This window comes from Pseudomonas sp. TE3911 (assembly GCF_054062775.1).
The window spans coordinates 5,264,264-5,321,488 of sequence record NZ_JBSSFP010000001.1; the positions used below are offsets into that span (position 1 = coordinate 5,264,264).

The 57,225-nt window shown below is 59.3% G+C and carries 51 protein-coding genes and 1 pseudogene (2 of these 52 only partly in view); 11 read left to right on the forward strand and 41 right to left on the reverse strand.

The annotated features are described in order from the left end of the window. The 3 genes in view from ACVWXD_RS23805 to ACVWXD_RS23815 are tightly spaced (at most 15 nt apart) and all read right to left on the reverse strand, a layout consistent with a single transcriptional unit that may run on beyond the window. A protein-coding gene (locus tag ACVWXD_RS23805; protein ID WP_457371394.1) for an ORC-CDC6 family AAA ATPase crosses the window boundary here: on the reverse strand, positions 1-52 show its 5' portion. 1,895 nt of this gene lie to the left of the window's left edge; only the first 52 of its 1,947 coding nucleotides appear in the window; the start codon lies at positions 50-52; its stop codon lies beyond the left edge, outside the window. A gap of 2 nt (positions 53-54) precedes the next feature. Further along, complete coding sequence (locus ACVWXD_RS23810) at positions 55-939, reverse strand: phosphoribosyltransferase-like protein (RefSeq protein WP_457371395.1); 885 nt, start codon at positions 937-939, stop codon at positions 55-57. 15 nt (positions 940-954) lie between these two features. After that, the gene (locus ACVWXD_RS23815; RefSeq protein ID WP_457371396.1) at positions 955-2,226 is read right to left on the reverse strand and encodes an N-6 DNA methylase; all 1,272 of its coding nucleotides are present in this window, start codon (positions 2,224-2,226) and stop codon (positions 955-957) included. Between the two features lie 1,103 nt (positions 2,227-3,329). Between ACVWXD_RS23815 and ACVWXD_RS23820 the strand changes: the two genes are divergently transcribed. After that, on the forward strand, positions 3,330-3,551 hold the full coding sequence (locus tag ACVWXD_RS23820) for a hypothetical protein (RefSeq protein WP_457371397.1): 222 nt from the start codon (positions 3,330-3,332) through the stop codon (positions 3,549-3,551). Between the two features lie 236 nt (positions 3,552-3,787). On the opposite strand, the gene ACVWXD_RS23825 is transcribed toward ACVWXD_RS23820, so the two are convergent. From ACVWXD_RS23825 to ACVWXD_RS23855, 7 genes are all read right to left on the reverse strand, one after another. Continuing rightward, positions 3,788-4,387, reverse strand: coding sequence for a hypothetical protein (locus ACVWXD_RS23825; protein ID WP_457371398.1), 600 nt, complete (start codon positions 4,385-4,387; stop codon positions 3,788-3,790). Further along, positions 4,384-4,956: an RNA polymerase sigma factor gene (locus ACVWXD_RS23830; protein ID WP_032884859.1), complete on the reverse strand. Its 573-nt coding sequence runs from the start codon at positions 4,954-4,956 to the stop codon at positions 4,384-4,386. The genes ACVWXD_RS23825 and ACVWXD_RS23830 overlap by 4 nt, the downstream gene beginning before the upstream one ends. Positions 4,957-5,109: 153 nt before the next feature. Further along, positions 5,110-6,732 carry a vWA domain-containing protein gene (locus tag ACVWXD_RS23835; protein ID WP_457371399.1) on the reverse strand — a complete coding sequence of 541 codons (1,623 nt, stop codon included), beginning with the start codon at positions 6,730-6,732 and terminating at the stop codon, positions 5,110-5,112. Positions 6,733-6,947: 215 nt separating this feature from the next. Further along, on the reverse strand, positions 6,948-7,598 hold the full coding sequence (locus ACVWXD_RS23840; protein WP_032884857.1) for a DUF799 domain-containing protein: 651 nt from the start codon (positions 7,596-7,598) through the stop codon (positions 6,948-6,950). Next, positions 7,595-7,957, reverse strand: a complete 363-nt coding sequence (locus tag ACVWXD_RS23845) for a DUF4810 domain-containing protein (RefSeq protein WP_032884856.1) — start codon at positions 7,955-7,957, stop codon at positions 7,595-7,597. The genes ACVWXD_RS23840 and ACVWXD_RS23845 overlap by 4 nt, the downstream gene beginning before the upstream one ends. 29 nt (positions 7,958-7,986) lie before the next feature. After that, positions 7,987-8,667 carry a CsgG/HfaB family protein gene (locus ACVWXD_RS23850; protein ID WP_032884854.1) on the reverse strand — a complete coding sequence of 227 codons (681 nt, stop codon included), beginning with the start codon at positions 8,665-8,667 and terminating at the stop codon, positions 7,987-7,989. A gap of 38 nt (positions 8,668-8,705) precedes the next feature. After that, complete coding sequence (locus tag ACVWXD_RS23855; protein WP_457371400.1) at positions 8,706-9,287, reverse strand: hypothetical protein; 582 nt, start codon at positions 9,285-9,287, stop codon at positions 8,706-8,708. Between the two features lie 173 nt (positions 9,288-9,460). On the opposite strand from ACVWXD_RS23855, the gene ACVWXD_RS23860 reads away from it, so the two are divergent. Further along, entirely contained in the window at positions 9,461-10,072 is a 612-nt protein-coding gene (locus ACVWXD_RS23860) for a hypothetical protein (RefSeq protein WP_457371401.1), read from the forward strand. A gap of 16 nt (positions 10,073-10,088) precedes the next feature. Next, complete coding sequence (locus ACVWXD_RS23865; protein ID WP_457371402.1) at positions 10,089-10,676, forward strand: hypothetical protein; 588 nt, start codon at positions 10,089-10,091, stop codon at positions 10,674-10,676. Positions 10,677-11,808: 1,132 nt separating this feature from the next. Here ACVWXD_RS23865 and ACVWXD_RS23870 read toward each other — a convergent pair. The 20 genes from ACVWXD_RS23870 to ACVWXD_RS23965 all read right to left on the reverse strand — a co-directional run bounded on the left by ACVWXD_RS23870 (position 11,809) and on the right by ACVWXD_RS23965 (position 34,320). Then, positions 11,809-14,394: an autotransporter family protein gene (locus ACVWXD_RS23870; RefSeq protein WP_032884849.1), complete on the reverse strand. Its 2,586-nt coding sequence runs from the start codon at positions 14,392-14,394 to the stop codon at positions 11,809-11,811. A gap of 525 nt (positions 14,395-14,919) precedes the next feature. Then, a complete protein-coding gene (locus ACVWXD_RS23875; RefSeq protein WP_095186323.1) occupies positions 14,920-15,501 on the reverse strand; it encodes a hypothetical protein in 582 nt (193 codons plus the stop codon). Between the two features lie 25 nt (positions 15,502-15,526). Then, positions 15,527-15,952, reverse strand: a complete 426-nt coding sequence (locus ACVWXD_RS23880) for a hypothetical protein (protein ID WP_122753750.1) — start codon at positions 15,950-15,952, stop codon at positions 15,527-15,529. Positions 15,953-16,126: 174 nt separating this feature from the next. After that, entirely contained in the window at positions 16,127-16,345 is a 219-nt protein-coding gene (locus tag ACVWXD_RS23885; RefSeq protein WP_032884847.1) for a hypothetical protein, read from the reverse strand. 54 nt (positions 16,346-16,399) lie between these two features. Beyond that, positions 16,400-16,879, reverse strand: a complete 480-nt coding sequence (locus tag ACVWXD_RS23890) for a hypothetical protein (protein ID WP_457371403.1) — start codon at positions 16,877-16,879, stop codon at positions 16,400-16,402. A gap of 698 nt (positions 16,880-17,577) precedes the next feature. Next, a complete protein-coding gene (gene pgaD / locus ACVWXD_RS23895) occupies positions 17,578-18,060 on the reverse strand; it encodes a poly-beta-1,6-N-acetyl-D-glucosamine biosynthesis protein PgaD (protein ID WP_032884843.1) in 483 nt (160 codons plus the stop codon). A 2-nt stretch (positions 18,061-18,062) separates the two neighbouring features. Then, positions 18,063-19,403: a poly-beta-1,6-N-acetyl-D-glucosamine synthase gene (gene pgaC, locus ACVWXD_RS23900; protein WP_032884842.1), complete on the reverse strand. Its 1,341-nt coding sequence runs from the start codon at positions 19,401-19,403 to the stop codon at positions 18,063-18,065. Between the two features lie 2 nt (positions 19,404-19,405). Continuing rightward, on the reverse strand, positions 19,406-21,403 hold the full coding sequence (pgaB, locus tag ACVWXD_RS23905; RefSeq protein ID WP_457371404.1) for a poly-beta-1,6-N-acetyl-D-glucosamine N-deacetylase PgaB: 1,998 nt from the start codon (positions 21,401-21,403) through the stop codon (positions 19,406-19,408). A gap of 12 nt (positions 21,404-21,415) precedes the next feature. Beyond that, a complete protein-coding gene (gene pgaA / locus ACVWXD_RS23910) occupies positions 21,416-23,896 on the reverse strand; it encodes a poly-beta-1,6 N-acetyl-D-glucosamine export porin PgaA (RefSeq protein ID WP_181644120.1) in 2,481 nt (826 codons plus the stop codon). Between the two features lie 318 nt (positions 23,897-24,214). Continuing rightward, positions 24,215-25,711: a YdgA family protein gene (locus ACVWXD_RS23915; protein ID WP_032884838.1), complete on the reverse strand. Its 1,497-nt coding sequence runs from the start codon at positions 25,709-25,711 to the stop codon at positions 24,215-24,217. A gap of 147 nt (positions 25,712-25,858) precedes the next feature. Beyond that, positions 25,859-26,491, reverse strand: coding sequence for a hypothetical protein (locus tag ACVWXD_RS23920; RefSeq protein WP_032884836.1), 633 nt, complete (start codon positions 26,489-26,491; stop codon positions 25,859-25,861). Between the two features lie 81 nt (positions 26,492-26,572). After that, positions 26,573-28,015, reverse strand: a complete 1,443-nt coding sequence (locus ACVWXD_RS23925) for an efflux transporter outer membrane subunit (RefSeq protein WP_122753755.1) — start codon at positions 28,013-28,015, stop codon at positions 26,573-26,575. Continuing rightward, the gene (locus ACVWXD_RS23930; RefSeq protein WP_095186330.1) at positions 28,012-28,902 is read right to left on the reverse strand and encodes an efflux RND transporter periplasmic adaptor subunit; all 891 of its coding nucleotides are present in this window, start codon (positions 28,900-28,902) and stop codon (positions 28,012-28,014) included. The genes ACVWXD_RS23925 and ACVWXD_RS23930 overlap by 4 nt, the downstream gene beginning before the upstream one ends. Next, a complete protein-coding gene (locus tag ACVWXD_RS23935) occupies positions 28,899-29,108 on the reverse strand; it encodes a DUF1656 domain-containing protein (RefSeq protein WP_003187469.1) in 210 nt (69 codons plus the stop codon). The genes ACVWXD_RS23930 and ACVWXD_RS23935 overlap by 4 nt, the downstream gene beginning before the upstream one ends. Then, a complete protein-coding gene (locus tag ACVWXD_RS23940; RefSeq protein WP_032884832.1) occupies positions 29,105-31,183 on the reverse strand; it encodes an FUSC family protein in 2,079 nt (692 codons plus the stop codon). The genes ACVWXD_RS23935 and ACVWXD_RS23940 overlap by 4 nt, the downstream gene beginning before the upstream one ends. Then, positions 31,180-31,590 carry a MarR family winged helix-turn-helix transcriptional regulator gene (locus ACVWXD_RS23945; RefSeq protein WP_032884831.1) on the reverse strand — a complete coding sequence of 137 codons (411 nt, stop codon included), beginning with the start codon at positions 31,588-31,590 and terminating at the stop codon, positions 31,180-31,182. The genes ACVWXD_RS23940 and ACVWXD_RS23945 overlap by 4 nt, the downstream gene beginning before the upstream one ends. Before the next feature lie 204 nt (positions 31,591-31,794). Further along, positions 31,795-32,076, reverse strand: a complete 282-nt coding sequence (locus ACVWXD_RS23950; RefSeq protein WP_099602105.1) for a type II toxin-antitoxin system RelE family toxin — start codon at positions 32,074-32,076, stop codon at positions 31,795-31,797. Further along, positions 32,066-32,311, reverse strand: a complete 246-nt coding sequence (locus tag ACVWXD_RS23955; RefSeq protein ID WP_095186332.1) for a type II toxin-antitoxin system Phd/YefM family antitoxin — start codon at positions 32,309-32,311, stop codon at positions 32,066-32,068. The genes ACVWXD_RS23950 and ACVWXD_RS23955 overlap by 11 nt, the downstream gene beginning before the upstream one ends. A gap of 134 nt (positions 32,312-32,445) precedes the next feature. Next, entirely contained in the window at positions 32,446-32,700 is a 255-nt protein-coding gene (locus ACVWXD_RS23960; protein WP_457371405.1) for a DUF2789 domain-containing protein, read from the reverse strand. A 33-nt stretch (positions 32,701-32,733) separates the two neighbouring features. After that, positions 32,734-34,320 carry a glycosyltransferase family 39 protein gene (locus tag ACVWXD_RS23965; protein WP_457371601.1) on the reverse strand — a complete coding sequence of 529 codons (1,587 nt, stop codon included), beginning with the start codon at positions 34,318-34,320 and terminating at the stop codon, positions 32,734-32,736. 180 nt (positions 34,321-34,500) lie between these two features. On the opposite strand from ACVWXD_RS23965, the gene ACVWXD_RS23970 reads away from it, so the two are divergent. Both ACVWXD_RS23970 and ACVWXD_RS23975 read left to right on the forward strand, forming a co-directional pair. After that, positions 34,501-36,660, forward strand: coding sequence for an outer membrane assembly lipoprotein YfiO (locus ACVWXD_RS23970; protein WP_457371406.1), 2,160 nt, complete (start codon positions 34,501-34,503; stop codon positions 36,658-36,660). Then, complete coding sequence (locus tag ACVWXD_RS23975; protein ID WP_095186335.1) at positions 36,657-37,361, forward strand: DUF3142 domain-containing protein; 705 nt, start codon at positions 36,657-36,659, stop codon at positions 37,359-37,361. The genes ACVWXD_RS23970 and ACVWXD_RS23975 overlap by 4 nt, the downstream gene beginning before the upstream one ends. A gap of 86 nt (positions 37,362-37,447) precedes the next feature. Here the strand turns inward: ACVWXD_RS23975 and ACVWXD_RS23980 are convergent, their stop codons facing one another. The 10 genes from ACVWXD_RS23980 to ACVWXD_RS24025 form a co-directional block, all read right to left on the reverse strand. Next, positions 37,448-38,014: a hypothetical protein gene (locus ACVWXD_RS23980; protein ID WP_099602101.1), complete on the reverse strand. Its 567-nt coding sequence runs from the start codon at positions 38,012-38,014 to the stop codon at positions 37,448-37,450. 103 nt (positions 38,015-38,117) lie between these two features. After that, on the reverse strand, positions 38,118-39,563 hold the full coding sequence (locus ACVWXD_RS23985) for an efflux transporter outer membrane subunit (protein WP_457371407.1): 1,446 nt from the start codon (positions 39,561-39,563) through the stop codon (positions 38,118-38,120). Continuing rightward, complete coding sequence (locus tag ACVWXD_RS23990) at positions 39,560-40,618, reverse strand: HlyD family secretion protein (RefSeq protein WP_095186338.1); 1,059 nt, start codon at positions 40,616-40,618, stop codon at positions 39,560-39,562. Before ACVWXD_RS23990 ends, ACVWXD_RS23985 begins: the two co-directional genes overlap by 4 nt. A gap of 15 nt (positions 40,619-40,633) precedes the next feature. Further along, complete coding sequence (locus ACVWXD_RS23995; protein ID WP_122756781.1) at positions 40,634-42,169, reverse strand: MFS transporter; 1,536 nt, start codon at positions 42,167-42,169, stop codon at positions 40,634-40,636. A 235-nt stretch (positions 42,170-42,404) separates the two neighbouring features. Further along, positions 42,405-43,325, reverse strand: coding sequence for a LysR family transcriptional regulator (locus tag ACVWXD_RS24000; protein ID WP_032884818.1), 921 nt, complete (start codon positions 43,323-43,325; stop codon positions 42,405-42,407). Between the two features lie 52 nt (positions 43,326-43,377). Next, positions 43,378-44,004, reverse strand: coding sequence for an energy transducer TonB (locus tag ACVWXD_RS24005; RefSeq protein WP_099602097.1), 627 nt, complete (start codon positions 44,002-44,004; stop codon positions 43,378-43,380). A 99-nt stretch (positions 44,005-44,103) separates the two neighbouring features. Continuing rightward, positions 44,104-44,952 (reverse strand): ABC transporter permease, encoded by an 849-nt coding sequence (locus tag ACVWXD_RS24010; RefSeq protein WP_260368171.1) that lies wholly within the window; start codon positions 44,950-44,952, stop codon positions 44,104-44,106. An 11-nt stretch (positions 44,953-44,963) separates the two neighbouring features. Beyond that, a complete protein-coding gene (locus tag ACVWXD_RS24015) occupies positions 44,964-45,815 on the reverse strand; it encodes an ABC transporter ATP-binding protein (RefSeq protein WP_032884813.1) in 852 nt (283 codons plus the stop codon). A 1-nt stretch (position 45,816) separates the two neighbouring features. Continuing rightward, on the reverse strand, positions 45,817-46,842 hold the full coding sequence (locus ACVWXD_RS24020; protein ID WP_457371408.1) for an ABC transporter substrate-binding protein: 1,026 nt from the start codon (positions 46,840-46,842) through the stop codon (positions 45,817-45,819). A 14-nt stretch (positions 46,843-46,856) separates the two neighbouring features. Then, the gene (locus tag ACVWXD_RS24025) at positions 46,857-47,750 is read right to left on the reverse strand and encodes a TauD/TfdA dioxygenase family protein (RefSeq protein WP_260368170.1); all 894 of its coding nucleotides are present in this window, start codon (positions 47,748-47,750) and stop codon (positions 46,857-46,859) included. A 266-nt stretch (positions 47,751-48,016) separates the two neighbouring features. Here ACVWXD_RS24025 and ACVWXD_RS24030 point away from each other — a divergent pair, with 266 nt between their 5' ends. From ACVWXD_RS24030 to ACVWXD_RS24050, 5 genes are all read left to right on the forward strand, one after another. Next, positions 48,017-48,724 (forward strand): GntR family transcriptional regulator, encoded by a 708-nt coding sequence (locus tag ACVWXD_RS24030; protein ID WP_032884807.1) that lies wholly within the window; start codon positions 48,017-48,019, stop codon positions 48,722-48,724. Positions 48,725-49,064: 340 nt separating this feature from the next. Continuing rightward, positions 49,065-49,823 carry a DUF3050 domain-containing protein gene (locus ACVWXD_RS24035; protein WP_122756784.1) on the forward strand — a complete coding sequence of 253 codons (759 nt, stop codon included), beginning with the start codon at positions 49,065-49,067 and terminating at the stop codon, positions 49,821-49,823. Further along, complete coding sequence (locus ACVWXD_RS24040) at positions 49,820-50,758, forward strand: diiron oxygenase (RefSeq protein WP_401380262.1); 939 nt, start codon at positions 49,820-49,822, stop codon at positions 50,756-50,758. The genes ACVWXD_RS24035 and ACVWXD_RS24040 overlap by 4 nt, the downstream gene beginning before the upstream one ends. Continuing rightward, entirely contained in the window at positions 50,755-54,132 is a 3,378-nt protein-coding gene (locus ACVWXD_RS24045; protein ID WP_457371409.1) for an amino acid adenylation domain-containing protein, read from the forward strand. The genes ACVWXD_RS24040 and ACVWXD_RS24045 overlap by 4 nt, the downstream gene beginning before the upstream one ends. A gap of 19 nt (positions 54,133-54,151) precedes the next feature. Further along, positions 54,152-54,616 (forward strand): SRPBCC family protein, encoded by a 465-nt coding sequence (locus ACVWXD_RS24050; protein WP_032884798.1) that lies wholly within the window; start codon positions 54,152-54,154, stop codon positions 54,614-54,616. A gap of 34 nt (positions 54,617-54,650) precedes the next feature. Here the strand turns inward: ACVWXD_RS24050 and ACVWXD_RS24055 are convergent, their stop codons facing one another. Then, the gene (locus ACVWXD_RS24055; protein ID WP_032884796.1) at positions 54,651-56,531 is read right to left on the reverse strand and encodes a methyl-accepting chemotaxis protein; all 1,881 of its coding nucleotides are present in this window, start codon (positions 56,529-56,531) and stop codon (positions 54,651-54,653) included. Positions 56,532-56,849: 318 nt separating this feature from the next. Here ACVWXD_RS24055 and ACVWXD_RS24060 point away from each other — a divergent pair. Next, positions 56,850-57,225, forward strand: a pseudogene (locus ACVWXD_RS24060) (sigma-70 family RNA polymerase sigma factor); it runs 108 nt beyond the window's last position.

The following is a 57,225-nucleotide window of genomic DNA, read 5'->3' on the forward strand; positions in this document are numbered from 1 at the left end:
GCTCTTCTGCACGAGTCTTAGCAAGTATTGAATGATCAACGATGGTTTGCATAGTTATCTCTCAAACAGAGGTTCCCAGCTGCTAGAGCGTTCCCATAGCAGGTTAAGCGTATTGTCCGGTATTCCGTGTTCATACACTACTAACAGTCCCAGCTTGCCAAAGCCTTCAGCATTGCTGCCTACTCCGGCCCTATGTGCAACACTTATATATAAATCATAGGGATGAACATCCGGGTAGGGCCAATTACCATCGCCTATCCAGTTCTCACATACGTTCTTAAAGTTATCCCTTTCAGTAAGAAGCTCTCCATAGAAAACTCTTACATCCGGAAAGTCCGTATTCAGTTTTTCAATTGCATCCTCATGAACTATGGAAAGAATCACAGCACCTCGGGAATGCGATCGCATCAACTGACCACTTATTGTAAAAATGTCAGAGATTTGAGATCCGGTAAATGAGCCATCATCAACTACCAGAAGATATTCATCCTCAGGTATCTTGCGATCTTCACAGTATGTGAGATAAGAACGTTCGACCCCAAACTTAGAGTGCAGCAGTCGAGCTATCAGCTCGCCGCTTTTACCAGGCGATGAGGCAGGCCCAATAGGCGGCGCAAGAAAAAAGAATCTCCCACTCCTCAACGGCCTGACATTTGTGAGTATCCGGCGCCAGTCGTAGCCAACCTCATCGTGCGAGGGAGGCTCGAAATGGAGTACAGCTTCTTTAAGGGCTTGTCTAAGGCACGATTCTATCTGATCAGTGGTCCGGTAGATAAGATTCTTTAAAATCAAGAGAGCAAGCGTTTGCTCTTCGGGAGATTTAAACTGTTTAAGCCACGTCCTGACTCGCTCCATCGTCAATGGATTACGAATTTTAGTAGTACAAAGCTTCCGGATGATTTCTTTAAGCTTTATGGTGTCTGATTGTGACGCGTCCATGTCTAATGCCTCAATTTAAAGAGGAAACTGCCTAAGAGCTGTCTTTGTTAAAAAGCGAGCACATGCTCCATGGGCATGAGCTTTAATCCATGCTATACCCTGAGTTGAAGTTAGCGCCTCATAAAGGTCTTCAGGAGTACGCCCTGGGCTTCTGATTACATATAAGCAATCACTTATTATCGCCTTTCCACCCTCCACGATATGGACTCCATTTTCTATATTTCTTCCAACACGAGGGATTAAAATATCTCCCACCTGCGCGATTACTTTGTCAGAGTTACATGTCGCGTCAATGAAATTCTCGGGAAAAAGAATCCGCCCAGCCGCCGATTGTTTTTTTAAATCAGTAGTATGGAATATTTCTATACCTTCCTTGCGCGCCTGACTTGTTGTTACTCCACCACGAAAGACCTCTAAAACTCTTCCAGCATTAGGATTAAAAGCGGGAAAGCTCCCCTTCCATTCGTAGTAACTAAAGTCCATCCGATTGACGGCATCTTCCAACGAGATTTCAATAAATGGTTCAATCGTACCATCCGTATCGCAGCGATAAAGCTTGACAGCGTTACTGGTAGTTTTGTTTTTTTTAAGATTTAAAATGAACGTTTTTACTTCAGTATTTTTGAACGCACTGGACGGTAGCTCTATGACCTCACTGACACAATGGTTCGCGAGTAAAATTTCTCTCACAGCTCTATTTTTATCGCCAGAAATTATTCCAGCCGGAATAATAATCCCCAACTGCCCGCTGTCTTTAAGAAGCCAGAGGTTCTGAGCAAGAAACAACAAGTCCGCCCCGACTCTCAAAGCCTTGGTAGGCACCTTGAAACCCGCTCGATTTAGAAGTACAGAATACGACGTATTCCAGTCAGCTGCGATAAATGGGGGATTGCAGACTGCGATGTCAGCAATTCCGCTCGTTAAACCGATGACATTATCCAATTCCAACGTCAGGGCGTCCGCACAATAATGGATGTGCTGTCCTGTTCTAGCCGAGCCCTCTCGCCCATGCAGAGGATCGATGTCAACGGATACGCAGCGCGCATCGGGCCAGCGCCCGCTCACTGCTGATAAAAGCGCACCTCCGCCCACCCCAAGCTCAAGCGCGACGCTGACGCTATCTTCTTGCAAGCGATTGACGAGTAGGCTGCTGTAGGCAGACTCAGTGTAATACTGGCCATGCAGTTTCTTCTTCGATTGTGTCTGCATTGGAGGCTGCCTTAAATAAAGGAGCATATTACGCCTTGTCAACGATCCCATCACCCCCAGCTCGTGTTTTTCCTGCATGCCACCCTCATACAAATCTGTGGCCGCTGGCATAGGACTGAACGCCACTCTCCTACCCTCACAGACTTAATGGCCTCTCTTCTCGACGCCTGAGATGTTCATTTTTTATGAAGACCCGAAGGGCACCAAATCGGAGGCTGCGCTATGCCGCACGTAGGACGCTCTGAAGGGCACCACAAGCCAGTGAAACCCTATGAGACGTAACACTGAATGAACACGTAACACGCCTCCATGGTAAAAGAATGGAAACATGCAACAGATAAAAATATAATATAAATCAATAATTTAAGATGTATCGTAACAAGCGTAACATCCGTAACACGACTTTTGAGGCTAGCCCCCGAGCCCCATCATCTACACCCCCTCCAGCGCGGCGCGACAAAATGGTGCGCCGAAAGCCGCCGGGGACCCTGGCGGCATTCGAGGGACACGGGGCATCAAACCCGCAGGATCGTGTTAGCGGAAAGTCACCCAGCTTAGTGAACAGGTGAACCCGGTGAACTCCAGTTCACCTGTGCATTTGCCCTACCGTTTGGCCCCTCTGCGAATACCATTACCAATACGGTAACGATGCCCTGTTTTCTTCAAGATCCTTTCAATTTCAACATTGAAATTTCAGTAAGCTGGCGCGGCTGCCGCTAACGCGGTCCCGCGGGTTTCATGCCCCGTGTAACGCGAAACCTCTCAGGGTCCCCAGCGTGATTTCCTGTCATCGAGAGGCGGAGCAAGCGAAACTAGCTTGGTGGGCTGGAGCGCAAAGCGCCTGCCCACGACACTTGGATGCTGACGTTAGCGTTACACGCACGGGCAGCGTTACATCCGATGTACGCGATGCCGCTCAACTGTGTAACAGGCGTGAAAGCCAATGAAACCGGGCGTTTGGTGACGGGCGTTACACTCGTAACACCCGTTACACCAGTTTTGGAGGGGGCTGGGTGTGTGCGCTCTGCTGTCTTTCCACATTGGTCCTACACCACATTGTTGGCCTCTAGTGAATCAAGATGGTCGGCATGATTTCTAATCACCAGGGGTGAGGACAGCTGATATGCAATGCCACTGGCTCGAGGTAGATTGGCTACCTGACAACACGGTAGGAGAACATCATGGAAGACACCCCTTTGCTTGCGTCATTACTCAAGCGCATGAATGATAACCAACTGGCGTTGGGGGCAGCTATCGAGGAGCTGTCAAACTGGGTTGAGCAAAGAGGATCTACGGAAGTGGCACAGAATATTCGAGGGGCACTGGATACCCTGGATGAAAATGCAGGATTCATCACCCTTGCGCTCGCCTCACTGGCGGCAGAAGGTCGAACGAAGAAGTAACTACTCAGCTGGAAAGCACCACATCAGTAACCATTTGGTGTTGCTTTACCCTACGGGGATACCACGAAAAAAGTGGCCAGAAGGAAGCGCCGTGTATGCCCACGTGTATGCCTAACCGACGCGCCACCAAACACACCCAATGAATACAGGGCCCTCACTGTCCAGTTCAAACGACGCCGGGGCACCAGATACAGATAAAAAGCCCCAGGTCGAAAGATCTGGGGCTTTTTTGTGGGTCAACGCTTGTACAACGCCTCCAGCCGTGCCGGCAGGTTTTCCTCGGGGAAGCGCGCGTGCAGCGCCAGCAGTTTTTCATCCGCGGCTTTGCTTTCACCCGCTTCACGCAAGCGCACAATCGCCTGCAACTCCTCCTCCAATGACGGCAGCGCGAGCGGCGCGCGCTTGCTCAGCTTTGCCGCGGACTGATCTGCCAGCGCTCCGGCGATCTCAGCCTGAACCGGTGCACTTTCAACCTTGGGCGCGGCGGCGATGCGAGCCATCGGTGCAGGGGCGGACAACGCTTGCGGCGCAGGGCGGGCGGCTTCTTCGTGCAAGGCGGAGAAGGTCGCTGTGGATATCTCGGCTTGCGGCACCGGTGAGCGCATGACCACGCCGATCATCAGCGCCAAGCCGGCCACGGTGGCGAATGCCATTTGCCAGCGCGGGCGTTGGCAGGCGTGCAGCCAGCGTTGCCACAAGCTCGGTTGCGGCGCCGGGGCTTCGCGGCGGGCGGTGTTGAGGATGAAGGCGTCGAGGGACGCGGGCGGTTCGCCGGGGCTGTGTTGACGAAGGTGCTGGAGCAGCTCGTCGTCAGGGGTGTGTCGGGAGTCAGTCATACAGGTACCTCCTCGGCCAGCAGACGACGCAATTTCTGCTGGGCGTAGCGCAAGCGGCTTTTTACGGTTTCCAGCGGCGCGTGGGTGAGCGCGGCGATTTGCGGCACGTCCAAATCGCCGTGCAGGCGTAGCAGGAAGACTTCGCGCTGGTCTTCGGGCAAGGCTTGCAGGGCGGCGTCGAGGCGCGCTTGGTCGCGGCTCAGGCTTAGCTGTTGCTCAGGACCGGCGCTGTCGTCGGGCTGGGCGTGCAGTTGCTCGTCGTAGCTGTCGTGCAACGGGTTATGGATGCCGTGCTTGCGCCAGTAATCGATCAGGCGGTTGCGGGCGATCTGGAACAGCCATGTACGAAAGCTCGCCCGACCTTGTGGCTGGGTGCTGCTGCGGATCAGGCTGAGCCAGGTCTCCTGGTAGATTTCCTCGGCCAGCTCGGCCTTGTTGCTCAGGGACACGAGGAAGCGGTAGAGGCCCTGGCGGTGGCGCGCGTACAAGACTTCGAACGCGGCGGCCTCGCCGGTGCGGTAGCGGGCCAGCAGGGATTCGTCGCTGGGTGGATCATCGGGAACAGCCATGTAGGGGGCAAACTCCTTTTGTAAAGTTAACGCTGTTCAAGTGTGGGAGGGGGCTTGCCCCCGATAGCAGTGGGTCAGTCAAAAATGTACTGATTGATCTACCGCCATCGGAGGCAAGCCCCCTCCCACATTTGATCCGTGTCGTGGTTAAGATCAGGGTTTTAGGCTTTGGGCCAATTCCACCAGTTGCACGAATTCATTTCTCAGGCCGAACGGGTCATCGCCTCGCGCCGAGCGGGCGAGTGCGGCGGTGTCCTTCAAGCTCATGTTGCCAGTGTAGCGGCCATCGCCCTTGAGCTGTTGGGCGAAGGCGGCCACCGCCGCCGTGAAACGCAGGTCGTCGCTGGCCTTAGTGGTTTCGTTGCTGATGGGCCGTTCGATCAAGCGGCTATCACCGCCCGCCGCAGGCTTGTAGCGCACGCGCACCATCGCGAGTTCATTGGACTTACCTTCCGCCGCAGGCGCGCTGGCATAACGCAAAGGCTCCAACCAGCCCTTCTCGCCCTTCGGCACAATTTCGTACAGCGCTGTCACGGTATGTCCTGCGCCGATCTCGCCGGCGTCTACCTTATCGTTGTTGAAATCCTCACGCTTCAAGGCGCGGTTTTCATAACCCAGCAGGCGATATTCGCTGACTTGGGCCGGGTTGAATTCCACCTGCAATTTCACATCCCGCGCAACCACTGCCAGGGTTGAACTGAGTTGGTCCACCAGCACCTTGCGGGCTTCGCGCAGGGTGTCGATGTAGGCGTAGTTGCCGTCGCCCGCATCGGCCAGTTGCTCCATCAGGTGTTCGTTGTAGTTATCCACTCCGAAGCCGAGGGTGGTCAGTGAGACACCGCTTTTTCGCTGCTCGGCGGCCATCTGCTTGAGGCTGTCGAAGTCGCTGATGCCCACGTTGAAGTCACCGTCAGTGGCCAGCAGGATGCGGTTGATGCCCTTGTCGATAAAGCCTTCGCGGGCCATCTGGTAGGCCAGTTCGATGCCGGATGCGCCTGCCGTGGAACCGCCGGCGGTGAGTTGATCAATGGCATTGCGGATCTTGGCCTTGTCGCGCCCCGATGTTGGCTTGAGCACCACGCGGGATTCACCGGCATACACCACCAATGAAACTCGGTCCTGATCACGCAACTGGTCCACCAGCAATTTCAGTGTGCTTTGCACCAGCGGCAACCCTTCGCGGCGATCCATGGAGCCGGACACGTCCACCAGAAACACCAGGTTGGCCGGTGCGAGCTCCGCCACTGCACGGTCGGACGCCTTGATGCCGATGCGCAGCAGTTGGGTGCGCGGGTTCCATGGGGTGGCGGCAACTTCGGTGGTCACGCCAAACGGTGAGCCGTCGGTGGGGAGTGCGTAGCTGTAGGGAAAGTAGTTGACCATTTCCTCCAATCGCACAGCGCCTTCGGGCGGCAGGCTGCCTTGGTTGAGGAAGCGTCGTACGTTGGCGTAGCTGCCCGTGTCGACATCGACACTGAAGGTGGACACCGGCGTTTCGGCCACGCGGTGCACCGGGTTGTCCGGCAGGTTGGCGTATTGCTCGCGGGGTTCGCTGCGATAGTCCATCGCTGCTGATTCCTGCATGCGCATTGGGGCGGGCATTGCCATGCGTTTGACCAACGCGCCTTGGGCCGGCGCGCTTTGCAGCTCGGCGACGGGGGCGGCCGGTTGGGCCAGCTCAGGCGGAGACGATAGCCCACACCCGGCCAGCGCTACCAGCACGGTAACCGCAAAGCCTTGGGCAGCAGGACGCAGGAAGAGCAGGGGGTAGGACATGGGCTGAGCCTCGTGAGTGAATAATCCGTTCACAAGGTCAGACGCAAGGTGCGGGTGGTTCGGGTTAAACCTGATTCAGAAAACACTGCAGTTCAAGTGTGGGAGGGGGCTTGTCCCCGATGGGGATGGGTCAGTCACCCGATGCAGTGATTGACACTAAGCCATCGGGGGCAAGCCCCCTCCCACATTGATCTGAGGCGCGTTCAGAATCGAGGTCAGTCCGTGCCGTACTTCGGGTTACGCGGGCCGTACAGGATGCCGGCGCGTTGACCCGGCGACAGCAATCGCGCACTGGTAATGCCGGCAATCGGATGCGCCGCATCGGTGGAGCTGTTGATCACCTGCTTGACCGCTGCCGTAATCAACATGCCCACCAGGCCGCCACCGTTGTTGTTGCCTTCCTCGCTGGACGCACGCGCGGTGCCGGTCCACAGGGTGGTGCCGGTGCGCAGGTCCACCAGTTTGGCCGAGGCGGTCACAGCAGTGTCGCTGGTGATCAGCATGTACTTGGTGCCGTACTCGCTGACGGTGATGTACAGCGCCGCGTCCGCGCCGAAGATGTCATGCAGCTTGGTCGGCGCCAGGCCTTGGATATCGTTGGCGGTGGTCAGGCCGTTCTGGCGGAAGGTTTCGTCCACCAAAGCGATCGGCAACACGTAGTAACCAGCTTCGGCCAGCGGGTAGGTCACTTGCGAGACCAAGCTGTACGAAGCCTGCACTTCCGGCGATTCGTTGATCGGTGGCAGCACCAGGATCGATTTCGGCCGAGCCTGTTTATACGCCGTGTAATCCACGGTCTTTGGCGTCGCGCAACCGCCGAGCAAAGCCAAGGCCAGCAGGGCGCCAGTGAGTTTCAACAGGCTCATTTGGTGGCCACTCCGGTCTTGGCGTTTTTCAGCAGAAAGTCCATGTAAGCAGCGGACTCGGGGAACAGTGCCTTCTCGGTGCGGAACTCCTGCACCATCTGGTCATCCTTGCCCATGCTCAGGTACAGCATGCCCAGGTGCGCGTGGTAACCCGGCGGTGCCTTGCGACCACTGGCGTTGATCTTTTGCAGATCGCGCTCCAGTGCCTCGACCTGCGCTTCCTTGGGCTCGCCCTTGAAGTACTCGTAAACCTGCGGCTGGTAGCTTTCCCATTGATACAGGGGTTGGGGCGCCGTGTGGCACCCGGCGACCGCCGCGATTGCTGTCAGCATCAGCGCCAACTTCACTGCCTTGCTCATCCGTGTACTGCTCCTTGAGGTGTTGCTGATCAGTTGCGCGGGTTCCAGGCGCCGGCGTTGATGCCGTCGACGAGGCGGTTGATCGCTTCGCGCATGGCCAGGTCCAGAACCTTGCCATTGAGGGTGGAGTCGTAGCTGGCGGTGCCGCCGAAGCCGACCACTTCACGGTTGGACAGCGCGTATTCACCGGCGCCCTGGGTGGAATACACCACTTCGGACGTGTTGATGTTGACGATATTCAACGCGACTTTGGCGTAAGCCACTTGGGTCTTGCCACGGCCGAGGATGCCGAACAACTGGCGGTCGCCGGTTTCTTTACGACCGAACTCGGTCACGTCGCCCGTTACAACATAGTCAGCGCCCTTGAGCTTCTGCGCGGTGCCTTTGATCGCAGCTTCCTGGGAGATTTCGCCCATGTTGTCGCGGTCCAGCACGCTGAAGCGATTGGTTTGCTGCAGGTGAGTGATAAGGATGGTCTTGGCCTGGCCGCCGAGGCGGTCGACGCCATCGGAGAAGATGCCGCGCATGTAGCTGGAGCGGTTGTCGAACTTACCTACAGCAATCGGCACGCGCACGCCGGAATAGGCGACGTTTGCACTGGCGACTTGCTCCACCGGCAGGGCTCGGTTGCTTTCGGTGGCGCAACCGGCCACGGTCAGCAGCGCTGCGGCGGTGAGGCCTGACAGCAGGATTTTGGAGAGTGCTTTCACGTAGTGCTCCTGAGGTGATAAATCGGGGGTAGATAGCGTTAGCGAGAAGGAATGGCGCGCAGGTCATCGACGATGTCGCGACTCAAAACGCCGGTATAAAAACGCTCGACGCTGGAGTTACCGGAGTTGGTGATAATGCCGCCCATGGTTCTCCATTTTTGCGCCTCGCCCATTACGCCAGCAGGCACAAGGTTGTTACGCGTCTTGGCAAAATGCAGCACCTCGCCAGCGCCCTTCTTGACCTTGACCTGATAGCTGAAATCGACAGCGGCCAGAATGGTGTTGTCATCAACGATCAACGTCGAGAGGCCGCCTTTTGAGTCCGGGATATGGCGCGTATAGACAATGCTGACATCCAGCAGGTAATCGGCCTTTTCTTTGCTCGGCGCATAACGCTTGGCGCTGAGCAGACGGTCGACCAGATCGACGCCGAGTTGTTGGCGAACCTTGTCATCCGGCAAAAAACGCTCGTTCTTGCCCACGACCTCGACATCAAACGTGTCGAGCCAGTAAGTGGCTTTCTTGGGAATGGTGACCGGCGCCGGGGAGATGTAGTACTCCGGCTTGGAGGCGCAGCCCGCCATCAGGCAGGCAGCAATGAAAATGGCGAACACGCGCATGTATGACTTCTTCCCTGAAAAGTATCGTGCTTTAAACAATCGCGGCATTTTACGGGGTTGAGAGGGCTTCTCAAGTGCTTTTGGTCGCCTGCGTGCGCCGCCGCACATTCCTCAAGTTGTGTAACATCCTGTCGAGACACTGTTTTGTGTTTGTTTATTAATAGGGATATTGCGTGTTTAAAGTTTTCCTTCGGGCTACGGCCCTGATCGCGACGCTGTCGATGACCGGCTGCGTTTCCTACACCGTCACCGGCCCTATCGCCGCCCCGCTCCACCCGGTAGCTGTCAGCAGTCCACGCAGCGCGCAAATCGCTGATGTGGCGGTGAGTGCTGCCGACGTTAACGAGGCCAACAAGGCTGCCATCAGCAGCTCCCTGACGGCCCAGATCAGTCAGTACGTGCGCACTGCGGGTTACTTCAACCAGGTCACCGAGTATCCGGTACGCCTGGGAGAGCAAGACGTAACGCTCAAATTCAACATGACTTCTCTCAAAGGCCATCGCAGCCCGCACCCGGCGTACGTACCCGGCGCGCTGCTGACGCTGACCATCTGGATCTGGGTCAACGGCCCGATCTACGTCGACAACTTCGAGGTGGCCGGCGACCTGATGATCGTCGACCGCAACGGTAAAGAGCTGGCCAAGGCCAAGGATTCGATCAAATTCGAACATAACGTCGGGCTTTACAGCGGCCAATATTGGGCACCTTCGATGGGCGGCCAACAGCTGACCAAACTGGTCGGGCAACTGCTCGATACCGCCACTGCCAACTTGGCCAAGCCATAATTTCAAGGAGCGAAGCATGAAAGGATTGATGAAACACAGCCTGATACTGGCCGCCGTGTTGTTGACCGGTTGCGTGTCGTATTCACAGCACGAACTGCCAGCCGTGCAACCCTGGCCGCCAACCGCTAACACCCCGGCGCAAAAACCCACGGCGTACGTACACACCACAGCGCAAAACCACGTCAACGGCGGCCCGGGCAACGCTGCGGTCGGCGCCCCGGTGGTGCTGTGGGAAAAGGCCGTGGCCGATTCCTTTCGCGAGTCCAACCGTTTTACGCGGGTGAGCACCGACAAGGTCGACTCGGATATCTACGTGGATGCCACGCTGCATAACAACGAAGAGTACAGCCCGGTGTCGGCGTTCATCACTGGCTTTACGTTCTTCATCATTCCGTCCACGGCGAAGAATATTTTCACCTTGGAGACGGTGTTCAAAGACAAGGATGGCAAGGAACTGGGTCGGGTCAAAAAGAGCGAATCGGTGCGCACCTGGATGCATCTGGTGCTGATCGTAGGCATCCCATTCCAGGCCGATACACGCGAAGTCGTGGAAGCGCTGACGCGCAGTACGCTGGATGAGGCGGTACAGCGCAAGTTGCTCTGACCTCACCCCACTGAAGCAGGCCCAGTGGGGCTTGTTATGTGATGAACAGAAGCTTTTTTGTGGTGAACAGGGGCTTTTTTGTAGTGAGCTGGGGCATTTTTGTGGTGAGCGGGCTTGCCCCGCGCTGGGCTGCGAAGCAGCCCCTGGTACAAACACTGCACCTTTTCAGACAGAACGCATTGTCTGGCCTTGGGGCCGCTTCGCAGCCCAGCGCGGGGCAAGCCCGCTCACCACAGATCGGTGTTGCAGCCTGCTAACCGGTGCAGCGCAAGTTCCTCTAACCTCACCACACTGAAACAGGCCCAGTGGGACTAGTTATGTGATGAACAGAAGCTTTTTTGTGGTGAACAGGGGCTTTTTTGTAGTGAGCTGGGGCATTTTTGTGGTGAGCGGGCTTGCCCCGCGCTGGGCTGCGAAGCAGCCCCTGGTACAAACACTGCACCTTTTCAGACAGAACGCATTGTCTGGCCTTGGGGCCGCTTCGCAGCCCAGCGCGGGGCAAGCCCGCTCACCACAGATCGGTGTTACAGCCTGCTAACCGGTGCAGCGCAAGTTGCTCTGACCTCACACCACTGAGGCAGGCACAGTGGGACTTGTTATGTGATGAACAGAAGCTTTTTTGTGGTGAGCGAGCTTGCCCCGCGCTGGGCTGCGAAGCAGCCCCTGGTACAAACACTGCGTCCTTTCAGACAGAACGCATTGTCTGGCCTTGGGGCCGCTGCGCAGCCCAGCGCGGGGCAAGCCCGCTCACCACAGATCGGTGTTGCAACCTGCTAACCCGTGCAGCGCAAGTTGCTCTGACCTCACACCACTGAAGCAGGCCCAGTGGGACTTGTTATGTGATGAACAGAAGCTTTTTTCTGGTGAACAGGGGCTTTTTTGTGGTGAGCGGGCTTGCCCCGCGCTGGGCTGCGAAGCAGCCCCTAGTACAAACACCGCGTCCTTTCAGAAAGAACGCATTGTCTGGCCTTGGGGCCGCTTCGCAGCCCAGCGCGGGGCAAGCCCGCTCACCACAGATCGGTGTTGCAACCTGCTAACCCGTGCAGCGCAAGTTGCTCTGATCACAACCCAAGCAGGGCTGATCTGTGGTGAACAGCCTCACCACAAATCAGTGTTACGGCCCGACGGTTGCTTAGAACGCGTAGCGTGCTTTGAGCATTACGCCGTCAGCATCAAAACCACTGCGCGCCTGGCGCGTATAGCTGGCGCCCACGCTGAAGTCCGACACCTGATAGTTAACGCCAACACTGGCCTCATAGCTGTCACGCGCTACCGACGCACCGGTCACGGTAAACGCTGAACCACCAGCCACGAAGCTGGAGGTTTGCGCCACGCGATCACCCATCAGGTCGTGATAGGCCATCAAGGTCGCTTCCGGTTGCAGGCTGCCAGCGCCCATCGGCAGGTTGCCCGCCAGACGCACACCGGCGCCCAACTCACCCACTTCATAACGCTGCGAACGCGTGCTCAGTGCGGCCGAGGAGCCTTTCTCGTCGTAGCCATCCATGCGCACGTTGGAATAACGCGCAGCCACCCGTGGCTCGACCACCACCGCTTGCGACGGCTTGAAGCTATAGCCACCGATCACACTGGCCGACAACACATTGCTGTCGTAGCTGCCCTTGGCCGTGGTACCGGCGATGTGGCGCTTGCTGTCGTTTTCGTTGTGGCCGTAGCTGAGGCTGCCATCGACAAACCAGTCTTGCAGCGACCAGTTGCCATACAGCGACAGTGCGTGCCCCTCGACGTCGGTCTTGTTGCCCAGGTCCGAATGGATATTCGAATTGAGGTAGCTGTAAGCCACGCCCAGGGTCGTGGTGTCGCTCACACGACTGTCCACACCCACCGCCATGCCGCTGCTGTTGGCCGAGTAGCCGTTGTTGCCGCCGCGACCGTCCTGATCCATGTTGCTGCTTAGGCCCTGCACCCACACACCGCCGGCTTTTTTGGCTTCACGCTGCTCGGTGAGGCGGTTGAAGATCGCGCCGTTGACCACGGTCTGCCCGGACAAGGCGATGTCCAGCGCGCCACGGTTGACGTCCGGCGCGAGCTGGTCACCAACCCGTGCCAGTTGGTCGGCGGTGCCGGCGTTGGCCAGCGCCTGGAAGACTGCATCGTCTGCGCTGAGACGGCTCAGGACACCGTTCTTGAAGGTATTGACCGCCGTTGCCGACGCACGGCTCGCGCCCACGCCAGAGAGGTCTGTCTCAACTTGCTGGTCAGCCTTGACCGCCACCACGGCCTTGACCGTCTGCGCATCGGACGAGTAGCTGAGCACATTCAGCAACGCAGAAGAGCTGCCCACGGACAGGCCGTTGTCTTGCACGCTGGTGGCTTGCAACAGGGTGTATTGCGTGCCGTCGTTGGTGCTGGCGAAGTCGCCGGGGTTAGCGCTCACAGTCAGCTTCGACGCCTGGGCGAAATTGGCGGCACCGTTGACGGTCAGGTACGGCGTGGTCGGCACGACGCTGTCGGACAGGTGCATATCGATGCCCGCGCCGCTGGCGACGTTGAGGTTGCCGGTGATGGCGGTGCCGGGCGCCGACAGGTTCAGCGACCCTGAGTTGACCGACACCGGTGCGATGATGCGGTTGCCGGTGAACCCCGCCTGGCCGTCGATATTCACCGCGCTCAGGTTGAGTACATCGCCAATGATGTCGCCACCGGTCCAGTTCAGGGTTGCCAGGTTGCGCGCATCGATGGCCGTGCCGGCGTTGCTGCGGATTTCGCCGGCTTGCTGGTTGATCTCGAACGATGACGTTTGATCGGGGCCGACCAGAATCGCCGTGCCATCGGCGATGACCGTGCCACGGTTGACGATGCCGCGCGAACCACTCGCGCTGTTCTGGGCGAAGGTGGCCTCCAGGAACTCAAAGGCATTGGCATTGGTGCCCTTGGCCTCAAGCGTGCCGGTGTTGAGGATGTAATCGATGGTGCCGTTATAAAAAAATATGCCTTTGGCGTCATTGCCGTTGGCAGAAATCAAACCGCTGTTTTCGATACGCAGCGGGCTGGTATCCGTTTCCACTTCGATGCCCCAAGCGCCTTCACCCGTGGCCTTGATAGTGCCGGAGTTGAGGATCTTGCCGCCGATGGTGGTGGGGGTGAAGTTGTCGCGATCCAGCACGATGCCGATCGCGCCTTCGCCGGCCATGTCGATCAGACCAGTGTTGGACACATCGCCGCCGATGGTGGTGCCGTGCAGGTAAATGCCCTCGCCCCCACCGATATAGAACGGCGGCGGTGCAGGCGCCGACGGTGCCGTCGAAATGATCGTGCCGGAGTTGATCACGCTGCCGCCAATGTTGGTCTTGCCGATTTCCAGGCCTTCGTCGCCACCGTTGTTCATCAGGATGTTGCCGGCCTGCACCACGTCACCGGTGACAGAGCCCGGGTTGAGGTTGGGCGGGCCAGTCCAGTACATCGGGTCCAGAGCAAAGCCCCGCACGGTGTAGCCGTCGGCATTCAGCGTGATGTCAGCGCGGTTGATCAACGAACCCTGGATATGGGTATCGGCGACACCCAGCCCGGCTGGGGGCGCACTGGTCGGTGTGGTCACTTGGGTGGTTTGCCCGGTGAGGATCAGCGACTCGTTGTAGGTCTCGCTGACAAACTGGGTCTTGCCCGCGCCAAGGTCCACTTCCACCGCGAGCACTTGCGTGCTGATGGCGCCGACCATGATTGCCAACAGGCTTTTCTGGAACTGCTTACGCTTCATTTCAAACTCCATGAACTACAGGTCAAAGCCGCCAACAGGCCCGGCGGCAGTAGGTGTATCGAGTGAGGGATCAACGGATCCAGAGGCATGCCCTCGGCGCGTTTGCTTAATACGCGCGCGCAGCCATTCGCACCGCACAAGGCAGTGGCGAAGAAGGGAATAGGGGGAAAAAGGCTCACATCAATCCTTAATGTTTTTGAAAACGCTGCAGTCCATGCAGCCCGACCGCGTGCGGGTGGGCGCGGTAAAGACCTTCAAATGTACGAAAAGGTTCAGGATTGTGTCGGAAAGTTGTGTAGTCGATCACAATGCGGCGGTGTTAGCGGGGAGCGGGATTCCGCTGGGCGGGGGCTTATCGTCCGGCCGTCGTCCAAATGGCAACCGGGTTTGGCGATAATTGAGTGAACCGCTCACCTGCTGGCGATTCTGCTGCGCAACGGCTTTGATCGGTTGGATGCGATCAGTCCAGGCTCAATGCCAACCCGGCCTGAGTTAAATCAGGCGGCCGTGGTGCCGCCCATCCCATCATTGCCCACGGCACACGTTGTAGGCCCGGTTCTCGGCGACCTCTTCCATATGCTTGCCGACGATTGAGTTCAGCACCAACAGGCGTTCCGACTTCCCCGTCGGTCGGTAGGCAGGTCCCTGAGCATCACTGTGCAGACTGAAACCGCTGGCGGCCAGCGCCTTGACCAGTTGTGTGCGCTTGAGCACATCGCCGTTGCCACGAAAGTCGCTGACAGTCAGAAACACGATGCGGTCTTTCTGCAACAGCCAGATCGGCCGATCACTGGTCTGGCTTTCGAAGATGTAGGCACAGTCCACAACGGCAGCGGGAAAACTGGCCTGGCGAACATAACGCCCACTCTCATACCCCACCAGCGTCACCAGCCCAGGTTGCACCACGGCGATTGCATCCTTTGTCTGGCCGCCCTCCTGAACGCCGTAGTTCGTATAAGCCCAGCGCAACCTTGTGAACTCAGCGGGCGTCGCCTCCAGCGCCAGGTCGGCCCGGATCCGCGCCTGATCTTCCGCACCCCGGTAAGGCAGGCCCTGGCAGCCCGCGAGCGCCGTCAGGCAAAGGAGGATAAAAGCTCTGTACAGCACCTGAAATGTCCTTGTTTGTTGATTGTCAGCCACAGGATTTACCGCCATCAAAACGGTCCGCGAGGCTGAGCACCTGGGCCAGATTGCCGGGCTGGATCATGATGGTATTAGCGTCCAGCAATGCGCGCTCAGGCTCAATCCAAAGCGTGCCGACCAAATAGGCGGCCGCTGCTGCGAGCACCACCACCCCAGCAATCCGACTGACCATAAATCGCAGCGTTGCCCGCGGCGTGCGAGGCTGCTCAAACACAAACGCGAACAACAGCCCGATGGCGCACCACAAAACACCGGCCGCCGCCGAGCCCAACATTGACGCACGCCTATCGAAGTAGACCCAGACCAGCATGAACGCAGTGGCACTGACGGCCATTACCAGCAGGCACAACCCCTGCGCGACTCGACAGCCGATACTCAACGTGCGCGCCAGTGGTGTCGGAATACGGGGATTCATTGATCATCCTTGAAGAGAGAAAATAACTCAGCGCGCCGATTATCCGGGTTGTCGAGGCCAGTCGTCCTGCACATTATAGCGACACACTAGTTTAAATTAAAAAAGTAGTTTCACTTAATAGCTCACCGATCAGAGTTACACCCTAACCAAGAGGTCTCTTCTATTACAGGAACACTAACGGACATTAAAAAACCAAAGCACGAAACCTAAAGCAAATCCAGCCACGGCCATTTGCAGATAGAAAAATACATGCGCCTCCAAGAGGCTAATAATATCCTCACCACCACTCAGCCAATAACCCGCTATCTGAAAAAATGCACACATAGACACTAGCGCTAACGCCGAGGCGCAAGGCAGATAAACGGCTACCCACCAGGGTTCATTTTTTCTCATGGCCACTCCTTGCTATGTAAATACGCTGTCTCCTTTCAACTTTATGCAGAGACGCTAAGTACGACGACACTTCCATACAATTGCATAAGGCAACTCATCATCCAGCGAGTCTAGCGACCGAAAATGATACACCACTGACGCGCTCTCCAAGCTTTTATGAATAAAGGCGCCATCAGACATTATTCGATAAGAAGCATGCTCCATGACGTCACCCATCGCCGTTAATGCTTGTTTTATTTGACTATAGGTCGCCCCTGACCGCTCAGGTATTAGCACTTCTGGTGGATAACCGAGAGCCATATCATCACTTTCAACTTCTCTGAAACAGGCTCGCCGAAACGCACCCTGACTGGCAGCCCAGTAAAACGAGAGCACCCTCAGCGTGTCCTGTCCGTTCTCATTAATCACATCGGCCAGACAGTATTGAGTGTCTGAAATGCTGTAGACACCCTCATCAATGAGTGAACGGGAGCCCTCGGGTATATCAAGGACATCATCCTGTTTGAATCTAAGCAAGCGAGGCCATTGGATCATCACCGTGACTTCCTGATTTATTTGATAAATTCGTGGTTCCCTGTCAACTAGCAGGGCAATGGGAAAACCACAGGGATCAGACCACTATTAATGTAACCGTGGTCTGACCCCTATTTCAAGGGCAGGGAAACTAACATCAAACTTTGACCAACCAAAGAATCCGAGCTAGTTGGACATTCGCGCTACTTGAAGCCCCAACACATTAATTGATAACAATAAATAATTATCAAAAAGTTTGGCGACCTGAGACCGAATCTATTAATCCGACAGGCGGCAGCTGTTTTGATATCGATTCGTCGGAGAACTTAGAAGCTGCCACTAGTTGGCCGCCAAGTTATTGCGCAGTAAATTAGTAATGGGAAATGCAGAAAAGTTCGCGGGGTGGGCCTGGGAACTGGATCGCAATAATCACTATTGGCAGGATGAAACAGCCGCCGATGAGGGAGCGTCAGCTAATAAATCTGTAACTGACCCACCGCTACCGGGGCATGGATATAGACGCAAATATTAAAGGCTGCCACACGACTCTGTGGTGAGCGGGCTTGTCCCGCGCCGGGCTGCGAAGCAGCCCCATTAAGACCGGCGCGTTTACTCAGTAAAACGGCGGAGGCAGGTTTTGGGGCGGCTTCGCAGCCCAGCGCGGGGCAAGCCCGCTCACTTCAGAGTTATGGGTCGGCCTTTAGGCGTTGTTTAGCGCACTAGCTGGCGTCTTTGTTCTGGACAGCGCCAGGTACCAGGGTCAACCCCGGTTTCTCCACGTCACGAGAGACATGGGATTTCACTTCCGACACGCCGCCCTCTTCGTCGTTATGAATCACCAGCACGCCTGGCCGGCGCAGTTGCTCCAAGTCGCCTTCTGCCAGGCTGAAGCTTTCGCTCAGGCTCTTGTCGCTGAGGGCCTTGGCCTGGGCGCGACGCTGGGCGAACTTGCGCCCCTTGCGCTGCTGGTAGCGTGCCCAACTGACCAGGATCACGGCGTTGAACAACGCGATCCAGAGGTAAATCTGCAAGGTGTTGAGCGCCGCAAAAATCGGCGCGTCAATGCGCGGGCCGCCGTGGGTATCCAGCATCGAGGTAATCCCTCGCGCCAGCAGCCAAACCAATCCGGCCCAGGCCATCAGGGTCAACACCACGTCGATGATCCACATGACGGTACTTTGGCGAGTTCTGACCAGTTTCATGATCACGCCTCCTCTTCAACAGGTTTGATGCCACGGTCCGGGCTGACCCAGCGCGCGCGCTTCTGGTGCTGGTTGAACAGCACCTTGGGGAAACTGACCAGGGTGGTGAACAGACTGACCAGCCAGAACACCATCGGGTACCACACGGTCCAGAACAGGGTTTTCCACAGGTCTTTCTCGTAGCGGCGGTCGATCAGGATGCTCACGGCAAATTGCAGCAGGCATACCATCGCCAACACCAGGCCGGTAAACGCGGGCGGCATCAGTGAGTCCACCGCGATCGCCTGGGGCAGCGGCGTGAATTTGCCCACGCCCCAAAAGATGACCGACAGCATGAAGGTGAACGCCCAACCGGTGGACAGGCAGTATTCGAACAACAGCGGCCACAGGTAGCGGTGACGCCATTGCCAGATGCCACGGATGTTTTTGAACAGTACTTCGGCGCCACCCTGGGCCCAGCGCAGCCGTTGTTTCCACAGGCCGCCGACGGTTTCGGGCATCAGAATCCAGCACAGCGCGCGGGGCTCGTAGAAGATGCTCCAGTGGTCGAGTTGCAGCTTCCAACTGACGTCGATGTCCTCGGTGATCATGTCGGTGGACCAGTAGTCGATGCGGTCCAGCGCCTTTTTACGAAACGCCACCACCACACCCGACACGGTGAAGATCCGACCAAACACTCGTTGCGTGCGCTTGATCAAGCCAATGATCGACGAGAACTCACCCACCTGCACGCGGCCGATCAAGGTCGAGCGTGTGCGGATACGAGGGTTGCCGGTCACGGCACCCAGGCGCGGGTTGTCGAGCATCGGCGCGACCATATAAGCCGCCGCGTTTTTATCGAGCAATGCATCACCGTCGATGCACACCAGGTATTCACTGCGCGCCGCCACGGCGCCCATGCGCAAGGCCACGGCCTTGCCCTGGTTCTGCGCCAGGTGCAGCACCCGCAGGCGTGGATGCTCCAGCGCCAGGGCGTCGAGCACTGCGGCGGTGTTGTCTTTGGAACCGTCGTTGACCGCGATCACTTCGATGTTCGGGTACATCTGACCGAGGGCCGCATGAATGGTGTCGGCGGCGTTATCACCCTCGTTGTAGCAAGGGATGATGATCGAGATCAGCGGGTTGCCGGCCAGGGTCGGCGCCGGGGTGTCTTCTTCCCAGGGCCAGTGGCGCTCCCAGTGCAGCCAGAAGTACAAGCCGCCGGAGATCCACAGCGCCGACATGAACAGCGGGTAGAAAAACACAAAGTCCATCAGGAACTGCCCGGTGACCAGGAAGATCAGTCCCAGGGGCACGCCTAATACCAGTGCCAGCACGAATAAAGCCAGGATTCTGTCGAACATGGTCAAGGGTTCCATTGGTTGGAAAGGGCCGGACGCACAGTCTTCAGGTCCGGGGAGTTTTCCAGGAAATTGTCCGGGTAGTAGCCAAAACTCGTGACACCCTGGCGCTTGAGTACACCCATCCATTCAGCCATTTGCTCGGCGGACAGGTCGGGGGCTGCTGGGGTGCGCCAGTCTTTGGCTTGCAGTTCGAATACCGTTCGCTGCATCGCACCGGGGCGGGCTTTGACCGTCGCCACCAGTTTCTCCAGCCAGGCGTTGGAGTTCTTCAGCGTCTCCCCTTCCATCAGCGGCATGGCCATGGGCGCGGTCCAGTCGTAGGTCTGGAGGAAATCGTCGAGGTTCTGCGCGAACCAGGCTTCGCTTTCTGGGTTGAGCATCGGCTGCGCGAAGATGTTGCGCGCGGTCAGCACCTGCGGCCCAGAGATAGCGCGGACCTTGGCGGTCAGCTCCTTGGTGAAGTCGATCAGGTAGCGGCTCTTGAAGCGCGTCCAGCGCTGCATCACCGCAGGGTCGGCACGCAGGGCCTCGATGCTGCCCGGCAGGCGGTTGGCGGCATAGGCCTTGAGCGCGGCGGGGCTGGCGTCTTCGAAGTCCGAGAACACCGCATCGTCGTGGTACAGCACACCGTCGATGGCACTGTTGCGCGCCAGGTCTTCATAGATCTCGCCAATGATTTTGCGCACTTGCGGGTCGAACGGCGACAGGCGTTTGTATTGATCCGGGTCGATGCCCACTTTGCCGGTTTCCGGGTCCCAGCGCGTCACACGCGGCAGCTTGGGATCAAGGGCGAAACTCAGCACTGGCATCCAGGCATACACGCTGGCATGGGCACGGGTGTGCAGTTGCCAGGCGACGCGGTTGAACAGGTCGGCGCGCACTGGCAGGTGGCGGTTGGGGAAGTACAGCGAGCGGACCAGGCCGTCACCCTTGGGGTCGGCGAAGGCTTGTAGGAACACCGTGCCAGCGCCCATGTCCACCACGCGCTGCACCAATTGGTCGAGGTTGCGCGCCTGTTGGGCCGGGTCCGGGTCGTAGACGTTATCCAGGTCCACATGCAACACCCGCAGCGGTGCCGGGGTTTGCACGGCGACGATGCTGTTGGCGAAATGCTCGCCGTCCGGGTCGGAGGCCACCAGAAAGCGCGGGCTGTTCATCAGGTCATCGGAGCTGTCGAGGCCGTCTTCCAAGGTCAGGGCCATTTGGTAGCCCTGCTCACCAACAATGGCCAGCGAGGTGCCTTTGGCGGCGCCGTACGGCCATACCCAGACCCGTGGTTTCTTGCCGGTCACGGTTTGGATCTTGTTGGAGATCGCGACGACATCCGCACGCAACCGCGCATCGAACTGGGCCTGGCTTTCATAACGACCGGTGGCCGGGTCATAACGCAGGGAAGTCGCAGCTGGCTCCAGGTTGCCCTGGGGGTTGGCCAGGATGCCTTTGTGATTGGCATCGGTGTGCGCGGCGATTTCCACCAGGCCGGACTGGGACACTTCGCGAATCTGCTGCCAGGTCAGGAACTCACCACGCGGCCGGGGTGAACCGGCAAAATCCACCGGCTGGTTGAGCGGTGTGTCGATCCAGCTGCCCACCGGCGCCAGCAACGCCGGCCAGTGGTAGGCGCGCAGAATAGGCAGCACGCGGGTGTAGAAGCTCGAATAGCCGTCGTCGAAGCTGAGCATGATTGCTTTGGGCGGCAATGCCGGGCCGCCATGGCGGGCGGCCAGGATCTGGTCAACGCTGACCGCCTGGTAGCCGTTCTCGCGCAACCAAGCCAACTGCTCGATCAAACGCTCGGTACGCACCGCCACCACGGCCTGGTCAGGATCACGATCCGACACATCGTGGTAGGCAATGCCCAGGAAGTGGTTTTTCGGCCACGCCTGTTCGTTGAGCGGTGTCGGCCGCTCGGCGGGTGGAGTGAAAGGTGCGGGTTGCTGGGCGCAGGCACTGGCCAGCAATACGCCCAGAACCAACAAGCAACGGCTGAGGAAGGTCATGGTCAGGCTCTTTTAGAAACGGTAAGTGAGGTCGACGAGCAGGCGCAGATCGCGTTCGCGATCACCGTCGTAAGGTCGGCTGATCAGGCTCAGGTTGGCGCCAGCGTCGAGTACATCGTTCCAGCGATAGCGTTGGCCGTAGCCGATCAACGCCATGCCGCCGGTGGAGTAATCGCGCTGGCTATAGGTACCCGCACCGACCTGGAACTGCTGACTCCACTGGGTCTCGTAGCGGTGATAGAGCACATGGTTGATGTTGATGACGGGCAGCACGGTCAAATCCGACTTCGGATTGAAGTACACCGTGTCTTCCTTGCTGTTGCGGCTGGCACCGACTTCCAGGCCCAGGTCCACTTGCACTCGCGGCGAGCTGTAGAGGCCTTCGCGGCCGCTGAGCAAGGCTTCGAAGCGGTCGTTGCCGTCGCTGAAGTGGGACGGGCTGAGGGTCAGTTTCCACTCGCGGCTTTCGTTGGCGCGCCAGCGAATAAAACCGCTGCCGCCGTTGGCGGTGATGCCATCATTCAGCGCGCGCAACGGCGTGGTGCTCAGCAGGTAGCCGAGGCTGCCGCCGTATTGCCAGTTGTCGTTGATGTCGCGCGCAATCGAGATCGCGGCGCCTTGTTTGGAGCCATCGCCGTAGGAATGGTTGGAGACCTCGGCTTCGATGGTCATGTCACGGGTGCGCCGCTCCACGCCGACAACCTGCCAACGATGCTGGCCGGTACCCTCTTCGAAATCTGCGCGGGCATAGCCGGCACCGGCAAACAGGCGCCAGTCTTCGTCGATAGGCGGCGTGTAGAGACGGCTTTCGATGCCCCAGTCACGGCTCCCCGACACCGCACCCGCTTCGCTGTCGTTACCGCCGCCGAAGCTTTTACCCGTGTAGGCCTCGACGCGCAGCTCGGCCATGTCATGCACATCGCGCAGGCGGCTGAGGCGCTGCACCTGACGGTTATCCGGGTTGCGCGCAACCACGTCGTCGGTGAGCACGTCGAGCTGGCGCCACTCCTGCAGGTCCATGGCGGTGTAGGCCTGGCTCACTTCCAGGCCGATGTCGCGCGGGGCCTGGGCTTCGGTTTCCTTGAGAATGCCTTCGGCGCGCCGGGGCAGATCGCGGGCGCGGTACATGTCAGCCTGGGCCAGACGCAGGCCGACGTTGCCCGGTGCTTTTGCTACCAACGCTTCCAAACCGGCTTCGCTGCCCGGCAGGTCGCCACCGTATACGCCGGCCTGGGCCGACAGTTGCTGGGCGTCCATCCACGCGTCGTTGGGGTTGCCGATGGGCAAGCCCTTGAGTTCGACCCGAGGGTTCTGGCTGTTGGCGAGTCCTTTGGCGACCTCGTTGGCATCCTCGCCTTTGTCGCTTTCCTGCAACGCGTAGAACAGCGCGGTGGTGTCTTCGACCCGATCATCGGGCTCCGCGTCGGTGGCGCTCAGCGCCTGGCGATACAGCGGCTCGGCTTTTTCCGGCTGGCGCTGGTCGAGGTAGGACGCGGCCACCCAACGCACGGCGTAGGTCGGCAATTGCACGCCTTCGGCCTTAAGGATTTCGTACTCGCGGATCACCTCGGCGGTACGTGCACGCGCCTTGAGTGCACCCAGGCGGTCGATGCGCCAGCGCACCACATCGTCATGGGCGGTGGCGTCCGGGGTCCAGCGAGCGAGCAGTTTGTCGTAGTCCGCCAGGGCGCGGTCGGCAATCACATAGCGTTCTTTTTCGCTGCGCGTGGCGAACTCGGCCATGCGCACCCGTTCGGCGGCGAGGTCACCTTCGAGGCGGCGCTGGGTCACCGGGTCCAGCAGGCCCGGACGCTGGGCCGACAGGCGCAAAGCGGCTTCCGGCAAGCGAGCCTTTTGCAGGGCGACGATGTATTCGCGGGCGACTTCAGGCTTGTCGCCAGCACGGATAAACGCCTGATCGAATTCAAACAGCGCGTCGTAGTTCAAGCCGGCGCGGGTCAGCGCATACCCCAGGGCCATGCGCCGGTTGGGGTCGTCTGGCTTGGCGGCCACCAGCGCGCGGGTGCGTTGCACGGCTTCATTGGCTTTGCCGCCGTCAGCCTGGGTCAGGGCCAGGCCCAGTTGCAGGTCGACGTTATTTGGTTCACGCAGCAGCGCCTGGCGATAGGTCGCCTCAGCCTGGGGCCACTGCTTTTGATTGCGATAGGTGCGCGCCACGGTGGCGAGCGCTTGGGTACTGAGGTTGCGATGTTTACCCTCAGCTTCGTACACCTTCAGCACTTCGGCGTCCTGCCCGGCCCAACCGGCGATCACCACATGATCGCTGACCTGGCCTGGCGTCTGGCGCTCGGCAGACAGCTGACGCAATTGCGTAAGGGCGGGTGTGAAGTTGCCGTTGCGCGCCTGGATAATCAGCGCGTCATAGGCCGGATCGGCCATGGCGAAAGTAGGCATCAACAGCTGGCTGCATAAAGCTGCCCCGATGAGCAGTCGCAACCGGCCTGATGCACTGAGTGGTAGGTTTCGCAACATATCGTGAGCTTCCTTACACACGGAAAGCTGTAACGATAGGTGATCCTGAGCGACATGCTACAGGGTGCCGGCGTCTAATGACCCGGCCTAGCTTTCCTGTGTGAACTATCTCTTAGGAACGTAGGAAGAAGACCAATTCAGAACAATTGTTCAGAATTGATGGGTAGCCGCTGAGTCGGGCCTGCACAAAACAAATGTGGGAGCGGGCTTGCTCGCGAATACGCAGTAGTGACTGATCCACTGCATTCGCGGGCAAGCCCGCTCCCACATTTTGACTGCATTTCAAGCAGCCTCACGAAGAGGCTGGGTGTTGAGGCGTTACTGTGCGCCGCTGACCGCACCGACTTTGGCCATTACAAAACCAATGAACTGCTCGACGGTCATCTTCTGGCCGTTGAACGTCACTTCATTGTTGGCGTAGTGCAGCTTGGAGACCACGTCGCTACCGACCAACGTTGCCAACTGCGTGCCAACCGCCATGCCGCTGACCATCTCGGCGGCCATCTGGGATTGCTGCTCGATGGCTTTCGGGTCGGTCACGCCACCGAGTTGGGCTTGCAGTGCGGAAACGTCAGCGATCATCGGCTTGGAAAGGGTCAGATTGGCATCCAGCAGCGCAATCATCTGCTTGCCCAGCTCAACTGGCGGCAGCTCCATGGACACCGGTTTAGCCAGGTCTACCAGCAGGCTGAACTTGCTTTCACCGTGGGTGGTTTTCAGCGACAGGTTTTCCACAGCCACTTGCGGCTTGGCAGCCAGGACCTGATTGACGTTGGCTTCAGCCAGGGCTTGCTCGGCTTCAGTCAGTTGCAGCTCGGGGGCCGGCTGGTTGGCTGCGGCGGCGGCTTGCACCGGTTGCATCTTGTCCTGGTACAGCTTGGTCAGCACCAGCATGGCCGGGATGTCGACATTCTTCATGCTCACGGCCAAGGCCGCCGAACCTACAGGTTTACCCTGGTAGCCGATCTCGTCGATCTTGTAGTCGACACGGCCGGCCAGGTTGTTGTCCTTGGTTTCGCTGGAGTCTTTCTGCTCGAAGCCTTTGACGGTCAGCACGGCTTTCTGCGGGCCGAAGGTGAACTTGCTGTCGGTCAGCTCAACGGTGTTTTGCCCGGTGTAGAAGCCGAAGGTGGATTTTTCCAGGTTGCTGGCGATGGTCAGCCCAGACAGCTCAGCTTCGAAGTGCTCGCCCTTGGCGTCTACCGCGGCGACCTTGACGCTGTTCATGAAGCCGTCGGCCTTGACCTTCTGGCCTTCGGCAGTGCTGTCGAAATTCATGTTCGCGCCGGAGAAGCTCACCGAAGACGTATCGTCTTTGAACTCCAGGGGCAGCAATTCGATATTGCCGTTGACCGAACGGGTGTAACCAATGTTGGCTACGCCTTTGAGTGGCGATACGTCTTTGGCGGCGGCGAACCACTTCTCGGTGGTGGCGTTCTTTTCCAGCTCGTAGTGACTGGTGGCCATGACCGGCAGCCACTTGAGTGTCACCAGGCGCGAGAACGGCAGCGGGCCGTGTTCGATATGGTCGACGAACAGCAGTTCCGGGTTAGGGTTTTCTTCGCCGAAGACCGAACCCTGGCCTTTCAAGCGGTAATGGGCGGTGCTGCTGAACACGCCACGGTCCAGGGAGACCAGCTCCAGGGCCACAGTGCCATCGACGCCGGCCATGGAGGTCTGCAGTTCCTTGTTGGCGTTCTGGATCGCGGTTTGCAGCACCGGCTCCAGTTGTTTACCGGTGTACCAGGCGCCGCCTGCACTGACGACGCCTACGGCGACAACAAAACCCAAAAGAACGACTGCTGGCTTATTCATGAAGTGACCTGATCAAATCCTGTGAGAAGTGGGCTGTCTTCCTTGAACCCCGATGGGGTTGGCTCAAGCCCGCCGAAAACGGGGGAAGATTAGCACTGGCGGCCGCGAAGGGCCCAGATTTCTCAGAGGTTCAGGCGAGCAGTTGGTTCACGAGTATTCCAGTTCGATCTCGTCGAGTTGGTGATCGAAACTCTTCAGCCGCGCGGTCCAGGTGTACACCAACACCTCAAATTCGCGGTGTATCACCGCGTTGCCGGGGGTATCGGCCTTGGGGTCGCAGAAATCCAGTTGGTAGCGTTCGCGGGCCATCTGCGTCGCGACGTCAGACAATTCACGCGCATTGTTAAGCCAATGCCTACCATCGGCGACCTGCTGATCGAGGGCCACGCACTGTTTTTTCAGAACTTCGAGGCTTTTTTCCAGGGGGGTGCCGGTGAGGTCTCCCATGACCTCCTGAAAGGTGCGACCCGGCTGCCAGTAGCTGCCCCAGAAATAACGATCGAACACGGTTTCCACACGCCGGAGCGCGACCTTGGTGTCCCAGATCGCCACGCGGGTCTTGCCTTGTTCGAGAAGTTTTTTCTTGATCCGTTGATTTTGGTAAGAGGCCCAGGCCACCACGCCGATGGACAAGGTGCCGATCACCAGGCAGGCGCTGTCGAGAAAGACCATGGCCTTGTCGAGCTGGTGGGCGAGCATGACGCCGTAGAAATACGCGGCCGATAACAGCACCAGTGCGAGGAGCACGCACCAGAAAGCGGGAGCATAAGGGTTTTTCATTATTGGAATCCCCATGAGCAAACGCGAGCAGTGTCAGGTAGGCCATCACGGCGGCCCACCTGACAAAGCATAGCTACCCGCTCAGGGTTTGCCGGGCTGTGACGCTTGCGTTCGTCCGCTTTCCCAACCGCCGCCCAGGGCCAGGAACAGATCGATCTGGCTCATGGCGACCTGGGTATTCGCCGCCGCCAATTGCGCACGCACATCGGTGTAAGTGCGGGTGGCTTGCAGGTCGGCCAGGAACGACGCGCGGCCGGCCTGGAAGAAGCGATGGGTCTGCCCCGCCGCTTCCTTGGCCGACTCGCCGGCTTCGGCCAACGCATCACGGCGTTGCAGTTGCGCGGTGTATTGCGCCAGACCGGTCTGGGTTTCGCGAATGGCGTTGAGCACCACCCCATCGAAATGCGCCAGGGCGCCCTGGGTGGCAGCTTCGGCTTCGTGGACGCGGGCCCGGGCGCCGTTGGTCGGCACGGTCCAGCTGATCATCGGGCCAAAACCCCAGCGGTTGGTCGCAGGCGTGCCGAGGTTGTCGAGCAAACCGACGGTGCCCACGGTGGCGCCGATGGCGATGTCTGGGTACAGGGCGCCGGTGGCCACGCCGATACGTGCGGTAGCAGCGGCCAATTGGCGTTCGGCCTGGCGCACATCGGGACGCCGCTTGAGCAGCGCCGCGCCGTCACCCACAGGCAACAACTGGGCAATGTGCGGCAGCTCGGCGCAGTTGCCGGTGCCCGCCGGCAGTTGGTCCAACGGCTTGGCCAGCAGCATCGACAGGCGGAACAGCCCGGCCTGGCGCGCAGCTTCGTAGCGCGGCATGTCGGCGCGAAGGGATTTGTACTGGGTTTGCGAGCGGGTGACCTGGGTTTCATCGCCACGGCCGGCGTCACGCAGGCGTTGGGTCAGCTTGGTGCTCTGGGCTTGCAAGTCCAGGGACTCGTTGGCAATCGCCAGCTCTTCGTTGGCCGCACACACCTGGGTGTAGGAACGCACCACATCGGCCACTAGGGTGATGCGCGCGATATCGGCAGCGGCCTGAGCGGCATCGGCGCTGGCCTGGGCGCTTTCGATGCCCCGTTGCAAGGTGCCGAACAGATCGAATTGATACGAGGTGGTAATGCCGACGCTGCCGATGTTACCCACCGGCACTTTGTCGGCCAGCAAAAATGCTTCGCCGGACTCCTGCAGGCGCTGCGCCTCTGCCTTGGCGCCGAGGCTCCAGCCGCCGGCGGATTCAGCCTGCTGGGTCTGGAACCGCGCGCGCTGCAAATTGGCAGCGGCCACGCGCAAGTCGGTGTTGGACGCCATGGCCTGGCGCACCAGCTCATCCAGGCGCGGGTCTTTGTAGAGTTTCCACCAGTCGGTCGGCACCGGTGCTGACACCACGTTGGCGCCCTCGCCCGCGAGTTGCCCTTGCAGGTCGCCACGGTTGACCGCGGCCTTGTCCGGCAACTGGTAGTCCGGACCTACCACTTGGCAGGCCGACAGCAGCAAACCCAACGCGGCGGTTGCCAACAGTTGCTTCATGGCGTGGCTCCGTCATTGGGCTTGTCGCCAATGATCGACACCGTGGCCGTACGCCCGGCGATCATGCGGAAGTCCGCCGGCACGTCGTCAAAGGCGATGCGTACCGGAATGCGCTGGGCCAGGCGCACCCAGCTAAACGCCGGGTTGACGTTGGGCAACAGGTTGGAGCCGCTGCTGCGGTCGCGATCTTCGATACCGGCGACGATGCTCTGCACGTGGCCGCGCAAGCGAGCGTTATCACCGATCACGCGGATATCCACCGCCATGCCGACGTGGATGCCGTCGAGTTTGGTCTCTTCGAAATAGCCGTCGATATGGAAGGAATTGCTGTCCACCACTGACAGGACCGGCCGGCCGGCGGTGACGAATTCCTGGTTACGCGGCGCCCGGTCGTTGACGTAGCCGTCCACCGGACTACGGATCACTGAGCGATCCAGGTTCAGTTGGGCCGAATCCACCGTCACTTGCGCTTCAGCCAGGGCCGACTGGGCACGGGCCACGCGGGACTGGCTTTCTTCCAGTTGCTCGCTGGGCACCAGGTTGCCGAGGCCACGGTTACGCTTGTACTCGCGCTGGGCCTGGGCCAGGGTTTCCTGGCGGTCGGCCACGGCGGCCTGGGCTTGGCGCAGGGCCAGCTTGAAGCGGTCCTGGTCGACGGCAAACAGCACTTGGCCCTTGGTCACCAACTGGTTGTCGCGCACGTCCACGCGCTGGATCAGCCCGGACACGTCCGGGGCGATCTGCACGATGTCGGCACGGATGTGCCCGTCGCGGGTCCAGGGCGCAAACATGTAGTACATGACCATGCGCCACACAACGACGACCGCGAAGCTCACGATCAGCAGCGTCAGGACTACACGGCCGATGGTCAAAAAAGGTTTTTTCATGTCATCAGGTATCGACTGAGTGAGTCCACCGCGCCCAGCAACAGCGCGTAGAGCCCCACATTGAACAATGCCCGGTGCCAGACCAGGCGATAGAAGTGCATGCGCGTCAACAGCCCGTGCACCACCAGAAACAACACGTACGTAATGCCCATCAGCACCAGCAGCGTGGGCAGGAACACCCCGCTGATATCCAGATCACCGATCATAAAGGCGCTCCATCAGGCAGCGGCGCCTCCATCTCGGTGCCGCCAATAAATTCGACGCCAGGCAACAACGCCAGTCGCAGGCCGGCCAGGGCGTGCAACAGGTGCAGGCGAGTATCGTCCTCGTCTTGCAGACCCTGGCCGTTGAGGGCGCGGCGCGTGCGGTCGAGGGTCATCAGCAGACCGCTGGGCGCGGGCAAGCGTTCACCCGCCTTGAGGCAGGCCTTGAAGTAAGCGCCCACCCCTTCGACGACCTGGTTGAGCAACACCCGTGGCACTCCAAGGATGCGCGGCGAGTACGCCAGCAGGTCGAGCAGGTTCAGCGCCACGCGCAAATCGCGCAGGGCGATGCCGGTGTCCTGGCCGGTGAGTGCCAGGCGCGGCAGGTGCTGCATGAGGCGATCGAGCATCTGCACGGCGAGGTGTCGGTGTTCGGCCAGGGTTGCGGGCTCGGTGAGTCCGACGATGTCACGCCAGCTGAAACGGGTCAGGCGCTTGGCGGCGAATTCGGCGCCGAAAGGCCGCGCAACCAATGTCCACACAAACGCAAACAGCAGGCCCACGGGCCCGGCCAGGTTGACGTTGGCGAAGTTGAGAAAGTCCGCGTCGTAGGCACCCTGGATGCTGATGAACGACGAGGTGTTCACCAACGTCAGCAACATGCCCAGGTAGAAGCGCGGCTGCACAGTAAGGGTACCGATGCAGATGAACGGCACCGCAAACGCCAGCACCAGCATCGGGAAATCGTGCAGGTTGGGCAGCACCAGAAACAGATACAGGCTGGCGAACAGCACCGACATGGCGGTCCAGAAAAAGAACCGATAGATCTGTGGCGCCGGATCGTCCATCGAGGCGAAGAAGCTGCACGCCACGGCGGCCAGAATCACCGCGCTGCCGCCGTCGGTCCAGCCCAGCAGAATCCACAGCACCGAGGCGACGATGATCGCGGTGACGGTAGAAAACGCCGAATAGAACATCAGACCACGGTCAAGGAATGGCGTGAGCCGGCCCAGGCGCCAGTGACGATACACGGCGCGCCAGCTGTCCTGGCTTTCACACTGGATGGCCGCTTGCAGGCTGCGGCAGTCTTGCCAAAGGTCGATCCATTCGCCCAGGCGATAAAGCGCGTTGGAAAACAGCAGGGTGTGGCGGTCGTCCAGCGCCTCGCCTTGGGGTTGCAGGGCGTCGACCTGGTCACGCAGGGCGCGCCAGCTTTCCAACGGTGCACTTTGTTGAGTGTTTTCCAGCCACTGGCTTGTGGCTTCCAGAATCGGCTGGATGCGGTCGAGAAATTCCGGCGCCCGATGTTCGATGGCGTAGAGCGCATCGTCGAGGGCATCCACCACCGGCAGCAGGTGGATCATGCGCCCGCGCAGTTCCTTGGTGTTACGCACCGTTTGCGGCCGCGCGCCTTCGTGAGGCAACTGGCCGATCATCAATTCGAGGGTGTTGAAGGTGGCGACCATGCCGCTGCGCAAAGTGCTGACTTCTTCACGCTGCACATTGCGCGTCAGAAAGCGTTGGCTGTAGACCTGAGCATCGGCAAACCACTTGGCCACCGAGCCATCGAACACGGGCATCAGGCGGCGCGGCCAGAACATCGCACCCACTACGGCGGCGACCGCAATACCGAGGAAGATTTCTTCGGTTCGCGCCTCGGCCACATCCCATACCGCCAACGGGTTATCCACCACCGGCAGGGCGATCAGCGGCAAGGTGTAGCCAGCGAGCATCAAGGCATAGTTGTTGGCGGTGCGCAGGTGCATCGAGAGGAACAGCAAAGTGCCCGTCCACAGTGCGATCACCACCACCAAAATGTACGGCGACTGCACGAACATCGGCACAAAAAACACCGCCGCCGCCGCGCCCATCAAGGTGCCGATGGCGCGGTACAGGGCCTTGGAACTGGTAGGGCCGACAAACGGGCTGGAGACGATGTACACCGTGGCCATCGCCCAGTACGGACGCGGCATTTGCATCAGCATGGCGATATAGAGCGCGATCATCGACGCGGCGAAAGTACGCACGCCGTAGAACCAGTCGCGGGCCGGCGGAAAACCGGTAAAGAATCCGTTCAAAGCGTCGCTGCCTCAAAGGCCCGCAGCACACGCAGCGCGGCTTCCATATCGGTGGAGTCGATGTCCGCCAGCACTTCACGGCGCAGGCGCACCAATTGGACTTCCACCGCTTGCACCAGCTCACGGCCACGCTCGGTAAGGCTCAAGGCCTTGGCGCGACGGTCGTGGACATCTTCGGTGCGGCATACGTAGCCGTCACTGCACAGGCGATCGAGCAGGCGCACTAGGGATGGGCTCTCCATACCGGATGCCTGAGCTACTTTGACCTGGTGCACACCGTCGCCCAAGCGGCCGATCATCAACAGCGGCACGGCGCAGGCTTCGGAGATGCCATAGCTCACCAGCGTGGTCTGGCAGATTTTGCGCCAATTACGGGCGCCCACCACCATGCTGCTGCTGAGGTTCATCTGGAGTTGTTCGAGGGATTGGGGCACTGGATAGTTCGCATACAGTTAGTTTGCTAACTATCAATATGGTGGAAGGAGGAGGATGCGTCAAGTTTTGAAACAATTTTGCGGATGGGGAGGGGCTGATTTCTGCGCTTCGCAATATGGGCTGGCTTGCCCAACCATGGCGTCATGGTTTCGTACATACCCCCGACGTTTCAAAACTCACCGCTTTTTAGCGCGCTCATAAACATCGCTACGCTCACGCTTACCTACCGCGACGACCGCGACTACTACACGCGCCTCGATTACCTGATAAACCAAGCGATAGCCTGAAGCCTTGAGTTTTATCTTGTAGCAATCTGGCATTCCATGCAGCGCGTCAGACTGTATGCGCGGCAACAAAAGACGCTCGGCCAACTTCTTTTTAAACTGCTCTCGCAATGTGTGTCCGAGCTTGTCCCACTCCTTACGTGCCGAAGGCAGAAATTCAAGCTTATAGGTCATCCAGGTTCACCGGCTCAGGCGTCTCGTGGCTACGCTGACGAACGAGTTCAGCCAACTCCAAGTCATCTAAACGATCCATCATCGCTTCGAATACTTCGGCGGGGACCATGTAACCCATCACACGGTTATGGTTGAGCACAGCAACCGGGCCACCGTGCGCACCACTCAGCACTGCAGAGGGGTTTTTTTTAAGTTCGGAAACACTGACGGCCATATCGGCCAAGACAATCTGCATAATAAAGACCTCAATTAGGTGCTTTATTCTGGTCTATTTTTGTCCCACTCAGCAACACCGAGCAGTTTGATTACAGAACGCTCTACACAGATCCTTCATCCTTTCATCAGATTTTTCACATCCGACGGTGTTGCCTAAGCTTTCTGCCCCCCTCGCCCACCCCTCAACATCAAGTTCAACTCATCCACCACTTCAGCCCAATCCGCATCCTCCAGAATCTCCTCACGCAAAAACGTCCGTTGACTGCCCGTCCAGAAAAACGCGTCCGCCAGATGCAGCTCAGACTTGAGTGGCGAGTGAACGGACACAAACTTTTCGATGCTCACCGGGTCATCCGGCAGGCCCAGCTGTTTGAACAATGACGACAAGCTATGCACAGGCGATTCCATGATGAGCTCCTGATAAAGGCGGTTGAAACGAGTCTAGCGGCAGCCCTCGGGTTGCGCCGATGGCGCGTTGCACAGCACGAACAACCGCGCCCTGGCGCCACCACCGTCCTGGCGGCTGAGTTCGCGCCAGCCCGCAGGCAGTGGGGCGAAATCGTCCGGGGCTTCGTTGCTGCTGATCAGCCAAACGCGGCGGGTGCCTGCGGGCAATGCCGACAAGTGGTCGAGGTATATACGACCACCGTCCTGGTCCACCAGGGTGCCGAAGCCGTAGGCGTTGGGGCGGGTCGGCGTGCCATCGGGTTTTGGCGGGGTGTAGAGCTGCAACTGGGCATCGGTCTGGTCGTAATACACGTAGCTGAGGTACCACATCATGTCGCTGAGCACGATGCGGTCGTCTTCCTGGTAGTTACGGTTGACGAATTCCACGGGCACGTTGAACTGGTCGCGTTCATCCACAGCGAAGTTGTTCTTCAGCCCCACCAGCTCCACGCCCACAAACAGTACAAACACCGCCGCACCCAGCCACGACAAACGGTCGATGGCCAGCGCCAGCAGGATCGGCAAAGCCAGGGCGTACACCGTGAGATACCGCTCGATAAACACCGGTGAAATAAACGACACGGCGTAGACCAGCAGCAGCGGCAGCAGAAAGAACAACGCCAGCAGGCTCGCCGGTCGATAGCGCTCGCGGTCGCGCCAGGCGGTCACTACGACGACCGCGACAAGCAGCAACGGAAACAGCCAGAACAGCGGCGGCCAGAAACCAACACCTTCATCCTGCAGCACGAACTGCCAGATCATCGACGGCAGGGACAGCAGGTTGACCGGTTCTTCCCAGCCAATGTCACCGCCCACTTTGAGCTGGTCGACGTGTTGCACCAGGTCCAGCAAGTTCGGCAACCAGGGCAGGTACAGCAACACAATCACGACATTGGCGCCCCACCACGCCGGGCGCTTGATCAAACGCTGACCGGGGGCGGCACTCAACAGTCCCAGGTACGCCCAATGCACCAGCACGCATAGCGCCGTGAAGTAGTGGGTATAAAACCCGGCACTCATCAGCAGTACATACACCGCCATGTATCGCGTGCGCTCAGGTTGGCGCACCCAGTAGACCAACGCCAGCGTGGCACCCAGCAGCCACACACCGAGCAGTGAATACATGCGCACTTCCTGGCTGTAGCGCACGGCGGTCGGCAGTAGCGCCAGCAGCACGCCCGCCAGCACTGCAGCGCGACGGGTGGACAGTTGCCGCGTCAGCCAGATGCCCAGCCCCACCGCAATGACACCGGGAATGGCGCTCATGCCGCGAATTGACCAGATGCTGTCGCCAAACAGCTCGATCCAGCCGCGCAGCAGGAAGAAATACAGCGGCGGGTGCACATCATGGGCGGCGTGAAACCACAAGTCGCCAAGGGCGTACTCGCTGAGCAGGAGGCTGGAACCTTCATCTCCCCAGATCGCCGCCGACGTGAGGTGATAAAACCGCAGGGCCATGGCCAACGCCAGGATCGGCACCCACCAAAGACGGCTCAGCCAAGCAGCCCCCTCCCACGTGAGACGGTTGATTGCGGGCAACGCCCCGACCTTTTCATTTTGCTCTACCACAGACCGACGCACCCCGATTCCCCTGCCACTGCCTTGATTGCTCATGTGCAAACTCCCGCCACTCTAGGACAAAAGCCCCTGAGTCGCTGCTGGAATCGGACAAATCGGCAATTTGTGTAGGGCTTCAACGAAGCACGCGTCGGATCAGGCTATGATTGCCCCCCTCCAAGGACTCAGGATCAAGGACACGTCATGCGCATCGGTTTTCTGTCACCCCTGGCATTGGCCCTGCTGGCCAGTGTTTCCCTGCCGGCCCAGGCCAGTTCAGACGATTCGTGCTACCCGGACTGGCGGGTGTCACGTGACAGCCTCGATCCCTGCAACAACCTGCCGTTTCTGAGCCCTGGCAATGACAGCCGGGCCAACCTGCGCCTATTGCTGGCCGACAAAAAGAACGCGGCGCTGACGCCCAACGCGCTGAGTGAAGATGATCTGTCCCAGGGCTTTGGCCCGGTGCCGTTTCCGGTGTATCGCCTGATACCCGCCTCAAGCGCAGAGACGCAGCCCGACTCCGACCAATCGCCCACCGCCGAGCTGGACACCTTGTTGACCGGTCTGGGGATCAAGCGCGAAGAGTACAAGACCGCTGGCGAAGCCTTCATCGACGGCGAAGGCAGCCGCTGCCGCAGCAATGACGATGACAGCGCCACCGCGTTTATCAGCCAGGTCATCAACGCCGACATGCCGAGTACCGAGCGCACGACGCTGGTGAAGGCCCGCCTGCAATTGCTCACCACCTGCGACTGGGATGGCCAAGTGGTGACCGATCCCATCGAGTCAGCCCACGGCCTGCTCTTTCGCACCTACCTGCAAGCCGCCGCTGACTTCTACAGCGGCCGCTTCAGTGACGCCGAACGCGGATTCGCCGCCGCTAACCTGTCGACGATCCCTTGGCTGAAGGAGACCGCGCTGTACATGACCGCGCGCAACTCACTCAACCAGGCCCAAGCTGAGGCCTTCGATGAGTACGGCATGCCGCAGCTTGAGCATGTGGATAAGTCTGCACTGGGCCAGGCGGAAGCTGGGTTTCTGGGCTACCTGAACACTTATCCACAAGGTGTCTACGCGACGTCCGCCCACGGCCTGCTGCGCCGCGTGCACTGGCTGGCGGACGACAACGACAAACTGGCCGAAGACTTCGCCTGGCAGTTGACCCAAGCCACCGACGCCCAACGCAATGTGTCGGTGGACGAACTGGTGGAAGAAGCCGACCTCAAGCTGCTGATGGTCAACAGCGCCAACCTCAAAGAGCCGCTGCTGCAAACCGTCACCGATCTGATGCTGATGCGCGCCAACACTCCGCCACGCCTGACCCGCGAAGCCCTCGACCAGCAGAAAGCCACGTTTGCCAACACGCCAGCACTGTACGACTACCTGCAGGCGGCCTTTGCGCTGTACGTCGAGCATCAGCCCGACACCGCCTTGAAGCACCTACCCCAGGACATGCCGTCGAACCTGGATTATTTCGCCTTCAGCCAACAAACGCTGCGTGCATTGGCGCTTGAAGATAAACAGGACTGGAAAAGCGCCGAAGCACTGTGGCTGAAACTGCTCGCTCAGGCCAAGTTGCCATTGCAACGTGACCAACTGGAACTGGCTCTGGCCATGAACTACGAACGCAGCGGCCAATTAGCCAAGGTGTTTGCCAGCGACTCGCCCATCAGTGCCAAGCAGGTGCGCTACATTCTGCTGCGCAACGTCGCCGGGCCTGAGTTACTGCGCCAGCAGATCGCCCAGGCCAGCGATCCGCTGGAGCGCCAGACCGCGCAATTCGTCCTGCTTTATAAAGACCTGCTGCGCGGCCAGTACGCCACCTTCGCCGAAGATCTCAAGCAACTGCCCGCCTCGCCCACTGAGGACAAATTGGGCACCAGCCTGGGTTACGTCTACAGCGGCAACCAGACCCTGAAGTTGTTCCAGTGGAGCGGTGACAAAGCCGAATCCGGCTACGCCTGCCCGAGCATCGCGCAAACCGCAGCGGCGTTGCAGGCTGACGCGAAAAACCCGCAAGCCCTGAACTGCTTCGGCGAGTTCATCCTGCGCAACAACTTGGACGGCATGCCCCTGGAACAGGCCCGCGCCGCCGGTAGCCTGGGCAGCACCGCGTCGGACTTCAAAGGAGAAACCTTCTCGCGCCTCGACGGTTACAAGCAGGTCATCGCCAATGCCAAGGCGCCGAAGAACGACAAGGCTTACGCGCTGTTCCGCGCCATCAACTGCTACGCGCCGGCCGGCTATAACAGCTGCGGCGGCCAGGACGTGGAACCGGCTGTGCGCAAAGCCTGGTTCCGCCAACTCAAGACCGGGTTTGGCGACACCCAGTGGGGCAAATCCCTGCAGTACTACTGGTGAAAAAGCTGTGGCTGGGCTTGCTGTTGCTGGCAAGCCCGGCCTTCGCCGCCGTCGACGCTCGCGACTATGACGCCTTCTGGCTGTGGAGCGGCGTCACGCCCCAGCCGGTACTCAAACAGGCGAAAACCCTGTACATCCTCCAGGGCCAGATCAACTCAACGCGCCGCGCGCCCCAACGCGGCGTGCAATTTATCGCCCAGGGCATCAGCGTGCCGCGCATCACTCAAGGTGAAGTCTGGGTGGTCTATCGCGCCCACACCCTGCATTGGCCGGAACGGGTCTACACCCAACTGCTCGGCCAGGTGCAACGCTGGCGCGACGCGGGCAACCCGGTGGTCGGTATCCAGATCGACTTCGACGCCCGCACCCAATACCTGCACGAATACGCCGACTTCCTGCGCGACCTGCGCCACCGCCTGCCCGCCGACCTGCGCCTGAGCATCACCGGCCTGATGGACTGGAGCAGCAACGCCGACCCGGCCGCCATCGCCCAACTCAAGGGCGTGGTGGATGAGGTGGTGGTGCAAACGTATCAAGGCCGCCACAGCATCCCGGATTACGCGGCGTATTTACCGCGTATGAATCGGTTGGGGCTGGCGTTCAAGATTGGTTTGATCCAGGGCGGGGCGTGGGAGGAGCCGGAGTATTTGAAGGGGAGTGAGTGGTTTCGGGGGTATGTGGTGTTTTTGCAGAACCTCTGATGAACGCTAGAAAAACATCAACAAATACGCGTGCATTCTGCATGCACGCGGCGACTGCTGGCTCTTCGCGAGCAAGCTCACGTCTACTAAGCGGTAAGGAACGCAGACGCTATTCCAAGCGCCCACAAACTCACGCCTATGACGATCCAAATTCCGTTGGCCCATGTAAAACGGCTGTTGGCTGTGCCTTTTGGATCATCCTCGAGGTGGTTCACCGCAAGCTGAATCTGCACCATCAGGGCAACCTGAACAATGGTGAAGCAGACACCCACTTTTACTACCGTCAAAGGCGATACAAACCAGATGTAGGTATAGGGTAAAAAGGCGCAGCCTATCCAGCCCAGGGCGAAGCAACGAGGCCACCATCGATAGGACGCATCTTTCAAATCGAGCGCCCGCTTGATTTTCAGGACGAGCGAATAAGCAAAAAAAATTGAAAAAAATGCCCGAACCACAGGCAGCACTCTGGCACCAGTAGCGCTGCGATAGGTATCCCAGTGCTTATACAACCAGTAAAAGCCATAAAGGCCATAGGACAACAGCATCATCACCAGCAGCTTGCGGTGGGCCACCACAAAAAAGGCAGCGGGCCGGGCCGCTGCGAGGGTGAGATCGGCTTGCGGCGGTGCGTAAGGGTTTTCAGCAATGGACATAGCGAGGGCTCTTTAAGGAATAGCCCGCCACAGTACTGCTCGCGTTCCCGATTTTTTGGCCCGTGCCAAAATAGAGAGCCTTCCTACTCTCGACTTCGTGAGTTCATCGGCTAACAGCTTGCAGCGGATACACCGACTCCCATCCGCCCCCCAACGCCTTGTACAACCCCACCATCGCCAACGACACGCCGGTCGAGCTTTCCACCCACTGCTCTTGCGTCGCCAGCAACGCGCTTTGCACGGTGAGGACATTGACGAAATCTGCCACACCTTCCACGTACTGATGTTGCGCGGTGGTCAGGGCGATCTGGTTCTGACGCACGGCTTCGGCCAGGCTGTCGCGGCGCAGTTGGCTGGCGTTGTAGCGGGTCAGTTGGTCGTCGATTTCATGCCAGGCGCGCAGCACGGTTTGCTGATAGGCCAGCGCCGCTTCCTGTTGCTGGGCTTCGCGCAGATTCACCATGCCTTGCAGGCGCCCGCCATTGAACAGCGGCAGGCTGAACTGTGGACCGAAGGCAAAGGCGCGTGAGCCCCAGGAGCCGAAATCCGACAGTTGCATGGCCTGTGAACCGAGGCTGCCGGACAGGGTGATACGCGGATAGAAATCGCCCTTGGCCACGCCGATGTTGGCGGTGGCGGCATGCAAGCGAGCTTCAGCCTGGCGGATATCCGGACGGCGTTCGGCAAGCTCCGACGGTAGGCCGATAGCAACTTGGCGCTGGGTTTGCGGTACCGCGGCGTCCTTGGACAACTGCGCGTGCAGGGCTTGGGGTGGCTCGCCCATCAGCAGGCTCAGGGCGTTGATCATCTGGTCCTGGCGTTGCTGCAAATCCGGCAGGCGCGCTTCGATGGCGGCGACTTGGGCGGCGGCTTCGGCCACGTCCAGGTCGGTGGCGACGCCATCAGCCAGCCGCAGTTGCGAGAGCTTGAGGCTATGGCGTGCGACGTCGAGGTTTTGCTCGGTCACCGCGCGGGTATTTTGCACGCCGCGCAGTTGGATGTAGTCCTGGGCGGTCTCGGCCAGCACCGACAGCAGCACGGCACGACGGTCGTTTTCGGCGACTTGCAAGGTGGCATCGGCGGCTTCAGTTTCGCGTTTGACCCGGCCCCAGAAATCCAGCTCCCAGGAGGCGGAGAAACCCGAATCCCATTGGCTGAACGCCGCGCGGCCATTCTCGCCGGACGGGTCGTTCAAGCCTTTGCCACTGTTGCGTTTGCGCTGGTAAGCCCCCGTGGCATCAACCTTGGGGTAACGCTCGGCAGTGGTCACCTGGCGCGCGGCGCGGCTTTGTTCCAGACGGCTGCTGGCCAGTTTCAAGTCGAGGTTATCGGTGAGGGCGCGGCGCGTCAGGGCCGAGAGTTGTGCATCGTGGAACACGTCCCACCAACGCTCCTGGAGCGGGTCGCTGACGGCGCGGCTGTCGGCTTGGCGGCCTTGGGGTGCGCTCCATTGCGTCACTTGAGCGTTCTGCGGGCGCTGAAAATCCGGGCCGACGGTGCATGCACTCAGGCTGATCAAACTGAGGGTGAGCCAGGCAACTCGTTTCATTGCTGGGCAACCTCACGCTGACGTGCGACCGGCTGAGTGTCGACGCTGGCCTCCACCGACATACCGACGCGCAGGCGCTCGGTCAGCGGCTGGTTGGGCTCCAGCACAATTTTGACCGGAATGCGCTGCACCACCTTGGTGAAGTTACCCGTGGCGTTGTCCGGTTTGACCGCGGCGAAGGTCACCCCAGTCGCGGGTGCGAGGCTCTCCAGATGGCCGTTGAGCAACTCGCCGTCGAGGCTGTCGACACGCACCTGAACGGCTTGGCCGGCTCGCATGTGAGAGAGTTGGGTCTCTTGAAAGTTAGCCACCACGTACGCCTGCGCCAACGGCACCACGGCGAGGATCTTGCTGCCCGGCGTCACATAGGCGCCGACCCGCACGGCGCGCTCGCCGACCATGCCATCCACCGGAGCAACGATGCGCGTGTAGGACAGCTGATAGCTGGCCATCTCCAACGCTGCCTGGGCGCGCTTGAGCCCGCCTTCAGCCGCATCGCGCTGGGCGGTGAGAATCTCCACCTGCTTACGTTCGGCCGCCAGCACCGCCGTAGCATTGGCCAGGCGTGCGGTGGCCTGGTCGATGCGAGTCTTGGCTTGCTGGGCGTTTTGCACAGTACCGGCGCCCACACCGGCGAGGTGGTTGTAGCGGTTCAGTTCGTGCTCGGCGAAGGCCATTTCGGCGCGATCCGCCGCGACGGTGGCTTGGGCTTGGGCGATCACCGAGCTTTGGCGTTCCAGGGTCGCGGTGGCGTTTTTCAGCTGGGCCTGGGCAACCAATGTGTCCGCATCAGCGGCCTGGGCGGCGGCGCGAAAATCACGGTCGTCGATCAGCGCCAGTAACTGTCCGGCCTTAACTCGCTGGTTGTCCTCCACCAGCACTTCCTTGATAAAACCCGCCACGCGCGGGGCAACCAGGGTGAAGTCTGCCGCAACAAACGCGTCGTTAGTGCTCTGATGCTTGCTGCCCAGCAAGCCTGGCGCGACCAGATAGAACAGCACACCGACGGCAAATACGGTGATGACGGAGACGGCAATTTTGTCTTTGCGTTTCATGGAAAGTCCTTGTGGCTAGGTCGGTGCGCGAGGCGGGAAGATCCGCGTGGGCATCCAGAAAATCAGCAGGATCAACGCCACGGCGACACCGCCCATGACGTAATAAAGATCCGAAGAAGTGAGCACCACCGCCTGCTCGTGCAGCCGATGGGCGAGGCCCGGCGCGTCGCCGTCGGCCAGGGGCGAATTGCCCAGGCGATCCACCAACATGGTCGAGTGAAAGTGCAGGCGCTGGGTGGTCAGCGCGTCCAGCACGCCGGTGGCGACCACGGCGGCCAGGCCTTTGACGGTGTTGAACCAGGCCGAAGCGAACGGGCCGTCCTGTGGCTGAATGCTGCCGGTGGACAGCATCAACAGCGGTAACACAGCCATGGGCTGCCCAAAGATTTGCAGCACGTACAGGCCGTAAAAATCGTCGCGGATCCACGCCGAAGTGAGGTGCGCGCTGCCGATGCAGCACAGCACCAACATGCTCAAGCCGATCCCCAGCACCCAGCGGCAATCGACCCAGCGCAGGTTACACAACGCGGCCACCAGCGGCAGCGCGATCAACTGCGGCAACGCCATCAGCAGCATCACTGGCGCGGTTTGCAGCGGTCGATAGCCTTGGACTTGGGCGAGGAAACTCGACGGGATGATGATCACTGAGGTCAGCACCATCAGCACGCCCGCCAGCACGATCAAAGCAAACGAGAGGTTACGCAGGCCGAGCATCTGCAACTTGAAAAACGGCATCGGGTGCGACCATTCATTGAGCATAAACAGCACCAGCAGCAGCGAGCCGCCACTCAGCAAAAAGGTGATCAGGCCCGACTCGAACCAGTCCAGCCGATTGCCTTGCAGGATGCCGATCACCAGCATGCAGATCGCCGGGAAGCCCAGCAGCAGGCCGCGCCAATTGAACTGCTTGAAGCGCTCCAAGCGCAGCGGGTCTTGGGGCAAGCCATAGGCCACGGCGGCCATCGCCAGCAGGCACGGCGCGACGATCTGCCAGAACGCCCACTGCCAGCCGACGTATTCGGTCCACAGCGCCGCCAGTGGTGTGCCAAGGCTCGGGCCGAAGGTAGCGGTGAGCGCGTAGCCGGCCAGGCCATACAGCTTGACGTTGGCCGGCAGGAAGCGCAGCGCCACGGTCATTAGCATTGGCGGCAATGCGCCACCGGCCAAACCTTGCACGGTGCGCAGCAGCAACAGGCTTTCGTAGTTCGGCGCGAAGGGGCACAGGATCCCGAGTACGGTGAACAGGGCTATGGCGCACAGAGTGAAGCGGCGCAGGGAGAACGTCACCGAGCACCAGGGGGCAAAGGCCATGGCCGCGACCGAGGTGGCGGTGTAGGCCGCGACAAGCCAAGTGCCTTCGTCAAAACCGATGTAAAGCGCACCACGGATATCGGCGAGGGCCACCTTGGTGACCATCTCGTTGAGACCGGACACCAGCACCGCCAACAACACGCCGACCAGGCCGATGATGATGCGCGGGCCGAATACGGGTGGGGTGATGGCGGTGGGTTTGGCTGCGGCCGCGAGGGTGGGGGCAGCGAGGGAAGTCATGAACGGATAACTCGGGATTAAAAATACCCGAGCAGTTTAATCAGGCACACACATGACAAAAAGTTACATGTTGGCAGGGTATAAGTGCGTCAGACGCAATCCTGAATCCACCACAGATCTCTCGTGGGAGGGGGCTTGCCCCCCGATTGCCGTGTGGCCGGCACAGACTCTCTATCTGATCCACCGCGATCGGGGGCAAGCGCCCTCTCACATTTGCCCTGTGTACGCTTGATGTTCAGGTCGGCTGGGCTTCCAGCCACGTGGCGTGGCAGCTCTCGCGCATGGTTTCGCGCAGCCATTTGTGAGCGGGGTCTTTATCGAAGCGAGGGTGCCAGGATTGGGCCAGGACCAGGGTCGGCAAAGAGATCGGCAGCGGGAAGGCGCGCAGGGGCAGCTTCAGGCGATTAGCGCTGTAGAGCGCCTCCTTGGGCACCGGCAGGATCAAGTCGGAGTCAGGCAGCATGAACATCGCACCGTGAAACCCTGGGGCGATCATCGCCACACGGCGCTCCAAACCCTGGGCATTCAGCGCGGTATCGATCGGCCCCCGGGCGATGCCGCGTCGCGAGATGCTGATGTGGGAATAACTGGCGAAACGTGCGGCGGTGATCTCCTCGTCGAATAACGGGTGATCCTGCCGCGCCAGGCCGACGAAGGTGGTGGAGAACAGGTTCTGCACCTTGACCTCGGGGCTTGCCGGCTGGGTGTTGCTCACGCGCAAATCCAAGCGTCCTTCGCGCAACGCTTCGTCGTCGGTGTCGCCTTCTGGCACGAAACACAGCTCACACAGCGGTGCCATACGCTCCATGGTGTCGAAGAGACGACCGCCATACACGCCAATAAAAAAGTCATTAGCGCGCACGCTGAAGCGGCGGCGCAGGGTGGTCAGGTCCACTTGATCCGCCGACCGAAACAGCAGCGCCGCCTGTTCCACCACGTTGCGCACCTGACCTTGCAGTTGCAGGGCCTTGGGCGTTGGCACCAGGCCCCGACCGGCCCGCACTAGAATCGGGTCGCCCACCGCTTCGCGGATACGCGTGAGGGTACGGCTCATGGCTGCTGGACTGAGGTTCATCCGCCGGGCGGCGCCGACCACACTGCCCTCGTCGAGCAAGGCGTCGAGGGCGACCAGCAGGTTCATGTCCGGTAGTTGCATGCCAAGCACTCGTGATCAGAAGGGAGTGAACTGGGCGCAATCGTAGCAGGCTTTAGAGGTAACGCTTGAGGTTGCGTGGCAGGTAGTCGGCGTAGGTTCGTTTGGGATTGGCCTGGCATTTGCGCACGATGTCCGGCAGAGCGCTTTCAAGCTCGTCGGCCTTGGACAGGCCTTCGTTGTAGTCGCTTTTACCGCTTAACGCCGGGAACATCACTGCCACACGGGTAATGGCAAAGCTCTTCATGGCGATCAGTGGCCGGGAGGGATGATCGCGCCGGAACTGGCTGACTTCCTCGTTCAACGCGCTGCAGGATTGATAGGTGGTTTGCGTAAAGGTCAGTCGCGTACTTTCTTCACTCGTCGGTACGGGCGAGAAAATCATGTCGTTCTGAGCATCGATTACCTCTGGCCGATCGGCATTCACCGTCCAGGGTTTGAAGCGCCATTTTGAGGCTGCAGCCACGGCCGCCTCACCGAACTCCGGCTTGGTGGCGCTGAGTGCTTTGACGTCACTGACGGTGCCGTCGCTGTGAATGTTCAGGCTGATGCGCGCATGCCCTTGGGTGTTAGTCAGGTTGCCAGGGTAGACCGGCTTGGGCATCGATACCGTTTCGGGTATGAACTCGGCCAACGCAGAGGTCGACAGCAACAAGGCCGCAGCCAAGACAAAAAAACGCATCGTCGTAAATCCTTTTACCAAGCCTATCCGACGCCGGAGCAGCGTCGAATTCGGCCGGCATTATCAGGTTCACGTCGGACAAAGAGCAATCATTCCTGTTTAGCGCTGCATGCCCCAACGCTTCACAGTGAGCCTCTCGAAGGTCTCAAACACGAGGTTTTCCACCAGTAGGCCGATCAGGATCACCACCGCCAACCCGGCAAACACCTTGTCGGTATATAGCTCATTGCGGTTCTGGAAGATGTACCAACCCAGCCCGCCCTTGCCGCTGGTGGCGCCGAACACCAACTCGGCGGCGATCAGCGTGCGCCAGGCAAACGCCCAGCCGATTTTCAGGCCGGCGAGGATCGACGGCAGTGCAGCCGGGATCAGGATAAACAGCACAAAGCGCATGCCCTTCAGACCATAGTTGCGACCCGCCATGCGCAGCGTCTCGGACACACCGAGGAACCCCGAATAGGTGTTGAGCGCCAGCGCCCACAACACCGAATGCACCAGCACGAAAATCAGGCTGTTCTGGCCCAGGCCAAACCACAGCAGCGCCAGCGGCAGCAACGCAATGGCCGGCAGTGGATTGAACATCGAGGTCAGGGTGCTCAGCAGGTCGCGGCCCAATTGGGTCGACACGGCCAAGGTGGTCAGCGCAAAGGCCAGCACTATGCCGATCAGGTAACCCTTGATCAGCACCACCAGCGAGATACTCACCTTGCTCAGCAGTTCACCGCTGAGCAGGCCGTCGGACAGCGCGTTAAAAGTCTGCAGAAAACTCGGCAGCAGCAGGTCGTTGTTCTGATAGCGCGCCACGACTTCCCAGAGGATCGCAAGCACGATCAGGATCAGGCCCTTGCGCAGCCAGCCTTGTTGCCAAAGGCGTTGGCGCAGGGGCAACTCGCGCTCCACGGGGACACTGAGCAGCGGTTCGAGGGTGACTTCATATTCCTGGCGCATGGGTTGCCCCCTTAGTAAGCGATGCGGATGTCGGCAAAACCCAACTCGGGCTCCGCTGCGCTGGTTTCATCGAACAACAAGCGATGAATACGCCGCGCCGACGCCTGGAAGTCCACACCGCCCAAGCTGTGCAGGTCGTATTGATGGCTGTGGATTTCTGCACGTACGCGCCCCGGATGGGGGGACAGCAACAGAATGCGATTGCCCACCACGAGTGCTTCTTCGATGGAGTGGGTGACGAACAACAAGGTGAAGCGCACCTCCTCCCAGAGCAGCAGCAATTCTTCCTGCATCTTTCGCCGGGTCAGGGCATCAAGGGCGGCGAAGGGTTCGTCCATCAGCAGGATTTTCGGCTGCATCGCCAGCGCGCGGGCGATGGCCACACGGGCTTTCATGCCGCCGGAAAGCGTGTGGGGGTAAGCGTCGGCGAAGGCACTCAGGCCCACCTTGTCCAGGTAGTGCAGCGCGCGTTCTTCGGCCTCACGGCGCTTGAGGGTCTTGGACGCCAACAGTGGGAACATCACGTTCTGTTTGACGGTTTTCCACGGTGGCAGTTGGTCGAATTCCTGGAACACCACAATGCGGTCCGGGCCGGGTTGTTCGACCTTTTGCCCCAGCAAACGAATCTCGCCTTCGCACGGTTTGATAAACCCGGCGATGGACTTGAGCAACGTGGATTTGCCGCAGCCCGAAGGGCCCAGCAGCACGTAACGGTCAGCCGGATCGATCTCGAAACTGACTTGGTGCGTGGCCCGTACCACGCGCTCGGGAGTACGGTATTCGAGGCTGACGCTATCCACCGCCAGCAACGGCTCGGCGGTGTGCAGGTTGCTGGCCGTGTGGCCTTGCAAGGGCGCGTTCATCTCAGCTTCCTTGCAGGGGCTTGGCGTCCTGGAAGAAGTAGTCCTTCCACGATTCAGGCTTGTTTTTGATGGCGCCGACGCGGTAGAGGAATTCCGCCAGCGGGTAGGTGTTTTTCGGCGTGACGCTGAACTCGAACTGCGGGTTGTCGATGATCTTGAGCAGCTCGGCGCGGTCGATTTTGGCCTTGGTCACGCGGATGTAAGTGTCGGCTGCGGCGCCCTTATCGTTCTGGGCGAATTGTGCGGCTTCGGTCAACGCGTCCACAAAGGCCTTGTAGGTTTTCGGGTTGTCGTTGCGGAATTTTTCGGTGGCGAACAACACCGTCGGTGAGTTCGGCCCCAGCAGGTCATAGGTGTTCAGCACCACATGCACATTGGGGTTGGCCAGGGCCTGGTCCTGGAATGGCGGGTTGGAAAAGTGCCCGGTCAGTTCAGTACCGCCTGCGATCAATGCGGCGGTGGCGTCAGGGTGCGGGACGGCGACGGTGTAATTGTCGAGGCGATTGAATTCCTTATCACCCCACTGCTTGGCAGCGGCGTATTGCAGGAAGCGCGACTGTACCGAAACGCCCACCGCAGGCACGGCGATACGGTCCTGGTCGGTGAAATCGGCAATGGTCTTGACCTTGGGATTGTTGCTGACCAGGTAGTACGGGAAGTTACCCAGGGACGCTACGGCCTTGACGTTCTGCTTACCGTGGGTGCGATCCCAGATGGTCAGCAGTGGACCGACACCGGCACCGGCGATATCGATGGAGCCGGACAGCAGCGCATCGTTGACTGCCGCGCCACCGGAAAGTTGGGTCCAGTCGACCTTGATGTCGATGCCTTCCTGCTTGCCGTATTTCTCGATGAGGTTCTGGTCGCGCACCACGTTGAGCAGCAGGTAGACGATGCCGAATTGTTCGGCGATGCGGATCTCGCCTTCGGCCTGGGCCGCTGCTGGAGCGACGAGGCTGCCCGCCAACAGACTGATACCCAATCCAACTGTGGCGGCCAATCGTGCAAATGGAATGTTCCTGGACATGGTCATGCTCCGAATCAGAAAGGCGCGTCGCCCTGGATGGTGGTGCGAAACAGCTTGCGGCGCAGATGGCTCGGGCAACCGGCGGCCAAGTGGATCAGCGAACGGTTGTCCCAGAACACCAGGTCGTGAGGCTGCCATTGGTGGCGATAGATGTTGTGCGGCAGCACGCTGTGGGCGTACAGCTGAGCCAGCAGATCGCGGCTTTCGTCTTCCGGCAGGCCGACGATACGGGTGGTGAACCCTTCACTGACGAACAACGCTTTGCGGCCGTTTTCCGGGTGGGTGCGCACAATCGGGTGTACCACTTCTGCGACTTGCGCCAACTGCTCGGGAGTAAGCGTGGGGCGCCAATTGCCTTCGAACTTGGTCTCGCTGTAGCGCGCGGTGTAGGAATGGGCGGCGCTGCGGCCTTCGACAGCGTTGCGCAGGTGCTCGGGCAGTTGGTCCCAGGCTTTGTGCATGTCGGCGAACAAAGTGTCGCCCCCTTCAGAGGGCAACTCCTGCGCATGGAGCATCGAGCCAAGGCTCGGCAGTTCTTTATAGGACAGGTCCGAATGCCAGAATTTACCCGCGTCGCCCAGGCCGATGGATTGGCCGTTTTCGATAATGTTGGAAACGATCAGGATTTCCGGGTGGTTGGCCAGCAGAAACTGTTTGAGTACGTGGATCTGCAGCACGCCAAAACGGCGACTGAAGGCAATCTGTTGTTCGGGGGTGATGCGCTGGTCGCGAAAGACCACCACATGGTGATCCAGGTGCGCGCGATGAATACGCGCGAAATCCTGGTCATTGACTGGCCGGGACAGGTCCAGACCGATAATCTCCGCACCGACGCTGCCGGGCAGCGGGCGAACCTCGAAATCCTGGGCGGAAAAGATCGCTGTTGGAACAGTAGAGGTGGCAGACATGAGTTCACTCCCGGTCAGACAGGAGAGTGACTTTATAGGTATAAGAACGGCATTTTAAATACCGTTAATGAATATCGATATGCGGGAATGTCGCAACATGGCAGCAGCGTGTAAGACCCCGGAAAGCTCGGATGTGGGCCGCCGGAGCCCCGCGTTGAAACGCTTACAAGCCGAAACCGTGGCCGTTTGACAAGCTTATTGGCAGCCACTAGTGTGCATTGGATCCAATTAGCCACCACTCTTTGAATAAGGAGGATAGCGTAGCCGTGACGCAGAAGCCGAACCCTTTGAACAGCATCAAGATCAGCGGTCCTATTCCCGCCCATCTCGCTCGCTCCGTGATTGAAGAAACATTGCGCAATGCCATCCTTGATGGCCGGTTGCCCTGCGGTACCGCCATGCGCCAGCAGGAGCTCGCCAGCCTGTTCGGGGTCAGCCGCATGCCGGTGCGTGAAGCCTTGCGCCAGTTAGAGGCGCAGTCACTGCTGCATGTGGTCACCCACAAGGGCGCCGTCGTGGCACCGTTGATCGAAGACAACTCAGCTGAGACCTATGAGCTGCGACTGTTGCTGGAGTCTGAAGCGCTACGCTTGTCGATTCCCTTGCTGACCGAAGCAGATCTGGCCGATGCAGAGAATTTCATTTGTGCCCTCGAACAGGAAAAGGACTACACCGAGATCGGTCGTCTCAACCGCCTGTTTCACATGACCCTTTACAGTAAGGCGCCTAACCAACGGCTGCTCAAATTGGTAGAGCACGGGTTAAATGAGGAAGAGCGCTTCCTGCGTTTCAACCTAGAAGCGATGGGGCTGGGTGAGACATCCCAGGAAGATCACCGTGAACTGCTAAACCTTGTGGCGCAGAGGAAAACCGACGAAAGCATCCTGACACTGCGTAATCACTTGATGCGCGGAATGGAAGTGATCACAGCCTATCTCAACAGCCCGAATACCACTGTAAAAAACACCCCATAACAAAGCGCCAGGTCTCTCGTCTTGACGCTCCAGAGCTGCGGGGCTTCCTACCTGATCAGGTAGCACACCCCGCGCCGAAGAAACTTCTCACTCTTATAATGCAAGTTGCCGACAGCTAATATTATTTAGCAAAACATCTAATGCATTCATATGCTTACCAACTTGTTTAACCCGCTTATTATCCACCGCCACTAAACCAGACACTTAACTCGACGGCGCAGCCCCAATCGCGCGAGCGTTTGTGCGCGCCAAGTCTGGCTTATATCTCTTTATCTCCTTGCCACTCACAACAACCCAATACTGCTTAAACAGCAGACGCAACAACTCATAGGCATCAACCATGTACCCACCATTACTTGAAAAAAGAAAACTGAAGTTGTGCAACCATCCGTTATTTCTGGAAATAACCTCACGGCAAAAATTACAACTATTCATGGAGCACCATGTGTTTGCAGTTTGGGACTTCATGACACTCACCAAACGCCTGCAACAGGACCTGACATGCACTCGCCTGCCTTGGCTGCCACCGGCCGACCCGAACGCTGCACGCCTGATCAATGAGATAGTGCTGGGCGAAGAGTCAGACTCACACCCCAGGCAAGGCTATTGCAGCCACTTCGAGTTGTACTTGGAAGCCATGGTCGAAGTCGGCGCCAGCACCTCGTCGATAAACCGTTTCATTGCACTGCAACACCAAGGCGTTGATGCAAATACTGCCCTGAGCATGTCAGACGCTCCTGCTGGTGCTGCACGCTTTGTCAGCGACACATTGCACATGGCACTGAACGCACCCACCCATTGTGTAGCCGCCGTATTCCTTCATGGCCGTGAGTGTGTCGTCCCACGCATGTTCGAACGCATCCTGCAGACTGATACGTTTATCCATCGCCAAGCACCCACCTTGTGCGGCTACTTCGAGCGCCACGTCGAGTTAGACGCTGAGCATCATGGGCCGGCAGCTGAGCAGTTGCTCGAACGCTTGCTGGCAGTGGCTCCGAGTTACCCGCAACAAGCCGACGAAGCAGCCCTCGCCGCCGTAGAAAGCCGTATCACGTTCTGGGACGAGGTGCGGGCCGCGCTGCAAGAGGTGCGCCCATGAATACCGCGGGCTACACCCCCATCGCCGACGACTGGGAACGCCGCGCGACCATCCGTACACGCCCTCGCCGCTTGCTGGAAAACGATGAAAATCTGATCTATCCGATGTGCCGCCAGCCCATGGTACTCAGCAAGACCTTTGTTGAACACTGCGCACAATGGCGCGACTTCGTGCTGGTGCAAAGCTTCTACAAATTCATCAACGACGTGGTCATTTTTGAAACCGAAATCGTCGAAAAAACTGCGCGCAATATTGCCAAGAATCGCTTCTCGCTACCCTTCCCCCTAGCCTGTCGCGTTGATGCGATGACGGTGGTGGTGGATGAGGACTACCACGCCCTGGTAGCGCTGGATTTCCTGCAACAGACAGTGGAAATGACCGGCATACAACCGCTCGACCTGCCGGAGCATATCGAACTGAGCCGTGCGCTGCCGGCGGCACAGGCGCAGGCCCCCGCTCATTTGAGCGATGCTGTGGAACTGATTGGCGTGGCTATCGCCGAAAACACCGTAACCCACGATGTCGCAGCGTTCTCTAAGGACAGCAGTGTCAAAGCTTCTGTTCGTGGCTTGATGGCCGACCACCTGTTTGACGAAGGCCGCCACGCGCAGTTCTGGACCCGGCTGGTGCGTATTTACTGGCAAACCGCGAGCCCGGACGACCGTGACAGCATCGCTCAGGTACTGCCCACATTCCTGGCGCATTACCTGACCAACGACCTGCAGAAAAACTTCGACCTGCAACTGATCGAGCACCTCGACATCAGCAACCGCCTACGCGGGAAGCTGCGCGATGAAGTCGCAGCGCTGGCGTTTCCCATCACCCGCCAGCACCCGTTGATGGGCAATATCATGGGTTTCCTGCAACACAGCGGCTTGCTGCAAACGCCAAGTGTGACGCAGGCGCTGAACGACTACCTGCCGGTGTCGCCATGAGGTGCCTGACAATCGGCTGGCTCGGAACAAGCAAGGCACTTGGCGCCATCAGGCCCGTATTGGAGCAATACGGGCATGTGTCGGGCGATAAGAACATCGACCTGTGGATTGAAGACGGTAGCCTGCCGTTGCCGGATGACGTGGGCAAAGCCTCCTGTATAAGTCTGCGCCTTGGGGTCGGTCCGGTAACCGATTGCGGGTTGCCCCTGTTGCAATTGCGCGCCTATGACCGTGAGCGACGTTTGTCTGCCGTGCTGGACATCGCCGAAGAACCCAGTGGTAACGGCCAGCGACTGCGTCGGCAGGTCACAGACACAGTGGTGGACTGGGTCGCGCTGCTCGTCAGTGGTTTTTCACGTGATCCCGGGGCTCTCTCTACGAGTGCGATTGCCACTGACTGGCCCGAGCAGAGCTTGCGGGGGCTGGAGACGCTGGCCTTTATGCACCGATTCAATCGTACGGCAGACCCCAACCTGATCCAGAAAGCCCAGGTGCCTGTGATCGAACAGCTCCAGTCCAGCCTTTATGCCTTCGCTGACCGGACGGCTCTGAATATCGCCGGGCACACGGTGACCTACCGCGAGTTGCACCTTCAAGCCATAGCAATCCAGCAACGATTACAGCCCTTGCTGGAGGCTGTTGAAACGCCGTGGATAGTTGGCGTGTGCATGGAAAAGTCCATCGAACTGTACGCCAGCATTCTTGCGCTGCTCGGCTGTGGCGCGGTGTACCTGCCACTGGAATCTGAGCAGCCTCTTAAACGGCATCAGACCATGCTCGAAAGCGCCGGGGCTCAAGTGTTGCTGGATACCGGCCAGCACCAGTTACGGGCGCATTTCACTTCACTCGATGTCAGCACCGTTGAGCCACACACCCTCAAATTTGCTCATCCGCTGATGCACAATCGGCCCTGCTCGGATATGCCGTGCATGGTGCTCTATACCTCTGGCAGCACGGGCCAGCCCAAGGGGGTGCTCCTCAGTCAAGGTAACCTGGCGCACTTCACTGCTTGGCTTGGGTCCTGCATGAAGCCAGATGAATGGAGCCGCGTTCTACAGTTTTCGCCCCTGGGTTTCGACTCGTCATTGATCGACATTTTCCCTGCGCTGATTGCAGGTGCGCAGTTGATCGTGCCCAGTGAAGAACAACGACGCGACCCTGAGCAACTGGTGGAACTGCTCCGTCGACAGTGCGTTACCCATGCCTTCCTACCGCCCGCGCTGCTCAATATCCTGCCGCTGGATCAACCCTTGGGTGTGACGCACCTGCTCACCGGTGGCGATGCCTGCGAACCCCATGTCGTCGAGCGACTGGCAGCGCAGTGTCAGCTTCACAACCTCTATGGCCCCACCGAAACCACAGTGCTGATTACGCACCGGACGCTCGCACCCGATGACAACAATCGCAACGTTGGCCACCCGATCGCCAATAGCCAGGTGCTGATACTCGATGACGATCTGCAACCTGTGGATGAACAGGTGATGGGCGAGTTGTACATCGTCGGCCCCGGATTAAGTCTGGGCTATGTGAATGCGCCGCATCAGGCTGACAGCCCATTCGTCGAACTGCTGATGCCGAGCGGCCAACCGCTGCGGGCCTACCGCAGCGGCGACTTGGCACAGTGGACGGCCCAAGGGATTGTGCTGGGTGGGCGTCGCGACGATCAGGTGAAGATCCGCGGTTTCCGGGTCGAACCCCGAGAGATTGAACAATGCCTACGCAATAGCCGGCTGTATCGCGAACTGGCGGTAGTGATCGACCATGAAAGCAGGATCTGCGTCTTTGTCGCCCAGCCCGCACCCGGCGCCACGCTGGTGGCCCTACAGCAGCATGCGCGCCAACGGTTACCGGACTATATGCAACCCGGTTTCTGGGTGGAGCTGCCAGGCATGCCGTACACCAACAACGGCAAGGTCGACCGGAAGACGCTGCTGGCGCTCCCCTTCCAACCGATTTTCAGCGCTGCGCACCGGGCTGCACACACACCGCTTCAAGCACGATTGAGCGAGGTGTGGAGCGAGCTGCTGGGTGTGCCCAGCCATCAGTTGTCCATCGACGAAAGCTTCTTCGCGTTGGGCGGCCATTCAATTTTGCTGTCGACTCTCTTGTTGCGTGTACGCGAGCAATTTGGCCGTAGTTTCGCGTTGAGCCACTTCATTGAAGTTCCGACGATTCGTACGCTCGCAACGCTGATGGAGGACGGAGAACCACCCGACGCATCCTCTGGCCAGGCAGTCTTGGATGCCCAACGGGATTGGGTGATCACTCCCTTGCATAGGAATTGCGCTGGTGATCCGCACAAAGTGATTGTGACGGGGGCCAACAGTTTCGTCGGCGTCCATATTGTCGAAGCATTGCTGGCCTCTGGTGTAACCGAGGTGGCATGCCTGGTACGTGAGATGCCGGGGAAGCCTGCAATGGCACGCTTTACCCAGTCGCTGCGCGAATACCACCTGGAACACCTGGACTTGAGCCGGGTACGGGTAGTCGCCGCCGACATCAGCCTGCCGCGACTGGGTTTGACCTGCGAGGTGTATGACACGCTCGCCGCAGACTTTGGCGTGCTGGTGCATAACGCGGCGCAGGTCAACCACGTGATGGACTATGCGTCACTGGCCAGAGACAACGTTGAACCCATATTCGAATGCCTGCGCCTGTGCGAGACCCGCTGCAAGAAGGTCTTCAACTTTGTCTCAACGTTGTCGGCGTCCAGCAGCATCGACCCGCAAGGGTATGTGCTAGAAGCACCGGCTGCGACCACCCTGCCGCTGTATATCCGCAATGGCTACAACCTATCCAAGTGGGCAGCCGAGCGAGTGTTGGGGCGTACGGTCGCGCAAGGTGCCTGGGTAAATATCCATCGCCCTGGAAATATCAGCTTCAACAGTCGCAACGGTGTCTGCCAGCCGCAGAAGAATCGCCTGATGCTGATGCTTAAGGGGTCTCTGCAGTTGGGAATGTTGCCTCGGCTGGATCTGAATTTCGACCTAATGCCCGTGGACTTCCTGGCTCGATTCATTGCTTACCACTGCACGCGCTTTGAAGCGGACAGAAGCGTATTCAACCTGCACAACCCACAGCCATTGAGCTGGGATCACTACCTGGATGCGTTCAGCCGGGCGGGCCATCGGTTCGAACGGGTGAGTACTGCGCGTTGGCAGCAGGCGCTGCGAACAGCGGGCCAGGACAATGCGTTGTTTGGCGTAATCGGGTTTTACCTGGATCGACTGGATGAAGACATTGGCGACACGTTGATGATCCGTCATGACAACGCACAACACGGCGTCCAGCAGATGGGCGAGCAGTACCCCGAAAAGAACGCGGCGCTGCTGAGTAGAGGCTGCAATTACCTTAAGACCATCGGCTTTCTCTGAACCGCTTCAGGACAACTTCATGAAACCGCTGCAACCCGATACGTTAATTCATAACCCAAACGGCCGGCCGATCGTGGCCTCTGTGGTGATCGACTGCCATGCCACCCGCCTATGGAACACGGTGGGACGGTTTGCAGGCTTCGATACCTTCATACCGGCCCTGACGCATATCGAAATGACCGGCACCGGTGTGGGCGCCTTACGCACGAAATTTTTCCGCGATGGCAACCGAGTGGTGGAACAGCTAAATAGCTGGGATGAGCACGCGATGCACATGACCTGGACCACGATCTACAACACCCTGGGCGTGGCCAGGCTGTGGGCGGCAATCAAAGTAGACGCTCTTGGAGAGCACTGCTCCAGGGTAACCTGGACCATCATTGCCGAGCCCTTAGACGCAGCACAGGTGGGATTTGAGCAGTTTGTGCAGGGGTTCGCCGATGGCGCCCTGGAGAATGTTCGCCGCTTGCTGGGTAAGCGATAGGAGCGAGATCGCTCGCTCCTACACACTCAGCAGATCAAATTTTGAAGCTATCGACCAACTGCTTCAACCGATTGGCCTGTTGAGACAGCGCATCGCAGTCTTTCAGGGTTTCGTTGAGGTTGGTCACACCTTGCTGGTTCAGCAGGTTGATCTGGTTGATGTCGACGTTGAGGGTTTCCACCACGGCAGTCTGTTCCTCAGTAGCGGCGGCCACGGACTGGTTCATGCCGTCGATCTCGACGATTCGCTGCGTTACGCTGACCAGGCGCTCACCGGCCTGGTTGGCCACCTGAACGCTTTCTTCGCTGGAGGTCTGGCTGGCATTCATGGTGGTCACCGCCTCACGCGAGCCCACTTGCAGCGAAGTGATCATCTTATGAATCTCTTCAGCCGACTCCTGGGTACGGTGAGCCAGGTTACGCACCTCATCGGCGACCACGGCGAACCCGCGTCCGGCTTCACCAGCACGTGCTGCTTCGATTGCCGCGTTCAATGCCAGCAAGTTGGTTTGCTGGGAGATGCCTTTGATCACATCAAGGATGTGGCCGATGTTGTCGGTGCTGGCGTTCAGCGTTTCGATCTGGGTGCAGGACAGGCTGATCTTTTGCGACAGTTCCGACATTGCCAGGATGGTTTGCTCAACCACTTTGCGCCCATCGTCGGCCTGCTCGCTGGCACCACTGGCGTGCTGTGAGGCGTCAGCGGCGTTACGGGCGATTTCCTGAGTAGCGGCGCCCAGCTCGTTGATTGCTGCGGCGACGCTGTTGGTACGTGCGCTCTGCTCGTCAGAGCCTATGATCGAAGCGTTGGAGGACGCCATCACACGCTGGGACAGGTCATGCACCTGGCGCGTTGCTGAAGACACTTCGGAAATCGAGGCGTGGATACGTTCTACGAACCGGTTGAACGCACTGCCCACTTCACCGAACTCGTCTTTGCTGGTAACCGTCAAGCGGCGGGTCAGGTCACCCTCACCCTGGGCGATGTCCTGCATGGCAATGCCCATGGTGGTCAGAGGGCGCAGCAATACTTGAATCAGCAGGCTCAAGAGCACCGCAATCGCGACAACAGCGATCAGCATGGCGATCAACGCGGACGTGCGGAATTTGCCCAGCGGTGCATAGGCTTTGTCTTTATCGATCGACAGACCGATATACCAATCAGCACCGGGCAAACCGCTGATAGGCGTGAACGACAGGATGCGGTCCTGACCTTTGAGGACGACCTCCTGGTTAACTTTCTCAATACGGACGCTGGTACCTGGATAGATGTCCTTGAGGTTTTTCATCACTTGGTCTTCGTCAGGGCTGACGATGACTTGGCCGTCGCCGCTGACCAGGAACGCATGGCCGATACCGCCGAAGTCCACCGAGTTGATGATCTTCACCAGGGTTTGCAGGCTCAGGTCACCGCCGACCACACCGAGCAACTCGCCGTTCTTTTTCACCGGCATGGCGATCGTTACGATCTGCCCACCCACTGCGGCCATATAGGGCGGCGTCAGCATGGGCTTATCGGCAGCCACCGCTTGCTTGTACCAGGGACGCTGACGAGGGTCGTAGCCGTCAGGCATCTTTGCGTCGGGACGCTGGGTGAACACGCCGTTGGTTTGACCAACGTAGGTGAACTGGAAGTTCGAGGTGAACGCCGGTTGATCGACCAACCCCGGGAGGTCAGCCGCACTGCCTTGGTGGGCAACGTTTTGCGTCAGACTTTCGAGCACCAATATCCGACCGCTGAGCCAGTTCTGCACACTGCTGGCGGTGAGCTCACCCGACTGCTGGATAGACGACTCCAGGTTCTGCTTGATGGTGCTGCGCTGCAGGTAGTCGTTGTAAAGAGTAAATAACGCGAAGGCTAGAACCACGACGCCTGACGCGGCCAACAAAATTTTATGACTGAACTTGAGATTCATTTCATCGACTTCTTTTTGCCAAAGGGGGGGTGAGCGGGCCGAATGGAGCATTCCATGTACGGTCTAGGCAGCGTCTCGGGCCGCTCTATTTCGGTGCACACATGGCTTATCAGGCTTTCGGCCACGCCGAAGTAAAACTTAGTGATTTGTGGGAAAGATCTTCTTTTTAGGTAGGAAACCGACAAAAGGTTGTCGTACAAGGAGCGAAGTAAAAAATTTTTCCGCCTGCCAAGCACTGAGACAAATTGACATCTGTAGCGCCTGGACGAGCTTGTTTACAGGCCTCCCTCTGAATACACCTCGCGTGAAGATAGCGTTGTGCAGACGCTTTACTGCACCCACCACAACTGGCTTAACACGTGGCTGCGGCCGTATGGCCAATGTCGCAGATGCAGCAGAACTGCCTCAAAACGCCTTCATTCGACTGCTGTAGAGAATCGAACGTTTTGAACTCAAGGCGCTACGGGCATTGTTGCGCACAAGTGCACGAGGGGTGGTCGTTGATCACTGGCGCCGCGAGGAGATCGAACGAGCCTATATCGAGTCAATCGCCCATCTGTCCGAAGCGCTGGCGCCAAGCGCTGAGACGCGGGCGTTGGTATTGGAGTTACTGGAGGACATCGCCCGGCTTTTGGAAGGGCTAAAACCTGAGGTGCGTAAGGTATTTCTGATGGTTCAGTGTGATTGGCTAACG

What these genes read in the sequence shown, in the direction of transcription:
- ACVWXD_RS23840 (WP_032884857.1), bottom strand. Translation starts at nt 7,598, where the DNA reads ATGAGCCTGTTGAAACTCACTGGCGCCCTGCTGGCCTTGGCTTTGCTC.
- ACVWXD_RS23935 (WP_003187469.1), bottom strand. Translation starts at nt 29,108, where the DNA reads ATGATCGGTGATCTGGATATCAGCGGGGTGTTCCTGCCCACGCTGCTG.
- ACVWXD_RS23930 (WP_095186330.1), bottom strand. Translation starts at nt 28,902, where the DNA reads ATGAAAAAACCTTTTTTGACCATCGGCCGTGTAGTCCTGACGCTGCTG.
- ACVWXD_RS24045 (WP_457371409.1), top strand. Translation starts at nt 50,755, where the DNA reads ATGAGGTGCCTGACAATCGGCTGGCTCGGAACAAGCAAGGCACTTGGC.
- ACVWXD_RS23845 (WP_032884856.1), bottom strand. Translation starts at nt 7,957, where the DNA reads ATGAGCAAGGCAGTGAAGTTGGCGCTGATGCTGACAGCAATCGCGGCG.
- ACVWXD_RS23880 (WP_122753750.1), bottom strand. Translation starts at nt 15,952, where the DNA reads ATGAATCCCCGTATTCCGACACCACTGGCGCGCACGTTGAGTATCGGC.
- ACVWXD_RS24020 (WP_457371408.1), bottom strand. Translation starts at nt 46,842, where the DNA reads ATGTCCAGGAACATTCCATTTGCACGATTGGCCGCCACAGTTGGATTG.
- pgaC (WP_032884842.1), bottom strand. Translation starts at nt 19,403, where the DNA reads ATGTTCGACAGAATCCTGGCTTTATTCGTGCTGGCACTGGTATTAGGC.
- ACVWXD_RS24055 (WP_032884796.1), bottom strand. Translation starts at nt 56,531, where the DNA reads ATGAATCTCAAGTTCAGTCATAAAATTTTGTTGGCCGCGTCAGGCGTC.
- ACVWXD_RS23810 (WP_457371395.1), bottom strand. Translation starts at nt 939, where the DNA reads ATGGACGCGTCACAATCAGACACCATAAAGCTTAAAGAAATCATCCGG.
- ACVWXD_RS24015 (WP_032884813.1), bottom strand. Translation starts at nt 45,815, where the DNA reads ATGAACGCGCCCTTGCAAGGCCACACGGCCAGCAACCTGCACACCGCC.
- ACVWXD_RS23855 (WP_457371400.1), bottom strand. Translation starts at nt 9,287, where the DNA reads ATGCGCGTGTTCGCCATTTTCATTGCTGCCTGCCTGATGGCGGGCTGC.
- ACVWXD_RS23925 (WP_122753755.1), bottom strand. Translation starts at nt 28,015, where the DNA reads ATGAAGCAACTGTTGGCAACCGCCGCGTTGGGTTTGCTGCTGTCGGCC.
- ACVWXD_RS23980 (WP_099602101.1), bottom strand. Translation starts at nt 38,014, where the DNA reads ATGTCCATTGCTGAAAACCCTTACGCACCGCCGCAAGCCGATCTCACC.
- pgaB (WP_457371404.1), bottom strand. Translation starts at nt 21,403, where the DNA reads ATGACCTTCCTCAGCCGTTGCTTGTTGGTTCTGGGCGTATTGCTGGCC.
- ACVWXD_RS24035 (WP_122756784.1), top strand. Translation starts at nt 49,065, where the DNA reads ATGTACCCACCATTACTTGAAAAAAGAAAACTGAAGTTGTGCAACCAT.
- ACVWXD_RS23990 (WP_095186338.1), bottom strand. Translation starts at nt 40,618, where the DNA reads ATGAAACGCAAAGACAAAATTGCCGTCTCCGTCATCACCGTATTTGCC.
- ACVWXD_RS23825 (WP_457371398.1), bottom strand. Translation starts at nt 4,387, where the DNA reads ATGACTGACTCCCGACACACCCCTGACGACGAGCTGCTCCAGCACCTT.
- ACVWXD_RS24050 (WP_032884798.1), top strand. Translation starts at nt 54,152, where the DNA reads ATGAAACCGCTGCAACCCGATACGTTAATTCATAACCCAAACGGCCGG.
- ACVWXD_RS23960 (WP_457371405.1), bottom strand. Translation starts at nt 32,700, where the DNA reads ATGGAATCGCCTGTGCATAGCTTGTCGTCATTGTTCAAACAGCTGGGC.
- ACVWXD_RS23970 (WP_457371406.1), top strand. Translation starts at nt 34,501, where the DNA reads ATGCGCATCGGTTTTCTGTCACCCCTGGCATTGGCCCTGCTGGCCAGT.
- ACVWXD_RS24000 (WP_032884818.1), bottom strand. Translation starts at nt 43,325, where the DNA reads ATGCAACTACCGGACATGAACCTGCTGGTCGCCCTCGACGCCTTGCTC.
- ACVWXD_RS23920 (WP_032884836.1), bottom strand. Translation starts at nt 26,491, where the DNA reads ATGAAAAACCCTTATGCTCCCGCTTTCTGGTGCGTGCTCCTCGCACTG.
- ACVWXD_RS23830 (WP_032884859.1), bottom strand. Translation starts at nt 4,956, where the DNA reads ATGGCTGTTCCCGATGATCCACCCAGCGACGAATCCCTGCTGGCCCGC.
- ACVWXD_RS23865 (WP_457371402.1), top strand. Translation starts at nt 10,089, where the DNA reads ATGAAAGGATTGATGAAACACAGCCTGATACTGGCCGCCGTGTTGTTG.
- ACVWXD_RS23915 (WP_032884838.1), bottom strand. Translation starts at nt 25,711, where the DNA reads ATGAATAAGCCAGCAGTCGTTCTTTTGGGTTTTGTTGTCGCCGTAGGC.
- ACVWXD_RS24010 (WP_260368171.1), bottom strand. Translation starts at nt 44,952, where the DNA reads ATGCGCCAGGAATATGAAGTCACCCTCGAACCGCTGCTCAGTGTCCCC.
- ACVWXD_RS23835 (WP_457371399.1), bottom strand. Translation starts at nt 6,732, where the DNA reads ATGTCCTACCCCCTGCTCTTCCTGCGTCCTGCTGCCCAAGGCTTTGCG.
- ACVWXD_RS23950 (WP_099602105.1), bottom strand. Translation starts at nt 32,076, where the DNA reads ATGACCTATAAGCTTGAATTTCTGCCTTCGGCACGTAAGGAGTGGGAC.
- pgaA (WP_181644120.1), bottom strand. Translation starts at nt 23,896, where the DNA reads ATGTTGCGAAACCTACCACTCAGTGCATCAGGCCGGTTGCGACTGCTC.
- ACVWXD_RS23955 (WP_095186332.1), bottom strand. Translation starts at nt 32,311, where the DNA reads ATGCAGATTGTCTTGGCCGATATGGCCGTCAGTGTTTCCGAACTTAAA.
- ACVWXD_RS23945 (WP_032884831.1), bottom strand. Translation starts at nt 31,590, where the DNA reads ATGAACCTCAGCAGCAGCATGGTGGTGGGCGCCCGTAATTGGCGCAAA.
- ACVWXD_RS23815 (WP_457371396.1), bottom strand. Translation starts at nt 2,226, where the DNA reads ATGCAGGAAAAACACGAGCTGGGGGTGATGGGATCGTTGACAAGGCGT.
- ACVWXD_RS24025 (WP_260368170.1), bottom strand. Translation starts at nt 47,750, where the DNA reads ATGTCTGCCACCTCTACTGTTCCAACAGCGATCTTTTCCGCCCAGGAT.
- ACVWXD_RS23890 (WP_457371403.1), bottom strand. Translation starts at nt 16,879, where the DNA reads ATGATCCAATGGCCTCGCTTGCTTAGATTCAAACAGGATGATGTCCTT.
- ACVWXD_RS23985 (WP_457371407.1), bottom strand. Translation starts at nt 39,563, where the DNA reads ATGAAACGAGTTGCCTGGCTCACCCTCAGTTTGATCAGCCTGAGTGCA.
- ACVWXD_RS23885 (WP_032884847.1), bottom strand. Translation starts at nt 16,345, where the DNA reads ATGAGAAAAAATGAACCCTGGTGGGTAGCCGTTTATCTGCCTTGCGCC.
- pgaD (WP_032884843.1), bottom strand. Translation starts at nt 18,060, where the DNA reads ATGAAACTGGTCAGAACTCGCCAAAGTACCGTCATGTGGATCATCGAC.
- ACVWXD_RS24005 (WP_099602097.1), bottom strand. Translation starts at nt 44,004, where the DNA reads ATGCGTTTTTTTGTCTTGGCTGCGGCCTTGTTGCTGTCGACCTCTGCG.
- ACVWXD_RS23870 (WP_032884849.1), bottom strand. Translation starts at nt 14,394, where the DNA reads ATGAAGCGTAAGCAGTTCCAGAAAAGCCTGTTGGCAATCATGGTCGGC.
- ACVWXD_RS23995 (WP_122756781.1), bottom strand. Translation starts at nt 42,169, where the DNA reads ATGACTTCCCTCGCTGCCCCCACCCTCGCGGCCGCAGCCAAACCCACC.
- ACVWXD_RS24040 (WP_401380262.1), top strand. Translation starts at nt 49,820, where the DNA reads ATGAATACCGCGGGCTACACCCCCATCGCCGACGACTGGGAACGCCGC.
- ACVWXD_RS23820 (WP_457371397.1), top strand. Translation starts at nt 3,330, where the DNA reads ATGGAAGACACCCCTTTGCTTGCGTCATTACTCAAGCGCATGAATGAT.